The following is a 57,671-nucleotide window of genomic DNA, read 5'->3' as shown; positions in this document are numbered from 1 at the left end:
TCCAAATATATTTCTAGCATGGGCGACGTTATTTTTTAAAAGTGCGAAACATCCGACATATGTATTAGAAATTAGAGATTTATGGCCAGACAGTGTAAATGGATTAAAGCATATTAACATAAGTTTATTTATGCCACTATTAAAATATTTAGAGAAAAAAATGTATAATTCTGCAGATAAAATTGTCATTAATAATGAAGCATTTAGGTCACATATTCAGAAGCGGTTACAGCGAAAAGTGCCTATATTTTATTTACCAAACGGCATTTCAAGAAATGAACTGATTACTGAAGAAAAATATAATGATTTTAGTGTTATTTATACAGGAAATATTGGATATGCCCAAGATGTAGATAAACTTATTTCAATATGCTTAGCTTTAAATGATAAACAAATCAATGTTACTGCGATTGTTTATGGTGTTCAAGCTGACAAGTTTAGAAAAGCTGTGAGAGATTGTAAGTATATTCAAGTGAAAAAGCCGATGGATAGAACAGCTTGTTTAACTGAAATATCTAAACATCATATTTCACTTTCAATTTTAGAATCTTCAGATGTGTTTATGAATGTGATGCCTGGAAAAATTGTTGACGCTATTGGTGTTGGTACACCTCCTATATCTAATATTAGTGGTCCAACTGAAGCCATTATTCAAAAATATAATCTAGGATTTGCAAGAAAACAAGCTTCAATAGATACAATCGTAAACGAAATTGAATCATTAAAACATGATGAACAAGCATTATCAAATAAAGCCAAGAATGCACGTGAATATCGTGATGAACACCTTATTTGGGAAGATAATATTGAAAAGCTTATGACATTTTTAAGAAAAGGTGATAGAGATGACAAAAACTTATAAAATAAAATGTGAAAATGTCTCGAAAGTTTACGACTTAAATGTAAACAGAAAAGATAAGCTATTATCTTTATTTACTTTTGGATTAAGTTATAAATCTAAACCTTATTATGCTTTACATGATATTTCATTTGAAGTAGAAGAAGGGACTTCTGTAGGCATTATTGGACTGAATGGGTCAGGTAAATCAACTTTATCTAATATTCTAGGTGGTGTTGTTGAACCTTCTTCTGGAACAGTTTATACAAATGGTAAGCCGTCGCTGATTGCGATTGGCGCAGGGTTAAATCCTGAATTTACAGGTGAAGAAAATATTCATTATAAATGTTTAATGCACGGTATGTCGCAACGAGAAATAAATGAAAAATTTGATGATATTGTTCAGTTTAGTGAACTTGATGAATTTATTTATCAACCTTTAAAATCATATTCTAGTGGTATGAAATCAAGATTAGGATTTGCAATTGCGATTCATACAGATCCAGATATACTTATTGTCGATGAAGCATTGTCTGTAGGTGATGAAACTTTTTCTAATAAATGTATAGATAAAATGCATGATTTACAAGAACAAGGAAAAACAATATTTTTTGTATCTCATTCAGCAGGACAAATTAAAAAAATGTGTAAAAAAGCGATTTGGATACATTATGGTGAGATGGTTGCATATGGTGAAGTCAATGATATCGTGGCGAGGTACGTTAATCTCATTCAGAAAGTAAAAAAGAAATCGAAAAAAGAACAATTAGAATATAAACGTATTAAAATCCAACAACAACGTAATAAAGAAGTTGATGATTCAGTCATACAAAAAGAAAAAAGACCAACAAGTTTAATAGCGATGATTGGGATTATGAGTGTGGCATGGATATATATACTACTATTCCAAGTAGGGATACTATAATTTGCATGGAATGAGGTTATCAAATGAAAAAGGTCACAATGTTTGTATGGAATCATTTTACGAATGATGCAAGAGTCAATAGAGAGTGTACAACTTTAGCGGATAATGGATATGATGTAAATTTAATTGCGATAAATGATCCGAAAAATCCTGCTATTTCAGCTTATGAAGAAATATCTAACACATTTAAAGTTTATAGAGTGAAGAGATATCCATGGTTATTGCAAGCTTATCAAGATCATGGCAAGAAATTCTTATTAGTTGTAGCTGGTGTCCAAGTTGTTATTATACCAAGTCTTTTCTATATAAGTTTCACATTAATGGCAGCTTATCTGTTATCACTCGTGGTTGCTGCAGGTATGATAAAGTTTAAAAAAATAAGAAAATGGTTTATAAATGGTGCAATTATTACGAGAATGATTGTAAAAGGTTATATACAAAATGCTGATATTTATCATGCAAATGATTTAAACACATTACCTCAAGCTATCGTATGTTCTAAATTGCGCTTAAAACCGAAACCATTAATTTATGATAGTCATGAAGTTCAATCTGACAGAACAGGTTATAATCCAAAGACAATTAAGCGTATTGAGTCGTTCATGTTAAAATTTGTAGATCAAATGATTGTAGAAAATCATACAAGAGCAAAATACAATGAAGATATATATGGATTCTATCCTAAAACATTGTATAACTATTCAGAGAAATACAATATTGAAGAAAAACCGCAAATCAATTTACATAAGAAAATAGGTATCAATGAAGATGAGAAAATTTTACTTTATCAAGGCGGACTTCAACAAGGAAGAGGGCTTGAATTACTTATTGAAGCAATGGATGAAATTGAAGAAGGGCATTTACTATTTATCGGTGGAGGGAAGTTAACACAGACTTTAAAAGAACAAGCTGAAGCTTCCAAACAAGCTGATAGAATTCATTTCTTAGATAAAGTACCATTTCAAGAATTACCATCATATACGCGTGAAGCATACCTTGGATTCCAAGTGTTGCAGAACATTTGCTTCAATCACTATTCAGCAAGTTCAAATAAATTATTTGAATATATGATGGCTCACGTTCCCGTAGTCAGCTGTGACTTCCCAGAAATTAAGAAAGTAGTCGAAGAAACTCATACTGGTTTAGTTGTGGATTCTCATAATGCTTCAGAAATAGCTAATGCAGTGAATCAACTTGTAAAAGATACAAGCTTAAGAAATCAATTAAGTGAAAATACTAAACAAGCTAAAGAAATCTATAATTGGAATAATGAAAAATCAAAATTACTCGAAGTCTATAATCAATTTGTACCACTGGAGCATCCAATAACTCAAGTTCATACAAAATAACAGAAGGTCTACCATGCCTCGGCATCGTAGACCTTTTTTACGTGCTTTGAAGTAGTCATCAATTGTATTTAGTAACTTGTGTTTTGTAAATATTGGGATTACAATTATATAATTAAGATAGTAACGGTAGAAGGAGTAATTGTAAGATGTATATTAAAAAGAGTATAGAACGCGTTAGCAATTTTATTGAAGTAGGTAATGAACGAGAAGCAATGATGTTACTAAGAGATCTAGAAGCAAATGTAGTAAGATATGATTTTGAAATAATGGGAGACGGGTTTAACAAATTTGCTGAAATATACGTATCACAAAAAAACAGAAAAAAAGCAATCGAAATGTATCAAAAAGCAATCCTATATTATAGAGAAGTCGGAAACCAAGAAAAAGTGTCCCAAGTCAGTCGTAACTTTGAAAATCTGATCTTGTAGAGTTGGTAGAGGTAAGTAAAAAAATTACATATATCTTTAATGAAGGAGCTTATATGGAAGAGCGATTATTATTTCTTTCTGGTTTAGGCAGTCATAGATTATTTTTGAAAGATTTAAATAACCAATTGGATAATCTGAATATAGTTCAAATTGATCTGCCAGGTCATGGTTTGAATCTAGATGTTATTGTTAATGATTTAAATGAATTAGTGGAGTGGTTTAAAACAGAGATAAAAATTTATGGTAATAAAGAATTGACTATAGTGGGGCATTCTTTAGGAGCAGATTTATTATCTTATTTAAGTATCAAGGTTCCACAAATTAAAAATATTATATTATTAGATGGTGGATTATTTAATCTTGAAGACCTAGACTACAGCAGTGAAGTTGAAATAAAAGATACTAAAAATCATTTAGAAAATTTTCAATTCAAGAACTTGGACGAATTTATAGAGTCAGAAAAGGATGCATATAAAACATGGAATCAAAATTTATTAGAAGCATCAACTGCAAGGATGACTTTCAATTTAAATAAACAAGTTTATGAACTTAATATTAATGAACATTCTATCTTAAAATTATTGAAAATAAGAAGACAAATCAACTTACCTACCTTCAATCAATTAATAGACAGAAATATATTGGTTTTATTACCACAAGAACAGGATCAATTCATATTAGACATGAAAATTAAAAATATACCTTCACATATTTCCTGTAAAACAATCTCTGACAGTGGCCACGATATTTATATAGATAACCCTGTAAAAGTAGGAAAAGAAATAAAAAGTTGGCTAAGTACTATAAATGTATGAGGGAGGTAATTAAATGATAACCGATTCATTTGATATACAAGGGAAACCAATTGTAAATTTGAGTGACTTCTATGGTGAACAACAATTCAAAGTTGAAGTTTGCTTAATTACATATTCTAAAGAAATATACGATGGTATTCTAAGAGAAAATAAGTGTGAAAAAATCGATGAAATCAAAGCCTCTAACGGAGCATTTCCTATATATAAATTCATTTATAAAGGTAAAGCTGTAGCATTTTATCTATCTGCAATTGGTTCAACCCTTGCTTCTCAATATTGCATGATATGTAATTGGATAACAGGCGCTACAAAATTTGTAATGTTTGGATCAGCAGGAAGTCTTAATAGCCAAAGAACTTTTAATAAATTTATAATACCTACTCACAGCTATAGAGATGAAGGAATGTCATATCATTACGCCCCTCCATCAGACTATATTAAAGTAAAGAATGCAAATAAATTAACTGAAGTATTTAATAAATTAGCGTTACCATTTATAGAAGGTAAAGTTTGGACAACTGATGCAGTACTGAGGGAAACAAACACTCAATATAATACTAGAAAAAAAGAAGGATGTATTGCAGTAGATATGGAGCTTGCTGGAGTACAAGCAGTTTGTGATTTTCACGGCTTTGAACTATTTAATTTTCTTGTAACTGGTGATGTACTTTCTGAAGAAACATATAAAGTAGATGGATTAAAAGAAGCAAATCATAATATAGACAAATTTCATGTAGCTATGAAAATAATAGAAGAACTTGACTTATAGCGCGTGGGAAAATACTAGTACAATTTAATCAGATACCCCTAACTTAAATATTTAAGTTAGGGGTATTCCATTTATCAAGAATGTCGAAACAAGATAAATAGCCGCCCTGTATTTATCAAGACTGACGAAACTAGATAAATAAAGGCGGTGTATTTATCAAGACTCATCAAACTAGATAAATAGGAGGTCTGAACATTGCAAGTGGGGGACAACTAGCAACATTGGAGCTCTGAATATTGCAAGACGCGCATGACTAGCAATATTGAGGTACTGAACATTGCAAGTGGGGCATGACTAGCAACATAGAGCCCCCGAATATTGCAAGTGAAGCGTGACTAGCAATATTGAAGGACTGAAAATTGCAAGACAGCCATGACTAGCAACATAGAAGCCCCGAAAATTGCAAGACTGACCAAAATAGCAACATAGCACCTCCGAACATTGCAAACCTGACCAACCCAAAATCCCCATCCATCCATCCAACCAACCAACTCACTCTCCATACTATTAATTAATTCTATTCAAAATAAAAAAGCTGTTAATAAAGTCTCTGACTTTATTAACAGCTTTAAATATATAGGTATTACATATGGGCGCTGTGTCCGCCAACCATAACCCAATAAGTACCGATTATTACTAATAAAGTAATAATTACTGCGAAGAGTACTTTGAATGCAGTTGCGCGTCCATCTGGTCCTTCTGTTAAATGCATGAACATTAGTAATTGAACTAATGCTTGTAAGAAAGCAAATCCAATAATGATTGATGTTCTTACTTGTAGTGACATGCCAGTGTATAACATGACATAAACAGCTACTAATGTTAATACAATTGAGAATATTAAACCGACTGTATGTGTAACGACTGTTTTATTCATGATCCACTCACCATCCCTACAAGATAAACTAATGTAAAGATAAAGATCCATACAACATCAAGGAAATGCCAGTATAAACTTCCGATAAATACTTTAGGTGCATTGTGTTCATTTAATCCACGTGTAAGGATTTGGATTAATACACCTGAAATCCAGAATATACCTAAAGTAACATGGAGACCATGTGTACCTAAAAGTATAAAGAATGAAGACCAGAATGATCCTAATTGAGGTGTAACACCTTCATGAACATAGTGAGTAAATTCGTAAATTTCAAATCCTACGAATCCTGCACCTAAGATAAGTGTGATAATCATCCATACCATCATCATTTTGACATTTTCTTTACGCATGTAGTAAACACCGATACCACAAGTGTAACTACTTACAAGTAATAGGAATGTCATAATCATAACTAATGGTAATTCAAATAATTCTGGTGTAGTGAAACCACCGTATGAACCACTTTTCTGTAATACTAAGAATGTTGCAAATAATGTACCGAATAACGCAACCTCAGCAGTAAGAAAGACCCAAAATCCGAGTTTATTTAATTGTCCTGTTTCATTAACAGTATCAATTGTATTGTGGTGTTCATTACTCATCTTTATTGTCCTCCTTTTCCTGTAATTCTTGTTCACGTAATTCGCGTAATTTTGCTTCATTTTCTTCTAATTCTTCAGCATGAATATGGTAGCCGTAGTCTTTTTCGAAACTTCTCCAAACCATACATGCTAATACGCCAATACCAAAGATAATTGCTGGTATATATGTTTCAAATACTAGGAAGAATCCACCGAATAAGAAACATACTGCCATCCAGAATCCAACATGTGTATTGTTAGGCATATGAATATCTTTATAATCTCTATCGTCAAGATAGTGTTTACCATTTTGTTTCATTTCTACAAATGTTTCAGTATCATACCATTTTGGTGTAATAGCGAAGTTGTAGTGTGGTGGCATAGCTGAAGCAGTAGCCCATTCTAATGTTCTACCTAAACCATTCCAGTTGTCACCAGTTGCTTCACGTTTCGCTTTACCAAAGCTGTATACGACGTTCCATACTAGAGCTAAGAAACCAATACCCATCAAGAATGCACCAATTGTAGAGATGAAGTTTAATGAGAACCATCCATCTGCTTGAGTGTATTTATATAAACGACGTGGCATTCCATCTAAACCTAATAGGAATTGTGGTAAGAAACATAAGTTGAATCCTAAAGTAAATGTCCAGAATAACCATTGATTAATCTTTTCATTTAATTTGTGACCAAACATTTTTGGATACCAGAATATTAAACCTGCGAAACATGCGAATACAACACCAGCGATAATAACGTAGTGGAAGTGTGCCACTAAGAAATAAGTATTGTGATATTGATAGTCCGCTGCTGCCATAGCAAGCATAACACCTGTAACCCCACCTAATGTGAAGTTTGGAATAAAGGCTAATGCGAATAACATAGGTGATTCAAATGTAATTCGACCTTTATATAAGGTTAATAGCCAGTTGAATATTTTAACACCAGTTGGTACGGCAATTAACATAGTTGATATTGAGAAGAATGAGTTAACTAATGCACCACTACCCATAGTGAAGAAATGGTGAACCCAAACGATAAAGCTTAAGAACGCAATACCACCAGTTGCCCAAACCATACTTTGATGTCCGAATAATCTTTTTCTAGCAAAAGTAGGGATGATTTCAGAGTAAATACCGAATGCCGGTAATACTAGAATATAAACTTCAGGGTGACCCCATACCCAGAAGAAGTTAGCCCATAACATTGGCATACCACCATTAGCAACTTCAAAGAAGCTTGTTCCCATTAAACGGTCGAAAGTCATTAAAGCAAGTGCGACAGTTAAAATAGGGAAGGCTAAGATAATTAATAATGATGTAATTAATGTTGTCATTGAGAACATTGGGATTTGCATAAATTTCATTGATTTAGTACGTAATTTTAAGATCGTAACGAAGAAGTTAATACCCGTCATTAACGTACCAATACCAGAAATTTGAATTGCAATTAAATAATAGTTAATACCTGTACCTGGACTAAAGTCAGTTGCAAGTGGCGCATAGTTTGTCCAACCAGCAGCTGGCGCACCACCAAGTACGAATGAAATATTAAATAATCCCATTCCGGCAGCAAATAACCAGAAACTTAAGTTATTTAACATAGGGAATGCAACATCTCGAGCACCTAATTGTAAAGGAACAACAACGTTCATTAAACCGATTAAGAACGGCATTGCCATGAAGATAATCATGATTACACCATGTGTTGTAAAGATTTCATTATAGTGCTGAGATTTAAGTAATGTATTATCAGGTGTCATTAATTGTAAACGGATAAGAAGTGCATCTACACCGCCACGGAAGAACATAATGATTGCAGATATAATATACATTACACCGATTTTTTTATGGTCAACTGAAGTTAACCACTCTGTATAAAGCCATTTCCATTTTTTATAGTATGTTAGACCACCAACAACGCATATACCTGTTAATACAAGTAATACTTGCGCCATTGTTATCATCCAGTCACTTTGAACGATAAATTCATTCCATGGAAAATTCATTACTTGTCACCTCCATGGTTCTTTTCTGAAGATTTTTCATCATCAGATTTTGCATCTTCTTGCATTTTTTCCATTTCGTCCATATGATGTTTTTCTTCTTTTTTGAAGTCACTGTCATATTTTTCGTTATTTTTAAGAATCATAGGTTTCATTCCATGACGTTCATAGTTAGGGTTTGTAACAGTCACTTTACGTGCAGGTAATACTGGTTTTTCTGTTACGCCTTCGCTTTCATCATAGAAGTTTGGATCTTTTGGTTCATAGCGGAAACGTTTATAAGCATGGAAAATGTATTCAGGATCCGCAGCAGGATCTACATATGCTAAGTGTGTTCCACTAAAAGTAAGTTCCTCATTCTTAGTTGTAGGTAAAATTTGATGATCGAATGTATCTTGATCAATTGTTTTACGTTTTTGAGATTTAGAAACCCATTTATCGTAATCTTCGTTGCTTACAGCGTTAACATTAAAGGTTTGTCTAGAGAACCCTTCACCATTAAAGTTAGAGTTTCTTCCTTTGAATGTACCTGTTTCATTAGCTTGCAATGTCCAATCCATTGTCATGCTAGTCATAGCGTACTTCTGTCCACCTAATTGAGGTACCCAGAAACTTGTCATTGTATCCATAGATTGTAATTTAAATAGAACTGGTCGACCTTCTGGAATCGTTACATGATTGACAGTTTCGACTTTCTCATCAGGATAACTAAAGAACCATTTAAAGCCAGCACTTGTTGCATAAATAACAACTGGGTCTTCTTCAGACTTAGGTGCTTCTTCATAATTGTACAATGATTTAATTGTTGGTACGGCTAATATCACAAGTATGATGATTGGAATAATAAACCATACAACTTCTAAAACGACGTTGTGATGCATCGTACCAGATGTTTCATTTTTTGTTTTTCTATATTTAATAATAAATATTAAAAACAAAACGGAGACCACTATAACAATAAAGACCATCATAATAATTGAAAAGATAATTAAGAAATGTTGATCTTCAGCCATAGGGCCTTTGGGGTTTAATACTTCTAAATTTGAACAACCACTAAGTAAAATACCTAATGTTGACATGAGAAGTATTGACTTTAACTTTGCCACGTTTTTTACCTCCCAATTTTCTATATACCTATATATATGGCTAGACCTTAATTTTAAAGGATTTAAACATATTTACAAGGCTATAAAATAGGGTGTAAGCGTTATAATATAAAAATGTATTTAATTAACTTTGATATGACGCGTTTTTTTCTAATTGTTAAATTTTTGTGTACATTTTAAAAATATTTAAAAAAACGAAAAAACATCTTTAAATTGTTAAAAACATTGAGTTTTCAGGTTATTAAGAATAGTTCAAAATATTTTTAATGTTCTTAAATAGGCGTTTAAATGAAACGGAAATTTAAAAATTACACTTTTGATAAATATAAAAAACAAACCAAATGAATGACTTCATTTGGTTTGCTTAAATATGGTTATTTTACTGTAATTGTTCTACCTTCAGCTGAGATATGACCGTCAGCATCTGATACTGCGTAACCAACTTTGTATTTACCTGGTTTGCTAGTGTCTACTTCGCCACTTGTAACAATGTCAGACGTTAAATCTTTACCTGATTTATCTTTAGCTTTTATACCTTTTAATAAGTCAAAGTCTTGACCTTTTTTAATTGTAACGTCTTTAATACCTGATAATTCAGGATTAGGTGCTAAATCTGCATCGTTTACGTAAACGCCTCTTTTGTATGTGTAATAGTAGCCATCAGAATCTTTAACGTGGTAAGTGATATATTGTAAACCTGTTTTAGAAGTATCAATATCACCTTTAACAGTTACTTTATCAGTGATGTCACCGTCTTTTTTGTCAGATGCTTTAACACCTTTCATCGGATCGAAGTGGTCACCTTGATAAACTAAATCTTTAGTTGGCACTGTAATAAGTGGCATGTTTTCATTTAAATCTTTAGTAGAAGTCTTTTTGTTAGATGCTACTTCAGCTTTAGATTCATCTTTATTCTTATCTTTAGTATCGTTGTCTTTAGAACCATTTAATGAACCTTCTTTGACAACATATACGTAATGCCATTTTGTTCTATATGCGCCATCAGAATCTGTGACTTTATATTGTACTTTGTATTTACCTAATTTAGAAGTATCAACGTCACCAGTTACTTTAATCTTATCTGTTAAGTCTCCATCTTCTTTATCATATGCTTTTATGCCTTTTAATGAATCGTAGTCAGCACCTTTTTCAACAACGTCACCCTCGACACCTTTAATTTGTGGAAGGCTGTTTCCAGTAGCACTCGCAGTTAATGAAGGTGTAACAAGTGAAGCAGAAACACCAAGTACTGTAAGTGATTGTAATATTTTATTCATCATTTTTTATGTACTCCTTTGTTGTAAGCTATAAGGAAAGAATAACATGTGTCGTTTTTCATTTCCTTACTAAATGATATATTATCGTAATATTTTCACATTTACATCGACCTTTAGACCGATTTCCTAACTTAAAGAGTGTAAACAGTGTCTTTTAGGGTGTTTTTAGGAATGATATCACTTAAATAATATTGATCAAGCGTACGTAAGTACTCTGTTAAAGCATGATTGAGTGCACCTTTTAATCCACAATTTAATGCTATTGGACAAGTATTTGTTTCCATATTAAAGCATTCAACTAATTCAAAATGATCTTCAGTCTGTCTAACAAGTTTACCTATATTAATGTCACTAGGGGACTGATTGAGGATTATGCCACCATTTCTTCCTCTTATAGATTTTAAGTATCCTAACTTAACAAGTTGATGTACGACTTTTGTTAAATGATTTTTTGATATGCCATAAAAGTTTGAAATCTCTTCTATTTGAGATTGTTTATTTTGTTGGGCTAAATACATGAGGACACGTAAAGAATAATCCGTGTATTGGGTGAGCTTCATAAAGTTCAACCTCCTTATAATATATTAATTATACTTAATATGAAGGTTAAAAAACAATCAATCAATATATGTATTTTTAAAAGAGTGACAACTTTGTAAACTTTTTGCGAACTGTATTGATAAACATTGTGAAATTATTTACAATTAAACATGTATTTAAAATATATCTTTTAGAGGGGGACTTCTGATGTTATCAGAACAAACTAAAGAAATCGTAAAACAAACAGTACCAGTATTAGAACAATACGGAAATGAAATTACAAAAGTCTTTTATCAAAGAATGTTTGAAGCACATCCAGAATTATTGAACATATTTAATAAATCTAACCAAAAGCAAGGTAAACAACAAACAGCTTTAGCACAAACAGTTTTAGCAGCAGCTAAACATATCGATCATTTAGAAGCAATCGTTCCTAACGTAAATCAAATTGCACATAAACACCGTGCATTACAAGTTAAAGAAGAACATTATCCAATTGTTGGTGAATTCTTACTAAAAGCAATTAAAGAAGTTCTAGGCGATGCAGCTACAGATGATATTATGAATGCTTGGGAAGAAGCATATGGTGAAATTGCAGGCGTATTTATCCAAATGGAAAAAGCAATGTATGAAGCAGCAGCTTGGGATGACTTTAAATCATTTAAAATTACAAATATCGAAGATCAAGGTACTTCAATGAAATCATTTGAAGTTGAACCGGTAGATAACATTAAAATTCCTGAACTTGTTGCAGGTCAATATATCACTGTACGTATTAAACCAACAAACGATGATAATTTAGCATTAAGACATTACTCAATTTACTCTGTAAAAAATGACGGTAAAATAAGATTTGCTGTAAAACGCGAAGGAGAAGGCGAGAAAAAAGGTCTAGTATCTCATGATTTACATGATAAATATTCAGTTGGAGATACAATTGAACTTTCAGCTCCAGCAGGTGATTTCAAAGTAGAATCAGATAAAGACAAAAAATTATTACTATTATCTTCAGGCGCAGGTGTTACACCAATGCTAGCAATGTTAGAAGATGAAGCATATAAAGGTAGAAATGTTCATTTCGTACATGTAAATGAAGCAGAAAAAGACGTACCATTTAAAGAAGAAGTAGATGCATTAAACGCAATGAACGAAAATGTAGAAGTTACTTATCATTTAAAAGAAAAAGACGGATATTTAACAAGCAATGAATTAAGCAATTGGATTAATGAAGACGTCGACATCTATTTATGTGGCGGTATCACATTTATGGATACAATATTTGATGAGCTAGAAAAATTAAATATTGGCCAAGCAGATGTTCACTTCGAACCATTTGGTCCAAAAATGAGTATTACAAACGTATAATATAATTATTTAAAACACCATTCCATTATGATCAGCATAATGGGGTGGTGTTTTTTGTATTGTTAGGGACATGATTCCGAGAAATGTCCGTAAGAGGTGTTGTTAGGGACATAATTCAGAGAAATGTCTCTAAGTGAGTGCCTTTCTAATTACCACAATTCGTAATAATGACAGTTAGCCGATTCTAATTACCAGAATTCAGAAAAATGGAAGTTACAGCGTTCTAATTACCACAATTCGGAATAATGGAAGTTAGCGCCTATCTATCTACCACAATAAATAAAAGCGGAACCGTCATCGGGTTCCGCTTTTTTCTATATTATAATTTTTATTCAAGTCCGTTTTTCCATTTTTCTGCTAATAATGTATTGTTCAATACCATAGTGATTGTTAATGGACCGACGCCGCCTGGTACTGGTGTGATTGCACTAGCTACTTCTTTAACGGCTTCGAAATCGACGTCACCTTTTAATTTACCATTCTCATCTGGTGTGTTACCTACATCAATAATGACTGCTCCTGGTTTTACTAAGTCTTTTGTAACGAGGTGTACGCGTCCAACTGCACTTACGATTACATCTGCTTGTTTTAAGACTTCTTCTGTATTTGTTGATTTTGAATGTAATAACGTAACAGTTGCATCTTGATCTGTTAATAATTTACTAACTGGTTGACCAACAATATGACTTCTACCGATTACGGCTACGTTTTTTCCTTTTAAGTCAATATCTGCATGTTTAAGAATTTCCATAATACCTAGTGGTGTACATGGGATAAATGTTCTTTCTCCAGTATATAATCTACCAATATTTATAGGATTAAATCCATCTACATCTTTGTCAGGATTGATTGCTTCTAATACTTTTGCTTCAGAAACTTGTTTTGGAAGTGGAACTTGGACTAATATACCACTTACTGAATCGTCATTATTTAATCTATCGAGTTCAGATAATACTTCTTCTTCAGTAGATGATTCATCCATATGTACAATTTCAGAAATCATACCAATCTTTTCAGCTGCTTTTTTCTTAGAATTAACATAACTTTGACTCGCGCCATCATTACCAACGAGTATGACCGTTAATTTAGGTACGATGTTATGTTCTTTTAACTTTTCTACTTCTGCCTGAAGACCTGCTCTGTAAGTCTTCGCTATTTCTCTACCGTCTAATATCTTAGCTACCATGAAAATTGCCTCCTATTAATAATCGAACTATATTGATTGATACAATGAAAATTATGCCCTTAATACGAACATAAATCAAACTTTTTTGTAAAAAATATATAAAATGTTCGTTTTTTCATTGAAAATAGCATGATCAATTGTTATGCTATATCTGTAATATACACAGAAAAGATTAAATATTTCAACTATTTGAAAGGGTGACCTACATGAAAGTGGCAGTTATAATGGGTAGTTCTTCAGATTGGCCAATCATGAAAGAAGCATGCGATATGCTTGAATATTTTAATATTCAATATGAGAAAAAGGTCGTTTCTGCACATCGAACACCATTAGAAATGGTTGACTTTGCGAAAAATGCTACTGATCGTAATATAGATATTATTATTGCTGGAGCAGGTGGGGCAGCACATTTGCCAGGAATGGTAGCTTCATTAACAACAGTTCCAGTGATTGGTGTACCTATTGAATCAAAAAGCTTAAAAGGTATGGATTCATTGTTGTCGATTGTACAAATGCCTGGTGGGATACCAGTTGCGACAACTGCAATAGGAAAAGCCGGATCTAAAAATGCTGGTATTTTAGCCGCAAGAATGATCGGTATGACAGATGAAAATGTAAGAAAACAACTTGTTAATTATGAAAAAAGTTTAGTCGATAAAGTGGAGGAAATGCAAAATGACTTATTATAACCTAGAATCAGGTGACATGATAGGTATTGTCGGTGGAGGTCAATTAGGTAAAATGATGGCTCAGTCTGCTCAAAGAATGGGATTTCAAGTTGCCGTTTTAGACCCTGACGAAGATTGCCCTGCAAGATTTGTAGCACACCAATTTATAAACGCTGAATTTTCGGATATAGATGCACTCAATCAGCTTGGTGACATCTCTAAAGTTGTAACTTATGAATTTGAAAATATAGATGCACAGCAGTTAGAAAAACTTTCCAATCAGTTTAATATTCCTCAAGGGAGCCAAACAGTTGCTTTATTACAAGATCGCTTAACTGAAAAACAAACGTTAGAAAGTGCAAATGTTCAAATTGTACCGTTTATGGAAGTTAAGTCAACAGAAGACTTGAATGAAGCTATAGAAACAATTGGCTATCCATTTATTATAAAGACACGCTTTGGTGGATATGACGGTAAAGGTCAGCTTGTCATTCAATCTAAAGAAGATTTAGATGAAGCTAAGAAATTAATTACTGATACACCTTGCGTAGTTGAAAAATATCTCCCTCTATATAAAGAAGTATCCATAACAGCTACACGTGATATATATGATCATACAGTTTATTTTCCATTACAAGAAAATGAACATAGAAACCAAATTTTATATAAGACAGTTGTTCCAGCTAGAGTAGATTTAGAAGAACAAGCTATTCAAGAAGTTCAAAAAATTATGACGAAGTTACATTTTGTAGGAACGTTTACAGTTGAATTTTTTGTAACGGAAGACCATAAACTTTATGTGAATGAAATTGCGCCTAGACCACATAATTCAGGACATTACTCTATCGAAGCATGTGATTACTCACAATTTGATACACATATACTTGCAGTTGCAGGATGGCATTTACCGAAAAAGATTACTTTATTACAACCAGCAATCATGATGAATTTGCTAGGACAAGATGTGTTGAATTTACAAGAAGTATTTAGTGAGCATCCTGAATGGCACATTCATATTTACGGTAAAAAGGTCAATAAAGTAAACCGTAAAATGGGACATATCACAAAATTATCAACAGATTTAAATAAAGATGAAAACCAATTTAATCAATTATTTGAAGGGCGGAACGTTTAATATGTCATTACTTTATGAAGGCAAAGCTAAAAGAGTATTCAACACAGATCAAGAAGGTATTTTGAGAATTGAATATAAAGATGAAGTGACTGCAGGAAATGGTGCTAAAAAAGATAAAATGCTTGGAAAAGGTCGCTTAAACAATTTAATCACATCAAAAATATTTGGAATATTGCGACAAAAAGGCGTTGAGAGCCACTTTGTAGAACAAATTTCTGAAACAGAACAACTTGTTAAAGCTGTAGAAATTTTCCCATTAGAAGTTGTCGTAAGAAATGTTGCTGCAGGTTCAATTTGTAAAAGACTAGGTTTTGAAAAAGGACATGAATTTAAAGAACCTTTATTAGAACTATTCTATAAGAAAGATGAGTTAAATGATCCACTTATCACGGATGATCACGTGTCATTATTGAATATTGCTTCATCAGAAGAATTATCAACTATTAAAAAAGAAGCGTTAAAAGTAAATAAAGTATTAAGTGAAATTATGAATGACATGAATTTAATACTCGTAGATTACAAAATCGAATTTGGCATAACATCTGATGGTGAAATTTTATTAGCGGATGAAATTTCTCCAGATACATGCAGAATTTGGGACAAAGAAACAAAAGAAAACTTTGATAAAGATGTATATAGAGAAGATACAGGCTCATTAATTGATACTTATGAAACTTTCTACAAAAAAATGGAGGAACTATAAAATGAAAAAGATTGAATTGCATATTACGTTACAAGGTCAAGTATTAGATACACAAGGACAAGCTTTAAATAGAGCGGTACACGATTTAGGCTATGAACAAGTCAATGATATAAGAGTTGGTAAAGTGATTTACATGACTGTTGACGAAACAGATGAAAATTCAATCAAGAATATCGTTAATACTTTAAGTGAGAAGCTATTTGCCAATACGGTTATCGAAGAATATAGTTTTAAAATCTTAGAAGATAAGGAGAACGCATAATGAAATTAGCTGTATTAGTATTTCCAGGATCTAATTGCGATCGTGATATGTATAATGCTGCTAAACGTTCAGGTGTCGAAGCGGCATATGTAGACTATAGAGAAACTTCTCTTGAAGGTTTTGATGGTGTGTTAATACCTGGAGGCTTCTCATTTGGTGATTATTTAAGATCAGGTGCAATGGCACGCGTAGCACCAATTATTAGTGAAGTAAAAAGACTTGCAAGTGAAGGTAAACCAGTACTTGGCGTATGTAATGGGTTCCAAATATTAACAGAAGTTGGTTTGTTACCAGGTGCATTGTTACATAACGACAGTCATTTATTTGTAAGTAGAAATGAATCGTTAACAATCGTGAATAACGAAACGAAATTCACACATCAGTATGAAAAAGATGAAACTGTCATTTATCCTGTTGCGCATGGAGAAGGTCACTATTATTGTACAGATGAATTATACGAAGAACTTGTGAATCATAATCAAATTATTTTAACTTACAACGATAATCCTAACGGCTCATATAAAGATATAGCTGGTATTACGAATAAAGAAGGAAATGTTTGTGGGATGATGCCTCATCCAGAACGTGCCATGGAAACATTACTTGGTTCAGATAGTGGCGTTAAATTATTTCAATCTATGATCGAAAGTTGGAGGGAACAACATGTCTAAGTTTTTAGAACCTAATATAGAAGAAATTGAAAAAGAATATTTATATAGAGATATGGGTTTAACGGACGAAGAATATCAAAAAGTCGTAAGCATTTTAGGACGTAAACCGAACTTTACTGAAATAGGTATATTCTCGGTAATGTGGAGTGAACATTGCTCATATAAACATTCTAAACCATTTTTAAAACAATTCCCTACTTCTGGAGAACATGTCTTAATGGGTCCAGGTGAAGGTGCTGGTGTTGTAGATATAGGTGATAATCAAGCAGTCGTGTTTAAAGTAGAATCTCATAACCATCCTTCAGCAATTGAACCTTATCAAGGTGCTGCAACAGGTGTTGGTGGTATTATCCGCGATATCGTATCAATCGGAGCAAGACCTATTTCATTATTAAATAGTTTAAGATTTGGAGAGTTATCTAATAAGACAAACCGTAGATTGTTTAGTGGAGTCGTAAAAGGTATCGGTGGTTATGGAAACTGTATCGGTATACCGACAGTAGCTGGTGAGATTGAATTTGATGAAAGGTATGATGGTAATCCACTTGTTAATGCGATGTGTGTTGGCATTATAGATCATGACAAAATTCAAAAAGGTACTGCTAAAGGTATCGGAAACCCAGTTATCTACGTTGGATTAAAAACAGGTAGAGACGGTATTCACGGTGCAACATTTGCATCTGAAGAACTAAGTGAAGCATCTGAAAGTAAAAGACCATCAGTACAAATAGGAGATCCATTTGTAGGTAAAAAATTAATGGAAGCAACTTTAGAAGCAATTACTTATCCTGAATTAGTAGGTATTCAAGACATGGGTGCAGCAGGATTAACGTCATCTTCTTCTGAAATGGCAGCTAAAGGTGAAAGTGGTATCCATCTTCATTTAGAGAAAGTACCAACAAGAGAAGAAGGCATCTCACCGTATGAAATGATGCTTTCAGAAACACAAGAACGTATGTTATTAGTAGTTGAAAAAGGTACAGAACAAAAATTCTTAGATTTATTTGATCATCATGAATTAGATTCTGCTGTTATAGGTGAAGTAACAGATACAAATAGATTTGTTTTATCTTATGAAGATGAAATCTACGCTGATATTCCTGTTGAACCTTTAGCTGATGAAGCACCCGTTTATATTCTAGAAGGTGAAGCAAAAGAATTTAAGCACAATGATAATCAATATGATGAAATCAATGTAGAAGAAGTATTCCAAAAACTGATTAATCATCCAACAATTGCATCTAAGCATTACGCATATGACCAATATGATCAACAAGTTGGTGCCAATACAATTATCAAGCCAGGTATTAGTGCTGGAGTAGTTAGAGTGGAAGGTACAAATAAAGCGATAGCTTCTACTATAGATGGAGAAGCGAGATATGTTTATAACAACCCATATGAAGGCGGAAAAATGGTTGTTGCAGAAGCATATAGAAATTTAATTTCTGTAGGTGCTAAACCATTAGCAATGACAGATTGTTTAAACTATGGTTCTCCTGAGAAGAAAGATATATACCAACAACTTGCAGATTCTACTAAAGGAATGGCAGAAGCTTGTGAAGCTTTAAATACACCTGTCGTATCAGGTAACGTTTCTTTATACAATGAAACAAAAGGGACTTCAATTTTCCCTACACCTGTAGTCGGTATGGTTGGTTTAATTGAAGATGTGACGTATTTAAATGATTATCAACCAAAAGTAAATGATCGTGTATACGTAGTTGGAGAAACGAAAGATGACTTTGGTGGCAGTCAGATTGAAAAATTATTATTTAAAGAAGTTAATCATGAACCAAGTTCAATTGATTTATCAGCAGAAGTAAAACGTGGAGAACAAATTAAAGATGCTATACGTTCAGGCAAAATTTCACATACACAAGCTGTTGGTAAAGGTGGTCTTGCTATTGGACTTGCAAAAATAGCTACACACTTTAACTTAGGATTAGATGTGACGTTACCAGTAACAAATGCTCAATTATTTAGTGAAACTCAAGGTAGATATATTGTTGTCGTTAAAGAAGGACAATCTATAGATATTGATGATGCCGTTGAAATAGGTCGTGTTACTGATAATGCTCAATTTACGATTAAAAATGATGCTGCTCAAATTAAATACAAGGTATCTGATTTGAATGAGCAATTGAAAGGGGCAATAGCTCAATGCATGAAATCAAGAGTTTAAATGAAGAATGCGGCGTATTTGGTATATGGAATCATCCAGAATCTGCACAACTCACATACATGGGGCTTCATAGTTTACAACATAGAGGTCAAGAAGGTGCAGGAATTGTAACTTCAAACGGTTTCGAGTTAAAAGGTGAAAGAGGATTAGGTTTATTATCTGATGCGATTACGGATGTACAATTAGAAGGTTTTAAAGGGAATCAACATGCGATAGGGCATGTAAGATATGCAACTTCTGGAAATAAAGGAATTGAAAATATTCAACCATTTTTATATCACTTTTATGATATGAGTGTTGGTGTTTGCCACAATGGTAACTTAGTCAATGCACAAAGTTTAAGAAAAGAATTAGAACAAGAAGGTGCCATTTTCCATTCTTCTTCTGATACTGAAGTGATTATGCACCTTATAAGAAGAAGTAAAGCACCTACTTTCGAAGAAGCATTGAAAGAAAGTTTGAATACAGTTAAAGGTGGTTTCACATTTGCTTTATTAACAAAAGATGCGTTATATGGCGCTGTTGACCCAAATGCAATAAGACCATTAGCTGTTGGGAGAATGAAGACGGGTGCTTATATCATTGCTAGTGAGACATGTGCAATTGATGTACTTGGCGCAGAGTTTGTGAGAGATATTCATGCAGGTGAGTATATTGTTATAAATGATGATGGTATAAGAGTTGAATCATACACAACAGAAACAACGACTGCAATTTCAGCGATGGAGTATATTTACTTTGCAAGACCGGACTCTACAATTGCTGGTAAGAATGTTCATGCAGTTCGCAAAGCATCAGGGAAAAAATTAGCTCAAGAAAGTCCGGCTTTAAATGCTGATATGGTAATCGGCGTACCGAACTCATCACTTTCAGCAGCATCTGGTTTTGCAGAAGAGAGTCATTTGCCATATGAAATGGGGCTTGTAAAAAATCAATATGTGGCTCGAACATTTATCCAACCGACACAAGAATTACGAGAACAAGGTGTACGTGTGAAATTATCAGCTGTAAAAGATATCGTACATGGTAAAAATATCGTGCTTGTTGATGATTCTATTGTGAGAGGGACAACAAGTAAGCGTATCGTCAGAATGTTAAAAGACGCTGGAGCAAATGAAGTTCATGTACGTATCGCATCACCTGAATTCATGTTTCCAAGTTTCTATGGTATTGATGTGTCGACATCTGCTGAGCTGATTTCTGCACATAAATCGCCTGAAGAAATTAGAGATTATATCGGTGCAGATTCACTTGCATATTTATCAGTTGATGGCTTAATACGATCCATAGGATTAGATAAAGACGTACCGTATCACGGATTATGTGTAGAAAGCTTTACTGGTGACTATCCAGCAGGTCTTTATGACTATGAAGAAAGATATTATCAAAACTTAAGTCCACGTCAAAAAGCTTATTTAGCTAGTAATAAACAATACTTTGATAAAGAGGGTAATCTTAATGTCGAAAGCATATAAAGCATCTGGTGTAGATATAGAAGCTGGTTATGAAGCGGTTAATAGAATGAAGACACATGTTCAAAGCACGATGAGAAAGGAAGTTCTAGGCGGTTTAGGTGGCTTTGGTGCTGCATTTGATCTGTCACAATTAAATATGAAGAAACCAGTACTTGTTTCTGGAACAGACGGTGTTGGTACAAAGCTTAAACTCGCAATTGATTATAACAAACATGACACAATCGGTATCGATGCAGTTGCGATGTGTGTGAATGATATTTTAACGACTGGCGCAGAACCTTTGTATTTCCTTGATTATATTGCGACGAATAAAGTAAATCCTGAGACAATTGAAGCGATTGTTTCAGGTGTATCTGTCGGTTGTAAAGAAACGAACTGTGCATTAATTGGCGGAGAAACTGCAGAAATGGGCGAAATGTACCATGAGGGAGAATATGATATCGCAGGATTTTGTGTTGGTGCTGTTGAAAAAGATGACTATATTGACGGCAGTGAAGTTAATGAAGGTGACGTCATAATTGGTATTACATCAAGCGGTATTCATTCAAACGGCTACAGTTTAGTTAGAAACTTAATAAAAGAAAGCCAAATTAAGTTGAATGATGCATTTGATGAAGAAAGAACGTATTTAGAAACATTTCTTGAACCAACAAAACTATATGTTAAACCTGTTCTTGCCGTATTAGATAAAGTAAAAGTTAAAGGTATGTCTCATATAACTGGTGGAGGATTTATTGAAAATATTCCAAGAGCGATTCCAGAAGATAAAGATGCGCATATCGATGTTCAATCATATGAAGTACCAAAAATATTCTATTGGTTAAAAGAGCAAGGAAAGATTGAAGCAGAGGAAATGTATAATGTGTTTAATATGGGCATTGGCTTTGTACTTATCGTTAATAAAGAAGATGCTCAAGAAACATTAGATATCTTGAAAGCAAAAAATGAAGAAGCATATATTATTGGTGAAATTTCAAACGGAACAGGTCAGGTCAAATTGACGGGGGTTCAATCATGATTAAAATAGCAGTATTTGCATCAGGAAATGGATCAAATTTTGAGAAAATAATGGAAAATATCGAAGCAGGTTATTTAGACCATATAGAAGTAACAGCATTGTATACAGATAACCCTAATGCCTTTTGTATAGAAAGAGCAAGACGATTTAATTTACCTGTTTATATCATAGATCCAAGAACTTATGATAGTAAAAAAGAATATGAAGAAGCACTACTCACGAGATTATCTCAAGATCGTGTAAGTTGGGTTATTTTAGCAGGATATATGAAAATTGTTGGTCCTACATTATTAAAACAATATGAAGGTAAAATGTTGAATATTCATCCATCTATATTACCAAGTTTTCCTGGTAAGGACGCTGTAGGGCAAGCATTAGATTACGGCGTACGTGTTACAGGAGCGACAGTTCATTATGTTGATAGCGGTATGGATACTGGCGAAATTATAGACCAATTAAGCTGTAAAGTATACCCAGATGATACGAGAGAAACATTACAATTAAGAATACAGAACTTAGAATACGAATTATATCCACGTGTTATGAAAGAAATTATTCAATAAAGGAGTCTTTACAAAATGAAGAATGCAATATTAAGTGTGTCAGACAAAACAAATATAGAAGATTTCGCAAACAAATTAATAGAAAATGATTATAAAGTCTTTTCAACTGGTGGTACTAAAAAGGCACTTGAAAATGCTGGGATTGAAGTTTATTCAGTTTCAGAATTAACAAACTTTCCCGAAATAATGGATGGAAGAGTCAAAACTTTACATCCAGGTGTACATGGAGGTATTCTTGCAAATCGTTCTATTCCTGAACATTTAACAGCATTAAAAGAACAAGACATCGACTTAATTGACTTAGTAGTCGTAAATTTATATCCATTTAAAGAGACTGTTAAGAAAGAAGATGTAACAGAAGATGAAGCAATTGAAAACATCGATATCGGTGGACCAACTATGTTACGAGCAGCAGCTAAGAACTTCAAATTTGTTACAACAGTCGTAGATCCTTCTGATTATAATGAAGTTATTGAACGTATTGCTTCTGACAAATTAGATGAAGATTATCGTAAATCATTAATGGTAAAAGTATTTAAACATACAAATGATTATGATAATGCGATTGTTGAATTCTTTGGAAATACATCAGAAACATTAAGATATGGAGAAAACCCTCAACAAAATGCTACTTTTGTAAAGACTTCTAACGAACCGAATACATTAGCTGGCGCTAAACAATTACATGGTAAAGCTTTAAGCTTTAATAACATTAAAGATGCCGATGCAACGTTATCACTTATTAAAAAGTTTGAACAACCTGCAGCTGTTGCAGTAAAACATATGAACCCATGTGGAGTTGGTGTAGGCGCAACTATTGAAGAAGCATACGATTATGCATATGAAGCGGATTCTCAATCTATATTTGGTGGTATTGTCGCTTTAAATAGAGCTGTTACAAAGGAATTAGCTGAGAAATTACATTCTATTTTCTTGGAAGTTATTATTGCACCAAGCTATGACGAAGATGCGTTAGAAGTATTAACAGCGAAGAAGAATATTAGATTACTAGAAATTGATATGACAGAAACGGAAGATGAACAAGAATTTGTATCAGTTTCAGGTGGGTACTTAGTTCAAGATAAAGATAATGCAACATTAACGCGCGAAGAAATGAAAGTCGTTACAGATGTTGAACCAACTGAAGCACAATGGAAAGCTTTAGAACTAGGATGGAAAGTTGTCCGCTCAGTTAAAAGTAATGCTATTGTACTAGCAAATGATCACCAAACTGTTGGTGTTGGTGCTGGACAAATGAATAGAGTTGGCTCTGCAAAAATAGCAATTGAACGTGCAATTGAAATGAATGAAAATGTAGCCTTAGCTTCAGATGGATTTTTCCCAATGGGTGACACTGTAGAAACAGCTGCTAAAGCAGGTATTAAAACAATTATCCAACCAGGTGGATCTATTAAAGATCAAGATTCAATAGATATGGCAAATAAATATGGCATCAGTATGGTATTTACTGGTATGAGACACTTTAAACATTAGGAGGTCAATATGAAAGTACTTGTTATAGGATCAGGTGGAAGAGAACATGCGTTAGCTCAAAAATGTCAATCGTCTAAATTAGTAAATGAAGTCTTTGTCATTCCGGGTAATGATGCAATGGAAGAAGTTGCGACAATCGTATCGGATATTCAAGAAAATGACCATTTAGCTATAAAATCTTTTGTAGAACAAAACAATATTGAATGGGTAATAATAGGACCTGAACAACCTTTAATAGATGGTTTGACAGATGTATTAGAGGAAACAAATGCTAAAGTCTTCGGACCTAATAAAGAAGCAGCACAATTAGAAGGTTCTAAAGAATTTGCGAAAAAAATTATGGAAAAGTATGATATACCTACTGCAGAATATAAGACAATCACAACAAAAGAAGAAGCAATCAATTATGTTGAGCAGTGTAAAATACCTATCGTGCTTAAAAAAGATGGACTTGCGGCTGGAAAAGGTGTAATCGTTGCTTTAACTCGTGAAGAAGCAAGGGAAGGCGTAGAAACTTTATATCAAACACCTCATGAGAAAGTCGTATTCGAAGAGTTTCTTGATGGAGAAGAATATTCAGTTATGACATTTGTGAATCAATCATATGCAGTTCCATTTGATTGTATCGCTCAAGATCATAAACGTGCATTCGATGGTGATAAAGGACCGAATACTGGTGGTATGGGTGCATACTGTCCAGTACCTCATATTACGGACGATGTATTGGAAGAAACGAATCAAAAAATCGCACAACCTATTGCGGATGCTTTAGTGAGTGAAGGCATTAACTATTTTGGCTTGATTTATATTGGTGCAATTTTAACAAAAGAAGGACCAAAAGTAATTGAATTTAATGCAAGATTCGGTGATCCAGAGGCACAAGTATTATTGACTAAATTAGATTCTGATTTTATTGAAATATTAAACAAGGTGTATCATAAAGAACCTTTAACATTAGAATGGAAAGATGAAAGTGTTGTTGGTGTCGTATTAGCATCTAAAGGATATCCAGGTAGCTATGATAAAGGATATTCAGTTGAAGGTTTAGAGCATGTAGATCAATATTTTGTGAGTGCACTGAAGAAGAATTCAGAAGGCAAGTATGAAAATAATGGTGGACGTGTCATGATCGTTATCGGTACAGGTGACAATATTGAAGCGGCTCAAAAAAATGCATATGAACAAGTCAAATATATTAAAAGTGAACAACTATTCTATAGAAATGATATTGGACATAAAGCATTAAAAGCATATAAATCATAATTAAAGGCTGAGACAACAAAGTTTGTCTCAGCCTTTTCATTGCGCTATATTTCATTCTTTTAGGGAAAGGTATGGTCAAATATAACGCAATGTTATCGAATATCTGAAATGTGTGTTATAGGTAAATAAACATTTAATAAATATGCGATAGCAATGAGTGCAATCGTCAATAAGATGAAATATAAATCATTTTTAGTGAAAGGTACTTTATAATAGAAAGTTCTTTTGCCGTTTGTGAATCCTTTTGCTTCCATCGCAACAGCTAACCTATGAGACTTTCTTATACTTTGACTTAATGTTGGAATGAGTAAATGGTGAATCCATTTTAAGCCTTTACGATTACTTTTATCTATAACTGCATAACGCATCTTTAAAGCTTGTCTTAACTGCATAAAAGAACTAAACATAAGAGGTATCATGCGTATAGAAGCCATGAAAGCATATGCGATTTTAGGTTTTACTTTTAAATGTTGCATGAAACTATAAAACACATAAATGATTTGCGAAGTAAATGGTATAACCATGCCGTAAAATGAAATGACAAGTGTACGCATGGTTACGTGAATACCTCTCAAAAAGCTTTCTTCTGTAATATGAATAATACCAAACTTGAAAATTGTTTCATTTCCTTCACCATAAAAAATCATAAATAAGGAAGAGGTGAGTCCGAAAAATAAAGTGATAGCAATGACGATTAATAGTGGTAACCATCTCACGCCGCTCATGAAGATTAGATAAAGGAACATAATAATCGTTAAATAAAGCATGAAATCAAATTGATGAATAAATATCGCATAGAAAAATAGAGTGATACCTAATATAAGTTTCGTTAGAATATTCACATCATCAATAAAAGTACGGTATTTCTTCCAATTAGTTAACATGAGATTCACCACCGCTTACATGTAATTGCTCGTCTTTGATCGTCAATCTTCTAGTAGCATAACGATTAATAATCTCATTTTCGTGCGTAATCATTAAGATAGTTTGACCATTTTGAACGCGTTCATGAAATAATTTGATGAGTTCAAAGGTATTGTGACTGTCTAAACCGAATGTTGGCTCATCAAGTAAAATAATTTCAGAATTCGTACTTAATGCAGTTGCGACACTTAATCTTTTTTTCTGTCCTATTGATAATTCGAAAGGGTGTTGGTCTTTCACATGATTAAGTTTTAATAATGTCAACATGTCTTGGGTCTTATCATGAGCTGTTTGTTTATCTTGATAAGCATAATTGATAAATATTTCGTTATATACAGATGTTTCGATGAATTGTAATTCCGGATTTTGATATACGAAATACATATGTTTAGAAGCATCTTTTACTTTTTTGATCTGTTTATTTTTGTAAAATATTTGGCCATTATATTTAATGAGCTGCATCATCGTTTCTAAAAATGTTGTCTTACCTGTTCCATTTGGTCCAGTGATTGTAAGCCATTCGCCACTTGAAATCGTTAATTCATCTATACTAAATAGTTTTTTGTGGCCACGCAGTACATCTAACTGTTCTATATTTAACAACGGATTGTGCTCAGCAGTCTGGTTAGACAATTTTAGGGCATATTGCCATGAGTTAGGGTGCCAAACACCGTATTCATTTAAAATGTCTGTATGATGATCTAATATATCTTGAGGTGTACTATCATGTGTGATTTCACCATTTTCGTTCATTACAATGACTCTATCAACATAATTCCAAATATAATCAACTTTATGTTCTACGATTACAACAGTTTGATTTGTCCAATGTTCCATAATCAAATCCCATAATTGTGTTGTTGATTGATGATCAAGCATCGCTGTCGGTTCATCAAGAAATAACGTATTTGTATCTTGTAATAATATAGAAGCAATCGCTAATTTTTGTTTCATACCACCACTTAAACGATTGATTTTAAGTGAAGGGTCAGCATTTAAATTTACCTGTTTCATGGCATTTTTTATAAATCCGTCCATTTTATCAGGTTCGATGTTCATATTCTCAAGCACAAATGCTAATTCTTCTTTAATCTCAGGCATACAAAACTGAGTATCTGGGTCTTGGAAAATAACACCCGGAAGTGAATCGATATCGATTGAATCTACTTTCATCGGTATGTCCATCGATCTCGGTATAATACCGCTTAATACATTTAATAATGTACTTTTACCAGATCCACTTGGACCTAGTAACAGTACTTTTTCTTTATCATTAATATTGATGTTTAAATTTTTAAATATAATGCGTTCATCATCAGGATACTTTAGTCTTAAATTTTTTAGTGATAACAATTGAATAACTCCTATAATAAGTCATAATCTTTTTTAGATGCTGGTCTAAACAATTTCGTAACACCAGTTTGGTCAAGTGCTTTTACAATTGCATAGCCTAATGCACCAGCAACGATTGCACCACTTAAAATTCTAATCGTAAACATTAAAATAACATTCCATAAAGCAACGTCACCTAAGTAATTATAGAACCAATCAATTGGTAACGTAATAATACCTGCAGCCATACCAGCTATAACAGCAACTGATAATTTTCTAGATTGATATCGAACAGCTAAGAAGATGATTTCACAAGCTAAACCTTGTAATAATGCGTATACAAATGTTGGAATATCGAATTGACCCATTACAATCGTTTCGCCAGCACCGGCAGCAAATTCAGCAAGAATTGCAACACCAGGCTTTTGAATAATTAAATAAGTGACAATCGCTGCAATAAACCATACACCGTATACAGATTGTTCTAGGTGTAGACCGAGTGGTTTTAAAATTTCATAAGGTATCCATAAGAACTTATAAATGATTGCAAACAAAGCACCAATTAATACAGTTACTAAAATATCTGATAGGGTTAATCTTTTTGACATGTTAAATTCTCCTTTTAAATAAAAAAATGTGCACTCCTATATCTAAATAGAAGCGCACAAAAATATTGTTATCATTTAAAAATGAATATTATATGATTTACGAACACTTTCCTACGCTAGTATCATCTAGATCAGGTACAAAGGGTTCAGACCTTTTCATGTCTGTCTCAGTTTCAAAACACCCCTAGTGCATTTATTAATTTGTTATCCATACGATAAGTCTTATTAATCTATTTGTCAATAGTAAATCATAAAACTGAAATTAATTTCTTAAATAAATGATTTATAAGTTATTAAAATAAATTCAAAATAAAATCGGGAGCGAAATCGCAAATTTTCATACATTGCGATTTCGCTCCCGGATAGGTAATGAAATTCATTTATTCAAATGTGTCTTGTATATTTTCTTTTGTTTCATCCTGACCTTTGTTGTTGTCTTGCTTATTTTCTTGTTCTTTCTTTTTAGCTTTTTCTGCTTCTTCTTTATGCTTATCATTATGAGTCATGATAACACTCCTTTAAAATGTATGATATTATTATATACCCAACTACATATAAGTATTAAACTTCTTGCTAGTACTTGGGACTGATTTTCAATATAATTAAAGACAATTGAAAATGAAACAATTATAATGTTCAATGAGGTGAAGAACATGGCTATAAAGAAAAAAAGCTGGGAAGTTCATTTTAGTCGAATTATAGGTATATTTCTTTTGATTACTGGATTACTTATACTTTTTAATGCGCCGCGTATTAAAGACTATAATATCAAGGATTCAAGTAATATCCATATCAATAACATTTGGGACTTTTTTGTAGCTTTTTTTGATGAATTAGTAAGAATATTGCACCATTATATTGGTAACTTTCCAGTTATCGCAGCAATTATCGTATTGCTATTTGGTGTATTTGTATTATTAGTAGGACGTACTTTAAGAAGAACGACGCATTACGATTATGATATTTCTGTATTTTATATCGGACTGACAATTATTTTAATGATTGTTATTATGATGACCATGTTCCAAGTATATAGTTTTGCATCTTTCTTATTTATTATTCCATTTGCAATTCATGTGGGATATGTCGTTTATAAAAATGAGCTAAATCCAATGCATCGAAAGAAACATTACTTATGGATTATCATTTCATATGGATTATGTTATTTCATTTCACAATTTGCAATGAACCATAATATCGATGCTCAAAATGTAAAGCCTCTAGATGTTATGAGTGTTAACTTATTCTTCATTCTGTTATGGTGTCTAAGTCAAATGTCAGTTTGGATTAGTTTATATTTAAGAAGATCTTTACCAGTAAGTGATGAAGACATTGAACAATTTCATGAAGAAAGATATTCAAGAGTTAAAAATAACCGCTTAACTAGAAAAATATATACTTTAGCAGAAGGTTTTTACCAAAAATTACAGAATTTCAAACAAGCGACTTTAGAAAAATTCAATTCTGAAGAGGCAATTGCTAAAAGAAAACGTCGTAATGAAAAATGGAAAGAGATTATTAAAATCGAAGAAGACGATATTCCAAGATGGATGAGAAGACCGAAATGGTTAAAGAAAAGCTATATAGAGTGGATAAGTACTGTAGTTTTATTCTTATTTACATTTATAGAGTTTAATAACCGTAATGGTTTATTCTTATCAGGTGAATGGAAATTATCTCAAATTCAATATGTTTTTGAATGGTTAACATTATTTATTATGATGTTATTGATTATTTTATATGCATACTTCAATTACACGACAAATTATAAGAATAAAAATAATTTTGGTAAATTGTTTGTTATTTCAGCATTATTCTTTGAAATTGCAACGACATTCTTTGTTTCAGCAATTCAAACGTCACAATTTTCCGTATTTATCACACCAATTTCATTTTTACTATTATTATTTGTAACACCTGCATTTATCATTCACTTGAAAAAATCATTTTAATATCTTACACGATATAATTAGACACTTTATTGAGCGCTATGCGCTTAATAAAGTGTCTTTTATTTTATAATTTGCACGAGCAATTGCTGTATTTAAAAGTTTAAATATGTAATAAGTAAACTATTTTAATGAATTTATTCAAAAAAATGTATTGCGTGGAATAATCTTATCCTTTATACTAACTTTAGTAAGCGTTTACATATAAGGGGATCAAAACTTTCTGGGGGAAATTTTGATTAATAAAATTCGGTTAACAGAGTATTCTAAAGGGGAATACTCTGTTTTTTGGTGTTTTGAATAATATACGTTATAATATGTGAGACATTTCGAAAGGATGGCTAATATATAATGAAACAATTAATTCTCAAAAAAGGAAAAGAAGATAAATATTTAAGAGGGTATCCTCTAGTTGAAAAAGACGACGTTTTTGATATGCCTAAAATGGATGAAGGTGAATTAGTTGCACTTGTTGATGCAGGTAAAAGATTCATTGCAACTGCTTATTATGGTGAACAAAATAAAGGTATAGGCTGGGTATTATCATTAGACTCAACTGAAAAGATTGATCATAACTTTTTTGTAAAGTTATTTGAAGAAGCTAAAAATGATAGAGCATATTATGAAAATGTAGATGGTATCAATGCATATAGATTATTTAATGCTGAAGGCGATGGAATTGGTGGACTGACAATTGATCATTATGATGGTCATTTATTAGTTCAGTGGTACTCAGTAGGGATATATCGATTGAAAGATAGAATATTACCTGCAATTAAAGAAGTCTTCGATTATAAATCAATTTTTGAGAAAAGAAGATTTAAAGGAATGGAAACAGCGTCAGACTTCGTAGCGGGTGAAGCACCAGAATTTCCATATGTCATAGAAGAAAACCATATGTTCTATAATATTAATCTTGATGACGGACCTATGACAGGTATTTTCTTAGATCAAAAAGATGTTAGAAAAAAATTAAGAGACCACTATAGTCAAAATAAAGATATATTGAATTTATTTAGTTATACGGGTGCATTTTCAGTTGCAGCAAGTGAAAATGCTCGTTCAACTACAAGTGTGGATTTAGCTAATAGAGCTAGACCATTAACCGAAGCAAACTTTGGTTTAAATACAATGGATCTTAATCAGAACCATATATTTATTATGGATGTATTTGATTATTTCAAATATGCTTTAAGACATGGTTTAAGTTATGACGTTGTCGTTATTGATCCACCAAGCTTTGCACGTAATAAGAAAAAGACTTTTAGTGTTCAGAAAAACTATCCTGAATTAATTGAAGGTGCATTAGAATTATTAAACGAGAATGGTAACTTAGTGTTAAGTACAAATTCAAGTGCTTTTCCACAAAAAGCATTCAAAAAAATGATTAATCAAACATTAGATCAATTAGGTGTAGATTATACAATCTCTGATGTAATGGGATTACCTAAAGACTTCAAGAGTCATCCACACTATAAACCAAGTAAATACTTGAAAGTCGTATTCGTACAAATAAATGGTTAAAATTTCCTAGTTCGGGTATATATTATTATAATAATGTTTGAATATAATCGAACTGTGAGGAGAATGGAAACAATGGGAATTTTCGATAAAATTACGACAAAAGCAGGCAATAAAGCATTTGGTATACAAGAAATAAAGAAACGTTCTGAATTACCAACTTCACAAGAAGAATTGTTAGAACGTAGAAAAAAAGCTAAAGAACTTATTCATAAGAAGTCATTAATGTCTTCAGCTGCAAATGTAGTACCAATTCCAGGACTTGGTGTTGGTATGGATATTAAATTAATGGGCGATATCATTGAAGATATTAATAAAATTTATGGATTAAGTCATAAACAAGTTAATAAAATGCAAGATGATTTAAAACAAAAAGTTTTAACATCAGCTGCAATGAGAGGTAGCCAATTTATTGGTCAAAAAGTAACGAATGCAATGGTAAAAGTTATTTTTAGATCAGTCGTAAAAAGAGAAGCGGCAAAACAATCAAGATGGGTACCATTAGTTGGACAAGCAGTTGCTGGTTCAATTAGTTATTATTTAATGAAAAAAATGGGTGAAGATCACATTAAAAAATGTGAAACAGTCATTCAAGATTTTATAGGTGAATAAAATATTGAAAAGAAGCTAAGGCATTTTGTAATGTCTTAGCTTCTTTCCTACAATTTGTCACCTACTACGTAGTAAAATGTATTTAAAATTGGCATCACTAAATAAGCCTTTATTATTTAATAATTTTTTCAATATGTTATGATTTAAATGAATATATTATCCGTGTGGAGACATGTGATAATCATATTCTTTATTATTTATTACGAGATAATGAATGGTTTTAAGTAGTTTGTTAATGCAAGCTACTGATGCAGTCTTGTGGCCTTTGCCATTAGGCTGCTTTTTTAATTTGTAATAATATGATTTTTAAATAACCTTTGACCTAACAGGAAATTTTTAATGATTAAGTAAAATAATGATCTAGCATGTTTGTTTCCACGTTTGTTAATTTTATCTTTAAAATGTGTTTTACCGACTGATATCTTTTTATATCAATGCCTACATATGCATTCAATTGCTTATGAGAATCAAAGGATTTGATGTCACCTAATTCGCCAATAATCATTATGGCTGTTAAATCACCAATGCCAGGAATAGATTTAATTATTTTAAATTCTTCGAATTCCTCAGCTAACACTAATAACCTTTGTTTTATAGAAGCATTCCGTTTCATTAGATTTAATAAATCTTCAATCACATAAACTAATTTATCTGTTAAAAATGAATCTTTAGAAACAAATATTAAACTTGTTGAACATAACGCTAAAATTGGTACACAAATAGCAGTTGAATACACGAACCTTCAAAAATAAAGAATAATCAGCTCAAATAATTGCATACTTATGTAATATGATTGAATTGTAAGTGGTTTTTTGATATTCTTTAATCGTATAGATAAAATTTGATTTTATACAAATTTAATATAGGTATCAGAAGGAGACAATAAAAATGGAACAAAATTCATACGTAATTATTGACGAAACGGGTATTCACGCTAGACCAGCAACAATGTTAGTTCAAACTGCATCTAAATTTGATTCAGATGTACAATTAGAATATAACGCTAAAAAAGTTAACTTAAAATCAATTATGGGTGTAATGAGCCTAGGTGTTGGTAAAGATGCTGAAATTACTATCTACGCTGAGGGTAGTGATGAGAAAGAAGCTATCGAAGCAATTACTGAAGTATTATCTAAAGAAGGATTAACTAAATAATGTCTGAATTATTAAAAGGTATAGCTGCATCTGATGGTGTGGCTATTAGTAAAGCATATTTATTAGTTGAACCTGACTTATCGTTTTCAAGCGAAAATATCAGCGATGTAGACGGCGAAGTTGAAAAGTTTAAAGCGGCTGTTAATCAATCAAAAGTTGAATTAACTCAAATTCGTAATAATGCTGAAAAACAACTTGGTGCAGATAAAGCTGCGATTTTTGATGCGCATTTATTAGTGTTAGAAGATCCAGAATTATTAAATCCAATTGAAGAAAATATTCGCAATAACAAAGTAAATGCACCTACTGCATTAAATGAAGTATCAACAAACTTCATTACAATCTTTGAAAATATGGATAATGAATACATGAAAGAACGTGCGGCAGATATTCGTGACGTTTCTAAACGTATTTTGGCACATATTTTAGGTGTAGAATTACCAAATCCTAGTATGATCAATGAAAGCGTTATTATTGTAGGTGAAGATTTAACACCATCTGACACTGCGCAACTTAACAAAGAGTTTGTTAAAGGTTTTGCGACAAATATCGGTGGAAGAACTTCACACTCAGCAATAATGAGTCGTTCATTAGAAATTCCAGCTGTTGTAGGAACTAAAGATATTACTGATCGCGTAAACCATGGTGATAGTTTAATCATTGATGGTTTATCTGGTGATGTAATCATTAACCCAACAGATGACGAAGTTCAAGCATACGAACAAAAACAGAAAAACTTCTTAGCTGAAAAAGAAGAATTAGCTAAACTAGTTAATGATGAATCTGTTTCTAAAGATGGTGTTCATGTAGAATTAGCTGCGAATATTGGTACACCTAATGACTTAGAAGGTGTTAAAAATAACGGCGCAGAAGGTATCGGTTTATACCGTACTGAATTCTTATACATGGGTAGAGACAATATGCCTTCAGAAGAAGAACAATTTGAAGCATATAGTAAAGTCTTAAAAGAAATGGACGGCAAACGTGTTGTCGTTCGTACTTTAGACATAGGTGGAGATAAAGAATTATCTTACCTAAACTTACCTAAAGAAATGAACCCATTCTTAGGATATAGAGCGATTCGTTTATGTTTAGATCAAACTGATATCTTTAGAACACAATTAAGAGCTTTATTACGCGCTTCTGAATTTGGTAAGTTAAATATCATGTTCCCAATGATTGCAACTATCAAAGAATTTAGAGACGCTAAAGCAATCTTACTTGAAGAAAAAGAAAAATTAGTTTCTGAAGGTGTTAACGTTGCGGATGATATCGAAATCGGTATTATGGTAGAAATTCCATCTACTGCAGCACTTGCAGACATCTTCGCTAAAGAAGTTGATTTCTTCAGTATTGGTACGAATGATTTAATCCAATATACAATGGCTGCTGACCGTATGTCTGAGCGTGTTTCTTACTTATACCAACCATATAACCCTGCAATTCTTCGCTTAGTTAAGCAAGTAATTGAAGCTTCTCATAAAGAAGGTAAATGGACTGGTATGTGTGGAGAAATGGCTGGAGACAACACAGCAATTCCATTATTACTTGGATTAGGTTTAGATGAATTCTCTATGAGTGCGACAAGTATTCTAAAAGCTAGAAAACAAATCAAACAATTAGATCAAAAAGAAATGCAAGAATTAGCGAACAAAGCAATTAACTGTGCAACAGAAGAAGAAGTTGTAGAACTCGTTAATCAAATTCTTTAAAATTAAAAAACAGAGCAGTTATCTCTTAACATTAAGTAGATAACTGCTCTGTTTTTATATGTGAATGATTTTTTCAGACTTTATTGAGATTGCAAGTTGAATATCGCAATTTCAGGTGAACAAAATATTCTAATAGGAAGTCTTGTCATACCTATGCCTTGATTAACATAAAGGTATTGTCCAGTTCTAATTTGATATAAACCTTGTTTATATACTTTTCCATAAGTTGGTGTATAAATAGCGCCAATCTTAGGGAGTCGAACTTGACCACCATGTGTATGTCCAGAAAGTACTAAGTGGATGTTTGGATCTAATAATTTAACTTTATCTGGTTCATGTACGAGTCCAATTCGAAAGTCTATACGACAATTAGGTACTTGGAATGAACTGCTAAAGTTAGGTTGACCAAAACATAAATCATCAATGCCATTAATCTGAATATTACCGTCAGGTGTATTGACAACGTAAGAACTGTTCAACAAGACTTCAAAACCCGATTTATTCATAATATCTAATACCGTATGAATACCGTTTGAACCGTAATCGTGGTTGCCTGGAACAAAAAACTTTCCATATTTTGATTGAACTGTACGAAATAAAGGTATAACTAGATAAGGGTCAAATGAAATTTGAGCAATATCATCAAAACAATCACCTGTGAAACAAACAATATCTGCTTCTTGCTCATTGATAAGACGTACAAGTTGATATAAATTTTCTAAATTAGAATAATAACCTAAATGCAAATCTGTTATATGAATGAGTTTCAGATTTGATTTTAAGTTTGTATCAATAGAATGTGTGGTGACTTTAATTTTAGAACTTGGAAATTGAATTTTCATTAATGAATGCCTAATGCTTTATTAAAAGATTCTATATCAACTTGATAAAAAACTTCTCCATTAATGAGAACAGTAGGTGTTGAAAAACTGTCTAGATCGATAAGTTCGTTTTTAAATTGTTTGTTTTTTATATTTTTTTCTGTAAACGGAATTTCTTTTTCATTAAAATATTGTTTTACAAATTGGCAAGGGGGACACTGGTCTTGTGTATAAATTGTAACTTCACTCATAGCTTTCACCTCAACTTTATATAGACATATTATAAATGATTTTTTAAAGCGTTCAATTATTATGTCCTATTTTGCCATTAATTTGTCATTACTTTGTAAATGTTAAACATTTCACAAATGATTAAAGTGTTGTATAATAAGATTAAATTGTGATGTATATCACAAACGTTGAATGGAGGAATATTATGGATGCAGTAGTTATAAGTCGTTTACTAACTGCTATGACATTGGGATTCCATATCATTTTTGCAACAATTGGTGTGGGAATCCCATTAATGTTTGCAATTGCTGAATTTATAGGTATTAAGAACAATAATCCTATGTATATAGCAATGGCAAAACGTTGGTCTAAAGGTTATACGATTACTGTAGCGGTCGGAGTAGTTACGGGAACAATTATTGGTCTACAATTATCATTATTGTGGCCAGCATTTATGCAATTAGGTGGGCAAGTTATTGCGCTACCATTATTTATGGAAACATTCGCCTTTTTCTTTGAGGCTATTTTCTTAAGTATTTATTTATATACGTGGGATAGATTCAAAGGTAAATGGACGCACTTTTTAATTACATTACCAGTCATTATTGGTGGTACATTCTCAGCGTTCTTTATTACATCTGTGAATTCTTTCATGAATACGCCAAATGGATTTGATTTTATCAATGGAAAATTGATGAACATTGATCCAATTGCTGCGATGTTTAATGCATCATTCGGTATTAGAGCATTTCACGTTATAGCGACTGCGTTTATGACAGCTGCATTTATTTTAGCAAGTATAGCAGCATATCGTTTGATTAAGAATAAATTTATAGACGATAAAGAATATCATAAAAAAGCTCTTAAACTTACAATGATAGTTGGTTTAATTGCGAGTTTACTTGCAATGTTAGCAGGCGATTTATCAGCTAAGTTCTTACATCAAGAACAACCTGAAAAATTAGCAGCTATGGAGTGGCATTTTGAAAGTGAATCAAAAGCAGACCTAGTATTATTTGGGGTAGTAGATGAAGATAAACAAGAAGTTAAAGGTGCTATTAAAATTCCTGGCGCTTTAAGTTTCTTATCAGATAGTAATTTTAATACTGAAGTTAAAGGATTAAACGAATTTAAGAGTGATGAAACACCACCACTTATCATTCACTATTTCTTTGATTTGATGGTATTCTTTGGTGTGTATTGTTTTGTCGTTTCAGCTTTATTTGTCGTATTAAAATGGGTGAAAAAATGGTCACAATATAGTAAACCAATCTTATATTTAGCAGTATTAACTGGACCTCTTGCAATGCTTGCAATTGAATTTGGTTGGTTCTTAGCTGAGATGGGTAGACAACCTTGGATATTAAGAGGTTACTTAAAAGTTGCAGAAGCTGCAACAAATGCTGATGGACTTGCACTTGTATTCATTGCATTCGCAATACTTTATTTAGTTCTTGGTATTTCATCAAGTTATGTACTTATTAGAATGTTTAGTCACAGCAAAGCGACTGATGATGTGAACAAAATAATAGACAGAAAGGGTGAAGTATAATGGATTATCAACATATAGGTATTACAGTGCTTTGGCTCTTTCTGTTTGGTTACATTATTATTGGTGCGATTGATTTTGGTGCAGGATTCTTCGCATTTCACGCTAAATTAACGAAGCAAGATCATATTATCAATAACTTGATTTCTAGATATTTAAACCCAGTTTGGGAAGTAACAAATGTGTTCTTCGTATTCTTCTTTGTAGGAATAGTTGGATTCTTCCCAGACTCTGCATATTATTTCGGGTCAACATTATTAATACCTGGTAGTATTGCATTAATTTTACTAACCATTCGTGGTAGCTTTTACGCATTTGAAAACTATGGACAAGATAGTAAGTTATCATGGTTATTCTTATATGGTGGAACAGGTTTACTGATTCCAGCATCATTATCAACAATTTTAACAATTGCTGAAGGTGGCTATATTAAAGAAACAAGTGATGGCGTTCACCTACAGTGGGTTGATTTATTATTAAGTCCATATGCATGGGCAGTTGTATTTTTAGCAATTATCTCAGTGTTATATATTTCATCAGGATTTTTAACATTTTATGCGAATAAAGCTAAAGATTCTGAAGCATATCATTTATTGAGACAGTGGTTCCTTATATGGGCAATTCCGATGATCATCATTTGTCAGTTCGTTTTCTTATCATTAAGACAACATAATGAAACGCATTTTAATAATGCAGTCGGTAGTTATTGGTGGTTATTCGGTTTAAGTATTATATTCTTTATCATTGCTGTTGGATTGATATACTTTAAAAAAGCACACGGCGTTGCATTTATCATGATATTATTACAATTCGGTACAGCATTCTTCGGATATGGTGTAAGTAAATTACCGTATATTTTAGATCCGTTTATCAATATTGATAAAGCAGTTGTGAACGATCAAATGGCATTAATGCTTGTAATCGTATTTATTTTAGGTTTACTTTTACTCGTGCCATCGCTTATATTATTATTAAGATTATTTATCTTTGATGCTGATTACGTTAAAGGTAAAAAATAAGATTATTATAAAGTATGGAGGCATATCATGAGTAGGGAGTATGTAGTTATAGGTTTAGGCCGATTTGGCGGAAGTATTGTAAGAGAGCTCAATGCTTTAGATATGGATGTAATGGCCATTGATGCAGATGAAGCAAGAGTGAATGAGTTCAGTGATATCGCCACACATGCAGTGATTGCAGATACAACAGATGAAGCGGTCATGAAAAGTTTAGGTATACGCAATTTCGATCATGTCATTGTTGCGATAGGTGAGAATATACAAGCAAGTACGTTGACAACATTAATTCTTAAAGAATTAGGTGTTAAAAAAGTTACTGCTAAAGCTCAGAACGATTATCACGCTAAAATTTTGAATAAAATAGGTGCGGATACTGTTGTCCATCCAGAAAGAGATATGGGTCGTCGTATCGCACATAATGTTGCTAGCGCATCTGTACTAGACTACTTAGAACTCTCTGATGAGTATTCAATTGTAGAAATTAAAGCAGGAGAAAGACTTGCTGGTAGTTCTATATTAGAATTGGATGTACGTGCAAATTACGGTATAAATATCATTGCAGTTAAAAGAGGTAAAGATATCATCGTAGCACCAGATCCAAATGAAAATATTGAATTTCATGATATATTAATCGTGATAGGTCATGACAATGATTTAAATAGATTTGAGAAAAAATTAGTAAACGAATAAAATAACACCCGTAATTTTTAGAAATTACGGGTGTTTTAATGTTTTATTTAATTTTCATGATAATTGGTAAAATCATTGGTTTACGAGCTGTTTTTTCGTATAAATAAGGTTGTAAAGCTTCAGTAATTGTAGATTTAACGTGATGCCATTCTACTTTATCATTATTGTTTAGCTTTTCAATAACAGCTTTTTTGATTAATCGTTGTGCATCGTAAATTAAATGACCTGATTCTCTCATATATACAAATCCTCTAGAGATGATATCTGGACCTGAGAGTAGTTGTTTCGTTTTGAAATCTATACTTACAACAACTATTACAAGACCTTCTTCAGAAAGGACTTTACGGTCTTTAATTACGACATTACCGATATCTCCAATTCCGCTACCATCAACAAATACATTTCCTGATGGAATACGACCAGCATATCTTGCAGAATCTTTTGTAAGTGCAAGGACATCGCCAATTTCATATACGAAGATATTATCTGGATCTACACCACAGTTCACACCAGTTTCACTATGTTTCTTAAGCATTCTATATTCACCATGAATCGGCATAAAATATTTAGGCTTAATTAAACGTAACATTAATTTTTGTTCATCTTGTGAACCGTGACCTGAAGTATGAATGTTTGATAATTTACCATGAATAACATCAGCGCCAGCTTTGTATAAAGCGTTGATTGTTCTATTTACACTCTTAGTGTTACCTGGAATAGGTGATGAACTGAATACAACTGTATCATCTGGAATAATGCTGATTTGTCTATGTGTACCATTAGCAATTCTTGATAATGCTGCCATTGGTTCACCTTGAGAACCTGTACATAAAATAAGAATTTCATGCTTAGGAACGGTATTAATTTTGTTAGGTTCAATAAATGTTTCAGGTGGTACTTTAATATAACCTAATTCTGTACCAATTTTAATATTGTTCTCCATTGAACGACCGAAGACAACGATCTTACGATTGTATTTAACGGCTGCTTCAACAGCTTGCTGAACTCTATAAATATTAGAAGCAAATGTTGCAAAAATAATTCTACCAGAACATTTACGGAAAATCTCATCGACGTTTTGTCCAACTTCCTTTTCACTTAATGTAAAGTTAGGAACTTCAGAGTTTGTAGAGTCTGATAACAAACATAATACGCCTTCTTCACCAAGTTGAGCCATTTTGGCAATATTTGCAGGTTTACCAACAGGTGTGAAATCAAATTTGAAGTCACCTGTATGAACGATTTTACCTTCTGGTGTATCTGCAATAATCCCGTATGCTTCTGGAATACTATGAGTTGTTAAATAAAATGAAATCTTGAAATGTTTAAATTCAAATTCTGAATCTTCATCAATTTCATTTAATTGAGCAGTCTTCAATAAATTGTGTTCTTCCAATTTATTTCTAATAAGACCTAAAGCAAGTGGTCCACTATAAATCGGAACATTCATTTGTTTTAATAAAAATGGGACACCACCAATATGGTCTTCGTGTCCATGAGTGATAAATAAAGCTTTCACTTTATGTTTATTTTGAATTAAGTACGTATAATCTGGTATCACGTAATCGATACCAAGAAGATCGTCATCAGGGAATTTAATACCTGCATCGATGACAATGATTTCATCTTGATATTCGAGGGCGTACGTGTTTTTACCAATTTCACCGAGACCACCCAGTGCGTATACGCCTACTTCATTTTTTTGTAAAGGCTTCATTTAGATTGTCTCCACATTAAAGTGATCTGATTTCTTTTCATATTCTAAATGAGCGCCCTCTAATTTTTGGACAAATTCGATATTGTAATTACGGTCAGATAAATATCTTCTAACTTGTTCTTCAGTTTGTCCTTCGAAATATTTTGTTTGTGTACTTTCACGTACGATTACTTCACTTTTGTCTTCTTGATAAAATACTTTAAATACTGCCATATATAAATCCTCCTAGGTTAATTAACATAAATAAAGCCCTAGTTTTTAAGTCTAGGGTTTGTCAATTTCGAAATTTGATTCCCGTACATTTTTAAAAGTAATTATATGAAAATATATAAATACCTTTTTAATAAGTTCATTTTACATGATAATTAGAGATAAATAAAGATATTTAACTAAATCTTTCATATATATTGATTATCAACTAGAATAGAGATAAGGAGGCGATGAAAGTTGAATAAGAAATTAATATTTTTCGATATAGATGGTACAATCTATGATGAAAACAAAGAAATTCCAGAATCAACTATTGATGCGATAAAAAAATTAAAAGAAGCTGGCCATATCGTCGCAATTGCAACAGGAAGAGCACCGTATATGTTTAAAGAAGTTATTAAAGAAACAGGTATTGATACTTTTGTTTCGTTAAACGGACAAATTGTTGTATATAATGGAGAAATTATAAGTAAATATCCATTAAATAAAGAGGAACTTATGAGTATAGTAGACAAAGCACATGCGAATAATCATCCACTAGTATTTTTCGGTGAAACAGCAGTATATGCAAATGTAGAAAGTGATAACGACATTTCTGAAAGTCTTGGAACATTAAAGATGGATTACCCAGAATATCACAATACATATTATCTTGATCACCCAGTGTATCAAGCACTTATTTTCCATGCTGATGATGAAGATGACAAGTACGATAATCAATTCAATGCATTGAAGTTCTATAGATGGCATCCACTAAGTAGAGATGTAGTGCCAAATGATCGTTCTAAAGCAGAAGGCATAAAAGAACTCAGTGATAAATTAGGATTCCCATTAAGTGAAGTAGTTGCATTCGGTGATGGACCAAATGATGTAGAAATGATCACTGAAGTAGGGTGTGGTGTAGCAATGGGGAATGCCGTTGACGCACTAAAAGAAGTTTGTGATTTTGAAACGAAACATGTAAGTGAAAATGGTATATACTATGCATGTATAGAATTAGGATTGATAGATGAATAGGATGTGAATTTTATGGATAAGGTCGAACGCATCATCAAAACAATCGATGCAGAAAAAAACAGATCTGACAAACAATTTAAAGGAATAGAATTTAATATTCGAAAAAATGAAGTTGTAATGATCTATAACTATGATGAAATGATTAATAATGTTAAACAAGATCCACATTACATTCGACATAACAAAGATCCAGAATGGTTAAGTTTGGATGAATTAACCGCTATTCAAAAAGCATTAAAAGAAAAAAATATTCATTTCATCGAACGAAGAGATGAATTTATGTAATGAACAAAATTATGAAACAGAAAAAGGGAGCGGGACAGAAATCTAATTTGTAAAAAAGGTTTCGTAGTCCCGCCCGGCAAGGATGACTAGAATTGGAAAAAGCTTGGTACAAGCGTATTTTCAATTCAGTCATCTACTGCCAAGATACTACAAGAGGCTAAGACATTACATTATGTCCCAGCCTCTTTTTTGATAAGAGAGAAAGAACGGTGATGTGCGAGTTAGGGACAGAATTCCGAGAAATGTCCGTAAGAATGGTCCGCCTAATTACCAGAATTCAGAATAATGGAAGATACAGCGTTCTAATTACCAGAATTCAAAATAATGAAATTAAAAAGAGCGAATACCGACTGAATGGTATTCGCTCTTTTATCATCATACTTATTAATTAATTTCTACTGCATCATCGAGTGGTTTGAATGGATCTTCTTCATTAATATAGTCATAGAACATGATGCCATTTAAATGATCGATTTCGTGTTGCAATACGATTGCTGGATATCCTTTGAATCTTTTCTTAAATGGATTTCCTTCTATATCGTATGCTTGAATTGTTATTTTATAATTACGATGAACAAGTCCTGGTTTAGCTTCGTCTACACTTAAGCATCCTTCTCCGCCATTTAAATATGCTTTTTGTACGCTATGGCTTACGATTTTAGGATTGATAAGTTGAAGTTCGATTTGGTTTCCTTTTCCGTCATCTTGTATATATACAGCTAACATTTTTTTAGAAACATTGATTTGTGGAGCGGCTAGTCCTACGCCAGAACGTAATTTGTATTTTTTAGCAAGATCTTCATCTTGAGAGTTCTTTAGGAATTCCATCATTTCATTTAATGTTTCTTTGTCTTCAGTCGATACTGGTAATTCTACTTCTTCGGCTTTCTTTCTAAGAGTTTCGTGGCCGTCACGAATAATATTTTCCATCGTTATCATTTACATGCACCTTCCTCATATAAAATATTATCAAAAACTGGTCATTTTTACATCTATTATTAATTGTATAAATAAAAAAAACAGAGTAACATATTGATAGGATTAAAAGGAGGAATTACCAATGATTGGCAAGAAATTTGTAACATTAACATTAGCGACTTCAATAATTTTAACAGCATGTGGTCAATCTAAAGAATCACTTGAATCTTTTTATAACAAAGTTGAAAAAGCAAATAAAGAAGAAAAAGTTATTGTTGATTTAAATGAGAAAATGACTAAGGCAGAAAAAGATAAAGTTCAAAAAATCGAAGCATTAAATAAAGCTAAAAATGATGACTTTAAAGCAAAAGCGCAAGAATTAACTGACGGTATAAAAGATAGAGAAGAAATTGTAAAAGATGAAAAAGCTGCAATGAAGAAATCTAAGGACATTTATGATTCATCTAAAAAAGACTATAAAAATATAGAAGATGAAGAACAATTGAAAGAAGCTAAAGATTTAAAGAATGCATTAGATGAAAAGTATAAACTACATAATGAAGTAATGAATGCCTATCAAGAAGTATTAAAAACTGAAAAAGATTTATTTAGTTATCTATCAAAAGACAATGCTACACAAAAAGGTGCAAATGATCGTTCTTCTAAATTAACTGAAGTTAATAAAAAGACTGAAAAAGTTGTAACAGATTATCAAAACACTTTAAGAAAAGTACAACAAGAAAAGAAAGATGTTTCAGCTATTTTAGATAAATAATTTGTATTAGTACAGCTAATATTATGTTTTAGTACAGTTACATAAAAACCTTTAATTTGTGGGGTTTTTAAGATGTTAGTATTTTTTATTTAACAGTAAAACAGTTTTGTGTTAGAATGATTAAGAAATGATTATTTAATATAGGGAAAGGTATGGTGAATTGAATGGCTCCGAGAAAAAAAGCCCAATTCGATGCAGTAGCGACTTTAAATGAAATAGAGTCTAAGTTTGAAATGGTTCAAGTTTTAGATGAAGAAGGAAATGTCGTAAATAGTGACTTGTTACCGGACTTATCTGACGAAGAACTTGTTGAATTAATGGAAAGAATGGTTTGGACTCGTGTTCTAGATCAACGTTCTATTTCATTAAATAGACAAGGACGTTTAGGTTTCTATGCACCAACAGCTGGACAAGAAGCTTCACAATTAGCTTCACATTATGCGTTAGAGAAAGAAGACTATGTATTACCTGGTTACCGTGATGTGCCACAATTAATTTGGCATGGTTTACCATTAACAAAAGCTTTCTTATTCTCACGTGGACACTTTATTGGAAACCAATTCCCAGAAGGTGTTAATGCTTTAAGTCCACAAATTATTATCGGTGCACAGTTTATTCAAACAGCTGGTGTAGCACTAGGTCTTAAAAAACGTGGTAAGAAAAATGTTGCAATTACTTACACTGGTGATGGCGGTTCTTCACAAGGTGACTTCTATGAAGGTATCAACTTTGCTTCTGCTTACAAAGCACCTGCAATTTTCGTTATCCAAAATAACAACTATGCGATTTCAACACCTCGTGACAAACAAACAGCTGCTAAAACATTAGCTCAAAAATCAGTAGCAGTTGGTATTCCAGGTGTATTAGTAGATGGAATGGATGCATTAGCAGTATATGCAGTAACTAAACAAGCGCGTGAACGTGCAGTAAATGGTGAAGGTCCATCATTAATCGAAACATTAACTTACCGTTACGGTCCACATACAATGGCTGGTGACGATCCAACTCGTTACAGAACTTCTGATGAAGATTCTGATTGGGAAAAGAAAGATCCATTAGTACGTTTCAGAAAATATCTTGAAGCGAAAAACTTATGGTCTGAAGAAAAAGAAAACGAAGTAATGGAAAAAGCTAAAGAAGAAATTAAAACAGCTATTAAAGAGGCAGATAATACGCCTAAACAAAAAGTTACAGACTTAATGGAAAATATGTATGAAGAAATGCCTTACAATTTAGCTGAACAATATGAAATTTACAAAGAGAAGGAGTCGAAATAAGTCATGGCACAAATGACAATGATTCAAGCGATTAACAATGCGCTTCAAAACGAATTAAAAAGAGACGAAGATGTTCTATTATTCGGTGAAGACGTTGGTGTAAACGGCGGTGTATTCCGTGCAACAGAAGGTTTACAAAAAGAATTCGGTGAAGATCGTGTATTTGATACACCTCTAGCTGAATCAGGTATTGGTGGTCTAGCTTTAGGTTTAACGCTTGAAGGTTACCGTCCTGTCATGGAAATCCAATTCTTTGGTTTCGTATTTGAAGTTATGGACTCAATTGCTGGTCAAATAGCTCGTCACCGTTTCCGTTCAGGTAACTCTAAAGTGGCTCCAATCACAATCCGTGCGCCATTTGGTGGTGGTGTGCATACACCAGAATTACACGCAGACAACTTAGAAGGTTTAGTAGCACAATCTCCAGGTTTGAAAGTTGTTATTCCTTCAAACCCTTACGATGCTAAAGGATTATTAATTTCTGCAATCCGCAGTAATGACCCAGTTGTTTATTTAGAACACATGAAGTTATACCGTTCATTCCGTGAAGAAGTACCTGAAGAAGAGTACGAAGTAGAAATCGGTAAAGCTAAAGTTAAACGTGAAGGTACAGATTTAACAATCATCACTTATGGTGCAATGGTTCAAGAATCATTAAAAGCAGCTGAAGATTTAGAAAAAGATGGTTATTCAGTTGAAGTTATTGACTTAATCACTGTTCAACCATTAGATATTGAAACAATTGTTAAATCAGTAGAAAAAACAAACCGTGTAATCGTAGTTCAAGAAGCTCAAAAACAAGCAGGCGTTGGCGCAAATGTTGTAGCTGAAATTTCTGAAAGAGCTGTTCTTTCATTAGAAGCTCCTATTGCACGTGTGGCAGCTGCTGACACTATTTATCCATTCACACAAGCTGAAGGTGTTTGGTTACCAAACAAAAAAGATATCGTAGCGCAAGCTAAAGAAACATTAGAGTTTTAATGCGCATTAAAATAAGGATTTAATATTTAGGAGGAAAAAATCGTGTCATTCGAATTTAAATTACCAGATATCGGTGAAGGTATCCACGAAGGTGAAATTGTAAAATGGTTTGTTAAAGCAGGAGACGAAATTCAAGAAGACGATGTATTATGTGAAGTTCAAAATGATAAATCTGTCGTTGAAATTCCATCACCTGTTGCAGGCAAAATTGAAGAAGTTATGGTTGAAGAAGGTACAGTATCTGTTGTTGGTGATACAATTGTTAAAATTGATGCACCTGATGCAGAAGGTTTACAATTCAAAGGTCATGACGACGATGAAGAAGAAACTAAAGAAGAAGCACCAGCTGAAGAAGCTAAAGAAGAAGCAACTACTGAAACTCAATCAGAAAATGTTGATGAGTCTAAACGTGTAATTGCTATGCCTTCAGTTCGTAAATTTGCTCGTGATAACGATGTAAATATTAAAGCTGTTTCAGGTTCAGGTAAAAATGGCCGTATCTTAAAAGAAGACGTTGAAGCATACTTAAATGGTGGCGCTACTACAGAGCAACCAGCTAAAGAAGAAGCTCAAACTTCATCTGAAGATACACAAGCAGTACAATCTCCACAAGTACCAGAAGGAGAATTCCCTGAAACTCGTGAGAAAATACCAGCTATGCGTAAAGCAATTGCTAAAGCAATGGTTAACTCTAAGCATACTGCACCTCACGTAACATTAATGGATGAAATTGATGTTCAAGAATTATGGGATCACCGTAAAAAATTCAAAGAAGTTGCTGCTGAGCAAGGTACTAAATTAACATTCTTACCATATGTTGTTAAAGCATTAGTATCTGCACTTAAGAAATACCCAGCATTAAATACTGAATTTGATGAAGAAAATGGTGAAATTGTTCATAAACATTACTATAATATAGGTATAGCTGCGGATACTGATCGTGGTTTATTAGTACCAGTAGTTAAAAATGCTGATCACAAATCAATGTTCGAAATTTCTGATGAAATTAACGAATTAGCTGTTAAAGCACGTGACGGTAAACTACAAGCTAACGAAATGAAAGGCGCAACATGTACGATAAGTAATATCGGTTCAGCAGGTGGACAATGGTTTACACCAGTAATCAACCATCCTGAAGTAGCTATTTTAGGTATCGGTCGTATTGCTCAAAAACCTATCGTTAAAGATGGAGAAATTATTGCTGCACCTGTATTATCACTATCATTAAGTTTCGACCACAGACAAATTGATGGTGCTACTGGACAAAATGCAATGAACCATATTAAGAGATTATTAAATAATCCAGAATTATTATTAATGGAGGGGTAAAAATGGTAGTTGGAGATTTTCCTATTGAAACAGATACTATTGTAATTGGAGCAGGTCCTGGTGGATATGTTGCAGCAATTCGTGCAGCACAATTAGGACAAAAAGTAACAATCGTTGAAAAAGGCGAATTAGGTGGCGTATGTTTAAACGTTGGTTGTATCCCATCTAAAGCTTTATTATCAGCATCACACCGTTTCCACAATGCTCAACATTCAGAAGATATGGGTGTTGTAGCTGAGAAAGTAGCATTAAACTTCGAAAAAGTTCAAGAATTCAAAAATGGCGTTGTTAAAAAATTAACAGGCGGCGTTGCTGGATTAATGAAAGGTAACAAAATCGATGTTGTTAACGGAGAAGCATATTTTGTAGATGAAAATAACTTAAAAGTTATGACTGAAAAAGCATCTCAAACTTATACTTTCAAAAATGCTATTATCGCAACTGGTTCACGTCCAATCGAAATTCCTAATTTCAAATTTGGTAAACGTGTAATCGATTCTACAGGTGCATTATCACTTCAAGAAGTACCTAAAAAATTAGTAGTAGTAGGTGGCGGATACATTGGATCTGAGCTAGGTACTGCATATGCTAACTTTGGTTCTGAAGTAACAATCCTTGAAGGTGCTAAAGACATTTTAGGCGGATTTGAAAAGCAAATGACTCAAATCGTTAAAAAAGGTCTTAAAGCTAAAGGTGTAGAAATCGTAACAGAAGCGATGGCTAAATCAGCTGAAGAAACTGATAACGGCGTTAAAGTTACTTACGAAGCTGGCGGAGAAACAAAAGAAATCGATGCTGACTATGTATTAGTTACAGTAGGACGTCGACCAAATACTGATGAATTAGGTCTTGAAGAATTAGGTCTAAAAATGTCAGATCGTGGTTTAGTTGAAGTTGACGAACAAAGCCGTACTTCAATTAGCAATATCTATGCAATCGGTGATATCGTTGCTGGACCTCCACTTGCTCATAAAGCAAGTTACGAAGCTAAAGTTGCTGCTGAAGCAATTGCTGGTGAAAAATCAGCTGTAGATTACTTAGGTATTCCTGCAGTATGTTTCACTGAGCCAGAATTAGCTACAGTAGGTTACACAGAAGCTAGCGCTAAAGAAGAAGGATTAGAAATTAAAGCTGCTAAGTTCCCATTTGCTGCAAATGGTCGTGCATTAGCATTAAATGAAACTGCTGGTTTCGTTAAACTTATCGCTTTAAAAGAAAATGGTCTTCTAATTGGTGCACAAGTTGCTGGTACAGGCGCTTCAGATATCATTGCTGAATTAGGTTTAGCAATTGAAACAGGTATGACAGCTGAAGACGTATCATTAACAATTCATGCTCACCCAACATTAGGTGAAATTTCTATGGAAGCTGCAGAAGTAGCATTAGGAACACCTATCCATACAATGTAATCATAAAAATATAAGGCTGAGACATATTTATGTCCCAGCCTTTTTTTGTAAAGGAGTAAAAAACATGGAGTACAGTTATCCAATAGATGTGGATTGGACGCAAGAAGAGATTCTCGAAGTGATGGCTTTCTATAATCTTATAGAAGATGCATATGAAAGTGAAGCAAATAGAGAACAATTAGACCAAGCATATAAAAATTTTAAAAAAATTATTCCTGGTAAAGCTGATGAGAATAATTTTTATAAAGCTTTCAAAGAAGAAAGTGGTTATGATGGCTATAAAGTTGTTAAAGCTTTAAAAGAGAATAAAGAAGCGACAACGATTTCAGTTAAATAATATTATAAAATCCCCCAAAAAAGTGTTGAACTATAAAATGATTTCTGTTATTTTATTAACGGTACTAAACTTAATGTTTAGTAAAAGTAAACATTACACTTTCTTGGGGGATTTATGAATATAGGAGAAAAACTTAAAAATTTAAGGTATCAAAAGAACCTAACACAAGAAGAACTTGGAGAGCGTACAGATTTATCTAAAGGATATATTTCGCAATTAGAAAGAAATTTATCTTCACCATCTATGGAGACTTTTTTGAATATTTTAGATGTATTAGGGGTTGAACCGAGTGAGTTTTTTAATGAGAAATTGTATCAAGCTCGTATACATTATCCTGAACAAGAACACACGATATATGATGAATATGATTTAGGTTACAAAATAAAATGGCTCGTTCCAGATTCCAATGAATTTGAAATGGAACCTGTAATTATCACTTTGAAAAGTGGATCTAAATATAAAGCATTTAGCCCATCAAATTCTGAAACATTTGCATATGTTAAAAAAGGATTCATAACTTTGAATATAGGGAATCAAACATATACTGCTAAAAGTGGAGAATGTTTTTATTTTAAAGCGCATGAAACGCATCAGTTTTTAAATCAATCTAGCAAAGATGCTGAAGTATTGATTGTAGCTACAGAATCGTATTTATAGGAGGTAAGGCATGAAACAACCAATCATAAAGTTCGAAGGCATTTCAAAGAACTTTAATAACACGCAAGTATTAGATGATGTCAGTTTTGAAATTGAAGAAGGTAAATTTTATACATTATTAGGTCCGTCAGGTTGTGGTAAAACAACTATTTTAAAATTGATAGCAGGATTTGAAACACCAACTAAAGGTAATATTTTGTTTAATAATAATATTATTAATAAAGTGCCAGCAAATAATAGGAAAGTTAATACTGTGTTCCAAGATTACGCATTATTTCCTCATTTAAATGTATACGACAATGTAGCATTTGGACTAAAAATAAAAAAGTTAAATAAAAAAGATATTCAAACTAAAGTAAAAGAAGCATTAAAATTAGTAAAACTTGAAGGATATGAACAACGTAAAATCACTGAAATGAGTGGTGGGCAAAAGCAACGTGTTGCGATTGCTAGAGCAATTGCGAATGAACCTGAAATTATCTTGCTTGATGAACCATTATCAGCTTTAGACTTAAAGTTAAGAACGGAAATGCAATATGAATTACGTGAATTGCAACAACGACTAGGTATTACGTTTATATTTGTTACACATGACCAAGAAGAAGCATTAGCAATGAGTGATTACATATTTGTTATGAAAGACGGTAAAATTCAACAAAGTGGTACGCCTGTCGACATATATGACGAACCTGTTAATAAATTCGTAGCTGATTTCATTGGAGAATCTAATATCGTTACAGGTGTTATGAAACGGGATTATGTTGTTGAAATGTACGGTATTCCATATGAATGTGTAGATGCTGGATTTGAGAAAGATGCTAAAGTTGACGTCGTGATTCGTCCAGAAGATATCACGATTAAATCAGAGAATGAAGGTCGTATCTCTGCAGTAGTTGACTCTCAATTATTTAGAGGTGTTCATTATGAAATTTGTTGTTATGATGCGCAAGGAAATGAATGGATTATCCAAACGACGAAAAAAGCAACAATCGGTGAAACAGTAGGACTTGATTTTGATTCAGAAGCGATTCATATTATGTTGCCAGGTGAAACTGAAGAAGAATTTGATCGTCGAATTGAAAGCTATGAGGATGAGGAACATGCATAAAATAAAATCATTATTACTCGTACCTTACATGATATGGATAGTATTATTTATTATCGTTCCGATTGCTATGATTTTCTATGCATCATTACTTGATATTCATGGACACTTTTCATTCGAGAATTACAGAAACTTTTTTACAAGTAGTTATTTAGAAATGACTTTAAGTTCAGCTTGGTATGCATTAGTTATTACTTTCTTTTGTTTATTAATTAGTTATCCTTTAGCGTTAACACTAAGAAATGCGAAACATAAAGATATATTATTATTGCTTGTTATATTGCCAACTTGGATTAACTTGTTACTTAAAACGTATGCTTTTATTGGTATTCTTAGTCATGATGGTTTATTAAATAAAATCTTAAGTATATTTCACGTACCATCAACAGAATTATTATTTACAAGTACAGCGTTTATCATTGTTTCGGTTTATATTTATATTCCGTTTATGCTGTTACCAATCTTTAATTCAATGGATGAAATACCAGAGAATTTATTACAAGCTTCAAGAGATTTAGGTGCAAATAGTTTTACAACATTTAAAAATGTAATCGTGCCTTTAACATTAGAAGGTGTGAAAACGGGTATTCAAATTACATTTATACCCGCATTATCATTATTTATGATTACACGTTTAATCGCAGGTAATAAAGTTGTTAACTTAGGTACAGCAATTCAAGAACAGTTTTTAGTTACACAAAATTATGGTATGGGTTCTACGATAGCTGTGTTCTTAATATTAGCTATGGCACTTATACTTATTATTACGAAATCTAAATCAGAGAATAAGGAGGTATAGTATGAAATTAACAGGAAAAATTTATTTTACAATCATACTTATATTTCTATACTTGCCTATCTTTTTCTTAATATTTTATTCATTTAACGGTGCAGGTAACATGACGCACTTTAAAGGCTTTACTTTTGATCATTACACATCAGTGTTTCAAAATAAACGCTTGTTAGTGATTATTGTGAATACCATTGCGATTGCATTGTTGGCCGCGAGTATTTCTACTTTAATCGGAATATGTGGCGCGATAGGTATTTATTACTTAAGAAATAAAAAATTAAAAGTCGGATTATTAACATTGAATAATATCTTAATGGTAAGTTCTGATGTTGTAATCGGATCATCATTTTTACTGTTATTTACTGTTATTGGTCACTATACAGGTATGGGGCTTGGTTTCTGGTCAGTATTAATATCTCATATAGCATTTTGTGTACCAATAGTCGTGCTTTTAGTACTTCCTAAGCTATATGATATGAATACATCTATGATTGACGCTGCTAAAGATTTAGGTGCAACTTCATGGCAAACACTTATTAAAGTTGTGATACCTCATATTCTACCTGGTGCAATTGGTGGATTCTTTATGGCACTTACGTACTCGTTAGATGACTTTACAGTGAGCTTTTTTGTGACAGGTAGTGGCTTTAGCGTATTATCTGTTGAAGTATATTCAATGGCTAGAAAAGGTATTACGATGGAAATCAATGCGATTTCTACATTACTATTTGCGTTAGTCATGATACTGATTTTAGGATATTATTTCTTAAAAAGAAGCCAACAAAAAAGACTTGAAAAAAGAGGGGGCATTATAAGATGAAACAATTAATACAGTTAGTCGGCATCTCAATTGTTGTAGGGGCATTGTTAATGTTATCTACTAAATTAATTGATCCGCCTCCTTCTAAAGGAAAAAAGAATGTCATTTATGTATATAACTGGGGAGAATATATTGACCCAGATTTAACGAAAAAATTTGAAAAACGAACAGGTATTAAAGTCGTATACGAAACGTTTGATTCAAATGAAGCGATGATGGCTAAAATTAAAAACGGTGGTACAGCATATGATGTTGCAGTGCCAAGTGAGTATACTGTTGAAAAAATGAAAAAAGAAAAGTTATTAATACCAATTGATCATAAAAAAGTACCGAATTTAAAAAATATTGATAAAGATTTTATGAATCTACCATTTGATCCAGGAAATAAATACTCCGTACCTTATTTTTGGGGAACAGTAGGTATTTTGTACAATCCTGAAACAATGAAAGGTATCAATTTTAACACATGGAATAGTCTTTGGGATAAGCGTCTTAAAGATGATGTATTAATTGTTGATGGATCAAGAGAAGGTATAGGATTTGCATTAAATAGTATGAATGAAAGTTTAAATGAAACAAATAAACAAAAACTGAAAAAAGCACAAGATAAATTAATTAAGTTATCACCTAATGTTCGAGGTGTTGTAGGCGATGAAATTAATACAATGATGGTTCAGAATGAATCGGATGTAGCCGTTGTTTGGAGTGGTATGGCAGCTGATATCATGACTGAAAATGATAAATTAGATTTTGTCGTACCTAAAGAAGGTTCAAACTTATGGTTTGATAATATCGTTATACCTAAGACAGCACAGAATGTTGATGGCGCACATAAATTTATTAACTTCTTATTAGAAGAGAAGAATGGAAAGCAAAATGCAGAATGGGTTGGATATGCAACGCCAAACAAAGCTTCTTATAATCTTTTAGATAAGAGTGTTAGAGAAGATGAGCGTTTCTATCCTGATTCTTCAGTAAGAAATAAACTTGAAGTTTATGAAGATTTAGGAAAAGAAAATATAGTAGCGTATAATGAAGCCTTTTTAAAATTTAAAATGTCGCTTAATTAGTCATTATAAAGGGTCTTTGTGAGAAACAAAGCCCTTTTTTTGTTATAATTAAAACCAATTCATTATTAGGAGGTAAACATGATGAATTCATATGTAGAACATGTGAGACAGCCAGTTGGTAGAGGTGTAGAAAAATTTCTCGGCTGGTTTGCTTGGATTATCTTATTGGGCATAACAGCTTTATCTTTATTTGCTGCACTTGTCGTATTAAATAATCCAGAAAATATAAATAGGCTAGAAACTTTAATTAATAGACTAAATATTAATATTACAACTAATGGACAATTAATGTCTGCTAGTGAAGTAGCACTCAATATTCAAAATGGTATTTGGTTATTTATAATTTATTTGATTATTGTTTTAATATTTTCATTTATTGGTTTAGTTTTAATGAGATGGAGAATATTTTCTGCTTTTGTATTTTTACTTTTAGCAATTATTACAATTCCATTATTTATTGTGCTTGTACCATTATTCTTCTTTATTGTATGTATTTTATTATTCGTAAGAAAAGATAAAATATTACCAGTTCAAGGTATGGCACCACAACAACCTTATTATGAAAATCAACGCGAAAATATTCCACCACAGCCTAGAGAACGTCAACGAGTTGAACCTAAACAGCAATATAGAGAAGAACATGTAGAAGAACCACTACAAGAGAAAGAGCGTTCGGCACAAGTTGACTCAGTAGAACAAACTGAAACGACTCATAGTGAGGAAGTACTTTCTCGTAGTAAAAAGCATCAAAATAAAAAACAAAGAAATCAGCAAGAAGAAACAAATGTTGAAAACTTAGATGATGCAGATCAGTCCGATATTGATCAACAAGAGAATATTGGTCAAAGACATGAAGATCCATACAATTATGAAACAACACAATCAGATGAGTATCAAGTTCAACCTGATAAACTGAAAAAAGAAAAGAAACCTAAAAAAGTAAAACCTAATGCAACAATTGAAAGAAGAAAGAATTACGAAAAAAGAATGCAACAACAGAAAAAATATTTTGAAGAAAAAAATAAAGACGAACAAAATATAGAAAAAAACGATCATAAACTTGATAAATAAAATTCAGATTGAGATAATGATAATTGACAAATTTTAGGAGGGTTTAAATGAAAAGAACAACAGAATATATATTACTTGTCGTAGGTGCTGTGTTTTCATTAATTGGAATTGTAATGGCATTTATAACGAAATCTTTTTCAAATACTGCTGAATTTAAAATGGAATTTGAGCGACAAATGCAAAATAATCCAGATTTGCAAAATGAAGTGTCTGTGGATGAATTATCATCGGTTATGAGTGGTTTAATAAATTATGCGCTTGTTATTCTAATCATCAGTATTATATTAGCGATAGTGGCATTAGTATTTGTAAAAAAACAAAGAATTTTATCTGGTATATCAGCTATACTTGGTGGTCTTGTTTCAATACTTATCTTTAACATTATTTCATTCCTTGTATTAATTATTGCAGGTATTATGTTATTAGTGAGAAAAGAAAAAAATCATCAATTTGAAGATGTGAATTTCCAAAATGACCATAATCATTTAGACGATAACAATCATCAACAAAGTCAGTTTAATTCAGAAGATAAAAAGAAAAAAGATGACGACCCATATATTTATTAATTAATAAAACAACAGCCCTTCAGAATTGAACTGAAGGGCTGTTGTTTTAAGTATTAACTATAAAATTTAATTAATTCTTCAAATGTTTCATCTAAAAATGCAGTAAATGATTTATCTGTTTTTAATACATCAGACTTAGGATCTAAAGTACGTGCTACGAAGAACTCAGCTTTTTTAATATCTTTTAATCTCTTTATATGATGTTTCAAATCTTCTGTAGATAATGAATCAATAGGAGATTTATCAATATTATAATGATCAAAACATAATGAATAATCACTAGGTAAGTCTTCTAATAAGTTAAAGTTTTTATTTAAAAAGTCAGCCATTTGACCTTTATTTTTATTTTCATGCATAACACCAAACATTATAAATAATTGTGATTCAAATAAACCAATTTGAAAATGTGGTAACATTTTATATCCACGTTGATTAGTTGCAAATGCTACCCAAGTATCTTTAGGGGGATTAACAGTTCTTCTCGCATGTTTTGCAACATGGTAATGGAATGTATCTCCAGTTTGTTCAGTTAAATATTTTGTATATCTTTCACCTAAAGCATGTAATTGTGGTCTTACTTGTTCGTCTAGTGCTTGCATCCTATTTTCTAAACCTTCAACACTAAAAACTTTAAAATCTTTTTGTTTAAACGTATACTTAGTCATAGTTGTCCTCCTTATAACTGTGGTACTTAACAATATTTTATCATAAATTTTTTTGAATATATAAAGAACAATGCTAATATAAAAATAACATAGGAGGTTTTGTCATGGAAATATACAAATTTGCTTATCAAATAATACAAGAAGCGGGTCAAATTATTCGTGATTCAATAGATGACGATATTCAAATAGAAACAAAGTCAAATCCTAATGATTTAGTGACAAATATAGATAAAGAAACAGAAGAAAGATTATTTAATCAAATTAAATCTACATATCCAGAACATCGTATTTTAGGAGAAGAAGGTCACGGCACAGATATTGATAATACAGAGGGCGTCTTATGGATTGTTGACCCAATAGATGGCACGCTAAACTTTGTACATCAACAAGAGAATTTTGCCATTTCAATCGGTATTTTTATTGATGGCGAAAAATATGCAGGATTTGTATATGATGTCATGAACGATAAAATGTACCACGCCATAGCTGGTAAAGGGGCATGGTTAAATAATGAACAACTTAAACCATTAGAAGATACTGATTTGAAGACCAGTTTAATTTCAACAAATCCATTATGGTTAACAAAAGAAAAATTAGCTAAAATCTATATGCCGATTGTTGATCAAGCAAGAAGTACAAGAGCATACGGATCAGCAGCATTAGACTTTGCTAACGTTGCAAAAGGCAATACAAGTGCGTATTTAACAATGCGATTACATCCATGGGACTTTGCAGGAGGCTTAATAATTGCAGAAGAAGTAGGCGCAGTTGTAACAAACCAATTAGGAGAACACTTAAATATATTAGAAGCCAATTCAATACTAATAGGCAATAAAAAAATTCACCAAGAACTATTGAATGAATACTTCTTACCATATAAGACAATGTTAGAACAAATTCATACAGAAAGATTTAAAGGAAAATAGGAAGTGGGCTTAAACAATTATTGTTTAAGCCTCAGACTGTGGACAAACTGAACTTAAATTTATAAGTTCAGTTTGTTTTTTTATATGGATTAATATTTTCCACTAAAATCATGATTAAACTA

At 32.4% G+C, this 57,671-nt stretch carries 59 protein-coding genes, 2 pseudogenes and 1 riboswitch (1 of these 62 running past the window's edge); of the genes and pseudogenes, 42 read left to right on the top strand and 19 right to left on the bottom strand.

What is annotated here, in order from left to right; genetic code table 11:
* From LQ693_RS03680 to LQ693_RS03655, 6 genes are all read left to right on the top strand, one after another.
* Positions 1–862 carry the 3' portion of a glycosyltransferase family 4 protein gene (locus tag LQ693_RS03680; RefSeq protein WP_107573135.1) on the top strand. It extends 350 nt beyond the left edge of the window, so only the last 862 of its 1,212 coding nucleotides appear in the window; its start codon lies beyond the left edge, outside the window; it ends in the stop codon at positions 860–862.
* A 121-nt stretch (positions 863–983) separates the two neighbouring features.
* Positions 984–1,763 carry an ABC transporter ATP-binding protein gene (locus LQ693_RS03675; RefSeq protein ID WP_411814646.1) on the top strand — a complete coding sequence of 260 codons (780 nt, stop codon included), beginning with the start codon at positions 984–986 and terminating at the stop codon, positions 1,761–1,763.
* 23 nt (positions 1,764–1,786) lie between these two features.
* A complete protein-coding gene (locus tag LQ693_RS03670; RefSeq protein WP_107573133.1) occupies positions 1,787–3,112 on the top strand; it encodes a glycosyltransferase in 1,326 nt (441 codons plus the stop codon).
* Between the two features lie 146 nt (positions 3,113–3,258).
* On the top strand, positions 3,259–3,540 hold the full coding sequence (locus LQ693_RS03665) for a hypothetical protein (RefSeq protein WP_103361564.1): 282 nt from the start codon (positions 3,259–3,261) through the stop codon (positions 3,538–3,540).
* Positions 3,541–3,593: 53 nt separating this feature from the next.
* Entirely contained in the window at positions 3,594–4,355 is a 762-nt protein-coding gene (locus LQ693_RS03660) for an alpha/beta fold hydrolase (RefSeq protein ID WP_107573132.1), read from the top strand.
* Between the two features lie 13 nt (positions 4,356–4,368).
* Positions 4,369–5,124: a nucleoside phosphorylase gene (locus tag LQ693_RS03655; protein WP_107573131.1), complete on the top strand. Its 756-nt coding sequence runs from the start codon at positions 4,369–4,371 to the stop codon at positions 5,122–5,124.
* Between the two features lie 583 nt (positions 5,125–5,707).
* Here the strand turns inward: LQ693_RS03655 and qoxD are convergent.
* The 7 genes and pseudogenes from qoxD to LQ693_RS03620 form a co-directional block, all read right to left on the bottom strand.
* Positions 5,708–6,001: a cytochrome aa3 quinol oxidase subunit IV gene (qoxD, locus tag LQ693_RS03650; protein WP_025905215.1), complete on the bottom strand. Its 294-nt coding sequence runs from the start codon at positions 5,999–6,001 to the stop codon at positions 5,708–5,710.
* Positions 5,998–6,606: a cytochrome aa3 quinol oxidase subunit III gene (gene qoxC / locus LQ693_RS03645; protein WP_107572809.1), complete on the bottom strand. Its 609-nt coding sequence runs from the start codon at positions 6,604–6,606 to the stop codon at positions 5,998–6,000. The genes qoxD and qoxC overlap by 4 nt, the downstream gene beginning before the upstream one ends.
* On the bottom strand, positions 6,599–8,593 hold the full coding sequence (qoxB, locus tag LQ693_RS03640; RefSeq protein WP_025905213.1) for a cytochrome aa3 quinol oxidase subunit I: 1,995 nt from the start codon (positions 8,591–8,593) through the stop codon (positions 6,599–6,601). The genes qoxC and qoxB overlap by 8 nt, the downstream gene beginning before the upstream one ends.
* Complete coding sequence (qoxA, locus tag LQ693_RS03635) at positions 8,593–9,696, bottom strand: cytochrome aa3 quinol oxidase subunit II (protein WP_025905212.1); 1,104 nt, start codon at positions 9,694–9,696, stop codon at positions 8,593–8,595. The genes qoxB and qoxA overlap by 1 nt, the downstream gene beginning before the upstream one ends.
* A gap of 374 nt (positions 9,697–10,070) precedes the next feature.
* Positions 10,071–10,496: pseudogene (locus LQ693_RS03630) on the bottom strand (immunoglobulin-like domain-containing protein); the annotation flags it as partial.
* Positions 10,497–10,661: 165 nt separating this feature from the next.
* Positions 10,662–10,973 (bottom strand): annotated as a pseudogene (locus LQ693_RS03625) (immunoglobulin-like domain-containing protein); the annotation flags it as partial.
* A 131-nt stretch (positions 10,974–11,104) separates the two neighbouring features.
* Complete coding sequence (locus LQ693_RS03620) at positions 11,105–11,533, bottom strand: RrF2 family transcriptional regulator (RefSeq protein ID WP_025905210.1); 429 nt, start codon at positions 11,531–11,533, stop codon at positions 11,105–11,107.
* 187 nt (positions 11,534–11,720) lie between these two features.
* Here LQ693_RS03620 and LQ693_RS03615 point away from each other — a divergent pair, with 187 nt between their 5' ends.
* Entirely contained in the window at positions 11,721–12,878 is a 1,158-nt protein-coding gene (locus LQ693_RS03615; RefSeq protein ID WP_206180306.1) for a globin domain-containing protein, read from the top strand.
* A gap of 328 nt (positions 12,879–13,206) precedes the next feature.
* Here LQ693_RS03615 and folD read toward each other — a convergent pair whose 3' ends face one another.
* Positions 13,207–14,064, bottom strand: coding sequence for a bifunctional methylenetetrahydrofolate dehydrogenase/methenyltetrahydrofolate cyclohydrolase FolD (gene folD / locus LQ693_RS03610; protein ID WP_037587375.1), 858 nt, complete (start codon positions 14,062–14,064; stop codon positions 13,207–13,209).
* 206 nt (positions 14,065–14,270) lie between these two features.
* Here folD and purE point away from each other — a divergent pair, with 206 nt between their 5' ends.
* Genes purE through purD form a run of 11 tightly spaced genes read left to right on the top strand, consistent with a single transcriptional unit; the run spans position 14,271 to position 25,498 of the window.
* The gene (gene purE / locus LQ693_RS03605; RefSeq protein ID WP_107596787.1) at positions 14,271–14,753 is read left to right on the top strand and encodes a 5-(carboxyamino)imidazole ribonucleotide mutase; all 483 of its coding nucleotides are present in this window, start codon (positions 14,271–14,273) and stop codon (positions 14,751–14,753) included.
* The gene (gene purK / locus LQ693_RS03600) at positions 14,740–15,867 is read left to right on the top strand and encodes a 5-(carboxyamino)imidazole ribonucleotide synthase (protein ID WP_239703068.1); all 1,128 of its coding nucleotides are present in this window, start codon (positions 14,740–14,742) and stop codon (positions 15,865–15,867) included. The genes purE and purK overlap by 14 nt, the downstream gene beginning before the upstream one ends.
* Position 15,868: 1 nt before the next feature.
* Complete coding sequence (gene purC / locus LQ693_RS03595; RefSeq protein ID WP_239703069.1) at positions 15,869–16,570, top strand: phosphoribosylaminoimidazolesuccinocarboxamide synthase; 702 nt, start codon at positions 15,869–15,871, stop codon at positions 16,568–16,570.
* 1 nt (position 16,571) lies between these two features.
* On the top strand, positions 16,572–16,832 hold the full coding sequence (gene purS / locus LQ693_RS03590; protein WP_025905204.1) for a phosphoribosylformylglycinamidine synthase subunit PurS: 261 nt from the start codon (positions 16,572–16,574) through the stop codon (positions 16,830–16,832).
* Entirely contained in the window at positions 16,832–17,503 is a 672-nt protein-coding gene (purQ, locus tag LQ693_RS03585) for a phosphoribosylformylglycinamidine synthase subunit PurQ (protein WP_049319366.1), read from the top strand. The genes purS and purQ overlap by 1 nt, the downstream gene beginning before the upstream one ends.
* Complete coding sequence (gene purL, locus LQ693_RS03580; RefSeq protein ID WP_204167132.1) at positions 17,496–19,685, top strand: phosphoribosylformylglycinamidine synthase subunit PurL; 2,190 nt, start codon at positions 17,496–17,498, stop codon at positions 19,683–19,685. Before purQ ends, purL begins: the two co-directional genes overlap by 8 nt.
* A complete protein-coding gene (gene purF / locus LQ693_RS03575) occupies positions 19,664–21,160 on the top strand; it encodes an amidophosphoribosyltransferase (protein WP_025905201.1) in 1,497 nt (498 codons plus the stop codon). Before purL ends, purF begins: the two co-directional genes overlap by 22 nt.
* Positions 21,144–22,178, top strand: coding sequence for a phosphoribosylformylglycinamidine cyclo-ligase (purM, locus tag LQ693_RS03570; protein ID WP_198472267.1), 1,035 nt, complete (start codon positions 21,144–21,146; stop codon positions 22,176–22,178). Before purF ends, purM begins: the two co-directional genes overlap by 17 nt.
* A complete protein-coding gene (purN, locus tag LQ693_RS03565) occupies positions 22,175–22,741 on the top strand; it encodes a phosphoribosylglycinamide formyltransferase (protein WP_025905199.1) in 567 nt (188 codons plus the stop codon). Before purM ends, purN begins: the two co-directional genes overlap by 4 nt.
* A gap of 15 nt (positions 22,742–22,756) precedes the next feature.
* Positions 22,757–24,235, top strand: a complete 1,479-nt coding sequence (gene purH / locus LQ693_RS03560; RefSeq protein WP_198472266.1) for a bifunctional phosphoribosylaminoimidazolecarboxamide formyltransferase/IMP cyclohydrolase — start codon at positions 22,757–22,759, stop codon at positions 24,233–24,235.
* A 9-nt stretch (positions 24,236–24,244) separates the two neighbouring features.
* Positions 24,245–25,498 (top strand): phosphoribosylamine--glycine ligase, encoded by a 1,254-nt coding sequence (purD, locus tag LQ693_RS03555; protein ID WP_025905197.1) that lies wholly within the window; start codon positions 24,245–24,247, stop codon positions 25,496–25,498.
* Positions 25,499–25,590: 92 nt separating this feature from the next.
* On the opposite strand, the gene LQ693_RS03550 is transcribed toward purD, so the two are convergent.
* The 4 genes from LQ693_RS03550 to LQ693_RS13665 all read right to left on the bottom strand — a co-directional run bounded on the left by LQ693_RS03550 (position 25,591) and on the right by LQ693_RS13665 (position 28,868).
* Positions 25,591–26,382 carry an energy-coupling factor transporter transmembrane component T family protein gene (locus tag LQ693_RS03550; protein ID WP_198472265.1) on the bottom strand — a complete coding sequence of 264 codons (792 nt, stop codon included), beginning with the start codon at positions 26,380–26,382 and terminating at the stop codon, positions 25,591–25,593.
* The gene (locus tag LQ693_RS03545) at positions 26,372–27,775 is read right to left on the bottom strand and encodes an ABC transporter ATP-binding protein (RefSeq protein ID WP_107565719.1); all 1,404 of its coding nucleotides are present in this window, start codon (positions 27,773–27,775) and stop codon (positions 26,372–26,374) included. The genes LQ693_RS03550 and LQ693_RS03545 overlap by 11 nt, the downstream gene beginning before the upstream one ends.
* Before the next feature lie 11 nt (positions 27,776–27,786).
* Positions 27,787–28,362 (bottom strand): ECF transporter S component, encoded by a 576-nt coding sequence (locus tag LQ693_RS03540; protein WP_025905194.1) that lies wholly within the window; start codon positions 28,360–28,362, stop codon positions 27,787–27,789.
* 91 nt (positions 28,363–28,453) lie between these two features.
* Positions 28,454–28,558, bottom strand: a riboswitch (TPP riboswitch).
* Between the two features lie 184 nt (positions 28,559–28,742).
* A complete protein-coding gene (locus LQ693_RS13665; protein ID WP_255201038.1) occupies positions 28,743–28,868 on the bottom strand; it encodes a hypothetical protein in 126 nt (41 codons plus the stop codon).
* A 147-nt stretch (positions 28,869–29,015) separates the two neighbouring features.
* Between LQ693_RS13665 and auxA the strand changes: the two genes are divergently transcribed.
* From auxA to LQ693_RS03525, 3 genes are all read left to right on the top strand, one after another.
* Positions 29,016–30,314: a lipoteichoic acid stability factor AuxA gene (auxA, locus tag LQ693_RS03535; RefSeq protein ID WP_107572797.1), complete on the top strand. Its 1,299-nt coding sequence runs from the start codon at positions 29,016–29,018 to the stop codon at positions 30,312–30,314.
* Between the two features lie 348 nt (positions 30,315–30,662).
* Complete coding sequence (locus LQ693_RS03530) at positions 30,663–31,835, top strand: class I SAM-dependent rRNA methyltransferase (RefSeq protein WP_239703070.1); 1,173 nt, start codon at positions 30,663–30,665, stop codon at positions 31,833–31,835.
* A gap of 72 nt (positions 31,836–31,907) precedes the next feature.
* Positions 31,908–32,444, top strand: coding sequence for a hypothetical protein (locus LQ693_RS03525; protein ID WP_025905191.1), 537 nt, complete (start codon positions 31,908–31,910; stop codon positions 32,442–32,444).
* Positions 32,445–32,787: 343 nt separating this feature from the next.
* On the opposite strand, the gene LQ693_RS13740 is transcribed toward LQ693_RS03525, so the two are convergent.
* Positions 32,788–33,180: a transposase gene (locus LQ693_RS13740; RefSeq protein WP_239703071.1), complete on the bottom strand. Its 393-nt coding sequence runs from the start codon at positions 33,178–33,180 to the stop codon at positions 32,788–32,790.
* A 152-nt stretch (positions 33,181–33,332) separates the two neighbouring features.
* Here LQ693_RS13740 and LQ693_RS03515 point away from each other — a divergent pair, with 152 nt between their 5' ends.
* Both LQ693_RS03515 and ptsP read left to right on the top strand, forming a co-directional pair.
* Complete coding sequence (locus tag LQ693_RS03515; protein ID WP_016912884.1) at positions 33,333–33,599, top strand: phosphocarrier protein HPr; 267 nt, start codon at positions 33,333–33,335, stop codon at positions 33,597–33,599.
* Entirely contained in the window at positions 33,599–35,311 is a 1,713-nt protein-coding gene (gene ptsP / locus LQ693_RS03510; RefSeq protein ID WP_103361907.1) for a phosphoenolpyruvate--protein phosphotransferase, read from the top strand. Before LQ693_RS03515 ends, ptsP begins: the two co-directional genes overlap by 1 nt.
* A gap of 80 nt (positions 35,312–35,391) precedes the next feature.
* Here the strand turns inward: ptsP and LQ693_RS03505 are convergent, their stop codons facing one another.
* The gene (locus tag LQ693_RS03505; protein WP_107565765.1) at positions 35,392–36,153 is read right to left on the bottom strand and encodes a metallophosphoesterase; all 762 of its coding nucleotides are present in this window, start codon (positions 36,151–36,153) and stop codon (positions 35,392–35,394) included.
* Complete coding sequence (locus LQ693_RS03500) at positions 36,153–36,383, bottom strand: glutaredoxin family protein (RefSeq protein WP_107565766.1); 231 nt, start codon at positions 36,381–36,383, stop codon at positions 36,153–36,155. Before LQ693_RS03500 ends, LQ693_RS03505 begins: the two co-directional genes overlap by 1 nt.
* Before the next feature lie 185 nt (positions 36,384–36,568).
* On the opposite strand from LQ693_RS03500, the gene LQ693_RS03495 reads away from it, so the two are divergent.
* From LQ693_RS03495 to LQ693_RS03485, 3 genes are read left to right on the top strand one after another with little or no spacing between them, the layout of a single operon-like run.
* Positions 36,569–37,915 (top strand): cytochrome ubiquinol oxidase subunit I, encoded by a 1,347-nt coding sequence (locus LQ693_RS03495; RefSeq protein ID WP_037587409.1) that lies wholly within the window; start codon positions 36,569–36,571, stop codon positions 37,913–37,915.
* The gene (locus LQ693_RS03490) at positions 37,915–38,931 is read left to right on the top strand and encodes a cytochrome d ubiquinol oxidase subunit II (protein WP_037587410.1); all 1,017 of its coding nucleotides are present in this window, start codon (positions 37,915–37,917) and stop codon (positions 38,929–38,931) included. The genes LQ693_RS03495 and LQ693_RS03490 overlap by 1 nt, the downstream gene beginning before the upstream one ends.
* A gap of 27 nt (positions 38,932–38,958) precedes the next feature.
* The gene (locus LQ693_RS03485) at positions 38,959–39,621 is read left to right on the top strand and encodes a potassium channel family protein (protein ID WP_025905183.1); all 663 of its coding nucleotides are present in this window, start codon (positions 38,959–38,961) and stop codon (positions 39,619–39,621) included.
* Positions 39,622–39,664: 43 nt separating this feature from the next.
* On the opposite strand, the gene rnjA is transcribed toward LQ693_RS03485, so the two are convergent.
* Together rnjA and LQ693_RS03475 are read right to left on the bottom strand one after the other, a co-directional pair.
* On the bottom strand, positions 39,665–41,338 hold the full coding sequence (rnjA, locus tag LQ693_RS03480) for a ribonuclease J1 (RefSeq protein WP_107565767.1): 1,674 nt from the start codon (positions 41,336–41,338) through the stop codon (positions 39,665–39,667).
* A complete protein-coding gene (locus LQ693_RS03475; protein WP_025905181.1) occupies positions 41,339–41,551 on the bottom strand; it encodes a DNA-dependent RNA polymerase subunit epsilon in 213 nt (70 codons plus the stop codon).
* Between the two features lie 234 nt (positions 41,552–41,785).
* Here LQ693_RS03475 and LQ693_RS03470 point away from each other — a divergent pair, with 234 nt between their 5' ends.
* Together LQ693_RS03470 and LQ693_RS03465 are read left to right on the top strand one after the other, a co-directional pair.
* Positions 41,786–42,565: a Cof-type HAD-IIB family hydrolase gene (locus LQ693_RS03470; RefSeq protein ID WP_107565768.1), complete on the top strand. Its 780-nt coding sequence runs from the start codon at positions 41,786–41,788 to the stop codon at positions 42,563–42,565.
* Between the two features lie 12 nt (positions 42,566–42,577).
* Positions 42,578–42,850, top strand: coding sequence for a hypothetical protein (locus LQ693_RS03465; protein ID WP_025905179.1), 273 nt, complete (start codon positions 42,578–42,580; stop codon positions 42,848–42,850).
* A 384-nt stretch (positions 42,851–43,234) separates the two neighbouring features.
* Here LQ693_RS03465 and def read toward each other — a convergent pair whose 3' ends face one another.
* Positions 43,235–43,789, bottom strand: coding sequence for a peptide deformylase (gene def, locus LQ693_RS03460; protein WP_025905178.1), 555 nt, complete (start codon positions 43,787–43,789; stop codon positions 43,235–43,237).
* 121 nt (positions 43,790–43,910) lie between these two features.
* On the opposite strand from def, the gene LQ693_RS03455 reads away from it, so the two are divergent.
* The 13 genes from LQ693_RS03455 to LQ693_RS03395 all read left to right on the top strand — a co-directional run bounded on the left by LQ693_RS03455 (position 43,911) and on the right by LQ693_RS03395 (position 55,958).
* Positions 43,911–44,543 (top strand): YkyA family protein, encoded by a 633-nt coding sequence (locus tag LQ693_RS03455; RefSeq protein ID WP_103360508.1) that lies wholly within the window; start codon positions 43,911–43,913, stop codon positions 44,541–44,543.
* Positions 44,544–44,707: 164 nt separating this feature from the next.
* Positions 44,708–45,820 (top strand): pyruvate dehydrogenase (acetyl-transferring) E1 component subunit alpha, encoded by a 1,113-nt coding sequence (gene pdhA, locus LQ693_RS03450; protein WP_025905176.1) that lies wholly within the window; start codon positions 44,708–44,710, stop codon positions 45,818–45,820.
* Positions 45,821–45,823: 3 nt separating this feature from the next.
* Entirely contained in the window at positions 45,824–46,801 is a 978-nt protein-coding gene (locus LQ693_RS03445) for an alpha-ketoacid dehydrogenase subunit beta (RefSeq protein WP_025905175.1), read from the top strand.
* A 42-nt stretch (positions 46,802–46,843) separates the two neighbouring features.
* Positions 46,844–48,130, top strand: a complete 1,287-nt coding sequence (locus LQ693_RS03440) for a dihydrolipoamide acetyltransferase family protein (protein WP_107565770.1) — start codon at positions 46,844–46,846, stop codon at positions 48,128–48,130.
* Positions 48,131–48,132: 2 nt separating this feature from the next.
* Complete coding sequence (gene lpdA / locus LQ693_RS03435; protein ID WP_025905173.1) at positions 48,133–49,539, top strand: dihydrolipoyl dehydrogenase; 1,407 nt, start codon at positions 48,133–48,135, stop codon at positions 49,537–49,539.
* Between the two features lie 64 nt (positions 49,540–49,603).
* Positions 49,604–49,876, top strand: a complete 273-nt coding sequence (locus tag LQ693_RS03430) for a UPF0223 family protein (protein ID WP_103360510.1) — start codon at positions 49,604–49,606, stop codon at positions 49,874–49,876.
* 114 nt (positions 49,877–49,990) lie between these two features.
* Positions 49,991–50,533, top strand: coding sequence for a helix-turn-helix domain-containing protein (locus tag LQ693_RS03425; protein WP_025905171.1), 543 nt, complete (start codon positions 49,991–49,993; stop codon positions 50,531–50,533).
* 10 nt (positions 50,534–50,543) lie between these two features.
* Positions 50,544–51,641: an ABC transporter ATP-binding protein gene (locus LQ693_RS03420; protein ID WP_107565771.1), complete on the top strand. Its 1,098-nt coding sequence runs from the start codon at positions 50,544–50,546 to the stop codon at positions 51,639–51,641.
* A complete protein-coding gene (locus tag LQ693_RS03415; protein WP_107565772.1) occupies positions 51,634–52,437 on the top strand; it encodes an ABC transporter permease in 804 nt (267 codons plus the stop codon). The genes LQ693_RS03420 and LQ693_RS03415 overlap by 8 nt, the downstream gene beginning before the upstream one ends.
* A 1-nt stretch (position 52,438) precedes the next feature.
* A complete protein-coding gene (locus LQ693_RS03410) occupies positions 52,439–53,251 on the top strand; it encodes an ABC transporter permease (protein ID WP_025905168.1) in 813 nt (270 codons plus the stop codon).
* Positions 53,248–54,321 (top strand): ABC transporter substrate-binding protein, encoded by a 1,074-nt coding sequence (locus LQ693_RS03405; RefSeq protein WP_119494921.1) that lies wholly within the window; start codon positions 53,248–53,250, stop codon positions 54,319–54,321. The genes LQ693_RS03410 and LQ693_RS03405 overlap by 4 nt, the downstream gene beginning before the upstream one ends.
* A gap of 81 nt (positions 54,322–54,402) precedes the next feature.
* A complete protein-coding gene (locus tag LQ693_RS03400) occupies positions 54,403–55,392 on the top strand; it encodes a DUF4064 domain-containing protein (protein ID WP_204191204.1) in 990 nt (329 codons plus the stop codon).
* A gap of 47 nt (positions 55,393–55,439) precedes the next feature.
* A complete protein-coding gene (locus LQ693_RS03395; RefSeq protein WP_107565775.1) occupies positions 55,440–55,958 on the top strand; it encodes a DUF4064 domain-containing protein in 519 nt (172 codons plus the stop codon).
* Positions 55,959–56,011: 53 nt separating this feature from the next.
* On the opposite strand, the gene LQ693_RS03390 is transcribed toward LQ693_RS03395, so the two are convergent.
* Entirely contained in the window at positions 56,012–56,623 is a 612-nt protein-coding gene (locus LQ693_RS03390; RefSeq protein WP_107565776.1) for a YktB family protein, read from the bottom strand.
* 104 nt (positions 56,624–56,727) lie between these two features.
* Here LQ693_RS03390 and LQ693_RS03385 point away from each other — a divergent pair, with 104 nt between their 5' ends.
* Positions 56,728–57,549 carry an inositol monophosphatase family protein gene (locus tag LQ693_RS03385; protein ID WP_025905163.1) on the top strand — a complete coding sequence of 274 codons (822 nt, stop codon included), beginning with the start codon at positions 56,728–56,730 and terminating at the stop codon, positions 57,547–57,549.
* Positions 57,550–57,671: the final 122 nt, after the last annotated feature.

The sequence above is a fragment of the Mammaliicoccus sp. B-M6 genome (genome assembly GCF_022386965.1).
Classification (GTDB): domain Bacteria; phylum Bacillota; class Bacilli; order Staphylococcales; family Staphylococcaceae; genus Mammaliicoccus; species Mammaliicoccus sciuri_A.
The sequence above is the reverse complement of the archived record's forward strand: the minus strand, read 5'-3'. Positions and strand labels throughout refer to the sequence as shown.

What these genes read in the sequence shown, in the direction of transcription:
- folD (WP_037587375.1), bottom strand. Translation starts at nt 14,064, where the DNA reads ATGGTAGCTAAGATATTAGACGGTAGAGAAATAGCGAAGACTTACAGA.
- purS (WP_025905204.1), top strand. Translation starts at nt 16,572, where the DNA reads ATGAAAAAGATTGAATTGCATATTACGTTACAAGGTCAAGTATTAGAT.
- LQ693_RS03475 (WP_025905181.1), bottom strand. Translation starts at nt 41,551, where the DNA reads ATGGCAGTATTTAAAGTATTTTATCAAGAAGACAAAAGTGAAGTAATC.
- LQ693_RS03390 (WP_107565776.1), bottom strand. Translation starts at nt 56,623, where the DNA reads ATGACTAAGTATACGTTTAAACAAAAAGATTTTAAAGTTTTTAGTGTT.
- def (WP_025905178.1), bottom strand. Translation starts at nt 43,789, where the DNA reads ATGATAACGATGGAAAATATTATTCGTGACGGCCACGAAACTCTTAGA.
- LQ693_RS03525 (WP_025905191.1), top strand. Translation starts at nt 31,908, where the DNA reads ATGGGAATTTTCGATAAAATTACGACAAAAGCAGGCAATAAAGCATTT.
- LQ693_RS03385 (WP_025905163.1), top strand. Translation starts at nt 56,728, where the DNA reads ATGGAAATATACAAATTTGCTTATCAAATAATACAAGAAGCGGGTCAA.
- purF (WP_025905201.1), top strand. Translation starts at nt 19,664, where the DNA reads ATGCATGAAATCAAGAGTTTAAATGAAGAATGCGGCGTATTTGGTATA.
- LQ693_RS03515 (WP_016912884.1), top strand. Translation starts at nt 33,333, where the DNA reads ATGGAACAAAATTCATACGTAATTATTGACGAAACGGGTATTCACGCT.
- LQ693_RS03505 (WP_107565765.1), bottom strand. Translation starts at nt 36,153, where the DNA reads ATGAAAATTCAATTTCCAAGTTCTAAAATTAAAGTCACCACACATTCT.
- ptsP (WP_103361907.1), top strand. Translation starts at nt 33,599, where the DNA reads ATGTCTGAATTATTAAAAGGTATAGCTGCATCTGATGGTGTGGCTATT.
- purQ (WP_049319366.1), top strand. Translation starts at nt 16,832, where the DNA reads ATGAAATTAGCTGTATTAGTATTTCCAGGATCTAATTGCGATCGTGAT.
- LQ693_RS13665 (WP_255201038.1), bottom strand. Translation starts at nt 28,868, where the DNA reads ATGACTCATAATGATAAGCATAAAGAAGAAGCAGAAAAAGCTAAAAAG.
- purE (WP_107596787.1), top strand. Translation starts at nt 14,271, where the DNA reads ATGAAAGTGGCAGTTATAATGGGTAGTTCTTCAGATTGGCCAATCATG.
- LQ693_RS03445 (WP_025905175.1), top strand. Translation starts at nt 45,824, where the DNA reads ATGGCACAAATGACAATGATTCAAGCGATTAACAATGCGCTTCAAAAC.
- auxA (WP_107572797.1), top strand. Translation starts at nt 29,016, where the DNA reads ATGGCTATAAAGAAAAAAAGCTGGGAAGTTCATTTTAGTCGAATTATA.
- LQ693_RS03665 (WP_103361564.1), top strand. Translation starts at nt 3,259, where the DNA reads ATGTATATTAAAAAGAGTATAGAACGCGTTAGCAATTTTATTGAAGTA.
- LQ693_RS03670 (WP_107573133.1), top strand. Translation starts at nt 1,787, where the DNA reads ATGAAAAAGGTCACAATGTTTGTATGGAATCATTTTACGAATGATGCA.
- LQ693_RS03485 (WP_025905183.1), top strand. Translation starts at nt 38,959, where the DNA reads ATGAGTAGGGAGTATGTAGTTATAGGTTTAGGCCGATTTGGCGGAAGT.
- LQ693_RS03550 (WP_198472265.1), bottom strand. Translation starts at nt 26,382, where the DNA reads ATGTTAACTAATTGGAAGAAATACCGTACTTTTATTGATGATGTGAAT.
- purH (WP_198472266.1), top strand. Translation starts at nt 22,757, where the DNA reads ATGAAGAATGCAATATTAAGTGTGTCAGACAAAACAAATATAGAAGAT.
- LQ693_RS03615 (WP_206180306.1), top strand. Translation starts at nt 11,721, where the DNA reads ATGTTATCAGAACAAACTAAAGAAATCGTAAAACAAACAGTACCAGTA.
- LQ693_RS03530 (WP_239703070.1), top strand. Translation starts at nt 30,663, where the DNA reads ATGAAACAATTAATTCTCAAAAAAGGAAAAGAAGATAAATATTTAAGA.
- qoxB (WP_025905213.1), bottom strand. Translation starts at nt 8,593, where the DNA reads ATGAATTTTCCATGGAATGAATTTATCGTTCAAAGTGACTGGATGATA.
- LQ693_RS03620 (WP_025905210.1), bottom strand. Translation starts at nt 11,533, where the DNA reads ATGAAGCTCACCCAATACACGGATTATTCTTTACGTGTCCTCATGTAT.
- purN (WP_025905199.1), top strand. Translation starts at nt 22,175, where the DNA reads ATGATTAAAATAGCAGTATTTGCATCAGGAAATGGATCAAATTTTGAG.
- purL (WP_204167132.1), top strand. Translation starts at nt 17,496, where the DNA reads ATGTCTAAGTTTTTAGAACCTAATATAGAAGAAATTGAAAAAGAATAT.
- purD (WP_025905197.1), top strand. Translation starts at nt 24,245, where the DNA reads ATGAAAGTACTTGTTATAGGATCAGGTGGAAGAGAACATGCGTTAGCT.
- purM (WP_198472267.1), top strand. Translation starts at nt 21,144, where the DNA reads ATGTCGAAAGCATATAAAGCATCTGGTGTAGATATAGAAGCTGGTTAT.
- LQ693_RS03415 (WP_107565772.1), top strand. Translation starts at nt 51,634, where the DNA reads ATGCATAAAATAAAATCATTATTACTCGTACCTTACATGATATGGATA.
- purK (WP_239703068.1), top strand. Translation starts at nt 14,740, where the DNA reads ATGACTTATTATAACCTAGAATCAGGTGACATGATAGGTATTGTCGGT.
- lpdA (WP_025905173.1), top strand. Translation starts at nt 48,133, where the DNA reads ATGGTAGTTGGAGATTTTCCTATTGAAACAGATACTATTGTAATTGGA.
- LQ693_RS03400 (WP_204191204.1), top strand. Translation starts at nt 54,403, where the DNA reads ATGAATTCATATGTAGAACATGTGAGACAGCCAGTTGGTAGAGGTGTA.
- LQ693_RS03430 (WP_103360510.1), top strand. Translation starts at nt 49,604, where the DNA reads ATGGAGTACAGTTATCCAATAGATGTGGATTGGACGCAAGAAGAGATT.
- LQ693_RS03465 (WP_025905179.1), top strand. Translation starts at nt 42,578, where the DNA reads ATGGATAAGGTCGAACGCATCATCAAAACAATCGATGCAGAAAAAAAC.
- qoxD (WP_025905215.1), bottom strand. Translation starts at nt 6,001, where the DNA reads ATGAATAAAACAGTCGTTACACATACAGTCGGTTTAATATTCTCAATT.
- LQ693_RS03495 (WP_037587409.1), top strand. Translation starts at nt 36,569, where the DNA reads ATGGATGCAGTAGTTATAAGTCGTTTACTAACTGCTATGACATTGGGA.
- LQ693_RS03500 (WP_107565766.1), bottom strand. Translation starts at nt 36,383, where the DNA reads ATGAGTGAAGTTACAATTTATACACAAGACCAGTGTCCCCCTTGCCAA.
- qoxC (WP_107572809.1), bottom strand. Translation starts at nt 6,606, where the DNA reads ATGAGTAATGAACACCACAATACAATTGATACTGTTAATGAAACAGGA.
- LQ693_RS03395 (WP_107565775.1), top strand. Translation starts at nt 55,440, where the DNA reads ATGAAAAGAACAACAGAATATATATTACTTGTCGTAGGTGCTGTGTTT.
- rnjA (WP_107565767.1), bottom strand. Translation starts at nt 41,338, where the DNA reads ATGAAGCCTTTACAAAAAAATGAAGTAGGCGTATACGCACTGGGTGGT.
- pdhA (WP_025905176.1), top strand. Translation starts at nt 44,708, where the DNA reads ATGGCTCCGAGAAAAAAAGCCCAATTCGATGCAGTAGCGACTTTAAAT.
- LQ693_RS03540 (WP_025905194.1), bottom strand. Translation starts at nt 28,362, where the DNA reads ATGTCAAAAAGATTAACCCTATCAGATATTTTAGTAACTGTATTAATT.
- LQ693_RS03655 (WP_107573131.1), top strand. Translation starts at nt 4,369, where the DNA reads ATGATAACCGATTCATTTGATATACAAGGGAAACCAATTGTAAATTTG.
- purC (WP_239703069.1), top strand. Translation starts at nt 15,869, where the DNA reads ATGTCATTACTTTATGAAGGCAAAGCTAAAAGAGTATTCAACACAGAT.
- LQ693_RS03660 (WP_107573132.1), top strand. Translation starts at nt 3,594, where the DNA reads ATGGAAGAGCGATTATTATTTCTTTCTGGTTTAGGCAGTCATAGATTA.
- LQ693_RS03405 (WP_119494921.1), top strand. Translation starts at nt 53,248, where the DNA reads ATGAAACAATTAATACAGTTAGTCGGCATCTCAATTGTTGTAGGGGCA.
- LQ693_RS03420 (WP_107565771.1), top strand. Translation starts at nt 50,544, where the DNA reads ATGAAACAACCAATCATAAAGTTCGAAGGCATTTCAAAGAACTTTAAT.
- LQ693_RS03410 (WP_025905168.1), top strand. Translation starts at nt 52,439, where the DNA reads ATGAAATTAACAGGAAAAATTTATTTTACAATCATACTTATATTTCTA.
- LQ693_RS03425 (WP_025905171.1), top strand. Translation starts at nt 49,991, where the DNA reads ATGAATATAGGAGAAAAACTTAAAAATTTAAGGTATCAAAAGAACCTA.
- LQ693_RS03455 (WP_103360508.1), top strand. Translation starts at nt 43,911, where the DNA reads ATGATTGGCAAGAAATTTGTAACATTAACATTAGCGACTTCAATAATT.
- LQ693_RS03490 (WP_037587410.1), top strand. Translation starts at nt 37,915, where the DNA reads ATGGATTATCAACATATAGGTATTACAGTGCTTTGGCTCTTTCTGTTT.